This is a genomic window from Pseudomonas sp. NFACC02 (assembly GCF_900110765.1).
Taxonomy (GTDB): Bacteria; Pseudomonadota; Gammaproteobacteria; order Pseudomonadales; family Pseudomonadaceae; genus Aquipseudomonas.
Window position 1 is genome coordinate 114,890 of sequence record NZ_FOEO01000009.1, and the last position, 43,203, is coordinate 158,092.

Genomic DNA, 43,203 nt, shown 5'->3' on the forward strand with positions numbered 1-43,203 from the left:
GGTCAGGCCGTGGCGAGAGAACGCCCGGAGCATTTTCAGGCGAACCGGTGGGCCTATGTTACGAATGAAATTATCAGGGCTTATCTGCTGCTGACTTTTAAAAGCGTTATGTGCGCTTTCCAGGTCACTGGCAGCTCTCAACTGATGCGCCGGATCGTAAGCCCCGTCCAACAAGCTCTGCAGCCCCGCGAAGCGTTGATTCAGGTTGTCGTAGTTGGGCAACCGCTCCCGCATCAGGCTGTTGAACTGGTTGGCGAGCGCATTGACGCTCACCGCTGTTTCCTGAGCGGTCATCGCCTTGATCGAGAAGCTGCTCAGGTCCGCGAGTTTTTTGGCCACATCGAGCTGGTCGTCAAGCGTCAGCGTCTCCAGCCCAGGCACCACGGTGAGCAGGTTGGCGTCCAGGAATGCGGCCAGTTTCTCGGTGGCTTCCCGGTTCCAGCACAGGGCCGCGACACACACGAACTCGGTTTCCAGACGGTGCCGGACCTGCACATCCGACTGAAAGTCGTAGTACCAGGCCGCCCGATGAAAATGACCAGCGGTGATCATCTTCAGGCGATCGTTGCGCACACGCTCCAGCCGTTGGTGCCAATGGTTGAGCAGGCGTTGTTGCTGGCTGACAAAGGTCTGCATGGCGGTCCGCTGGACCAGGTGGTCGACTCCGCGCACGCCGATCTGCTTGCCGTGCAACGCTTCCCAGGTCTGCAGGCTAAGTGCGGTGATCGTGTCTGAGTGTGTCTGGTACCGCGCATCGCCGAGCGCATCCACCATGTCGACAAATGCGCGGGCATACGGATCGGTCCTGGCCGCTTCCCGCCAATGGGCTTGCGACCCGTACATGGCGTTGCCGGGTTGATCGCGGCGAACGCGCAAGTACTCATAAATGCTGTCGCGCTGCTCGGCGCTCGTCTCATCCAGCAGGCGTTTGATCGCGGGATCCGTCGCGCTCGCGGTTTGCAGGTGGGCCTCGTCCACGGCATACATCGACTGGATATAGGCGCCGGTCAGGTAGTGCCGTTGACCGGACTCATCGGCACTCCATTGCCCGATCCAGTCGGCGATCTGCAGTTGCGCATTGGCCAGGTCGCGCATGACGCCGAAGTCATCGCGCAAGACCAGAAACAGGTAGTCATTCTGGTAAGGGCCAAGGACGTTGCTGGTAAGCGCCTCAATGGCCGTGTTCTGAAACAGGGGCGGGTCTTCCCAGTGATACGGCCGGGTTTCTTGTGGATTGACGCCTTCAGGCAGGGCCCTGATTGACGCTTCGTGGGCACTGGCCACGGCATCGGGCTCGGCGACCTCCGCCAACCATTTTTGCGCCTGCCGTCTGGCCAGCAGATGAGGGCCGCCTTTGGACGCACAGGCACTGCCCAGATCGATGCGCTGCATGAGACGTTGGCGCTCGCCCTCACTTTTCAACACCTGGGAGCACTTGCGGGCCGTCCACTGGATTTCCGAGTAGCTGGCATACAAAGTGTGCTGGCGCGCAAAGATCAAGTGAGGCTCGCCGACCGACGACGTCCGCTGGTCGTTGGCGACCTCGTTGCTGCTCCAGAGGAGCTTGGAAATCGCCCCCTGCTCAATCGCGTATTCGTGTAAATAACCGGTGTCGTTGTCGATGATGTACAGGTATCCATCACGCAACAATCGCAAACCCAGGGGCTGACTTTCCAAGGTCAGTGGCATCTGGTGTTCGGCGCGGGGATCGAGGTGTTCGACCAGGCCATACCGCAGCGGTAACAGTTGGAGTTTCTTGCCCATGAGGGGACAGAGCCCGACGGGTGAACGGGCATCCTTGACGCTTTTGGTCATGGCGACGGTGTTTGCACTGATGTTCGTGCGCGTGGAGGTGGTCACGACGGGCGTCCTTGTTGCGGTGTGGCACGGTCTTCGGCGAGCTTGGCCGCGCGTAGCACGCGTGAGAGATGAGTCCCTGACGAAGGATTGGTCAGCAGGTCGAAAATGTCCGGGTGATCCGTCATTGCCTGACCCGCCAGATAGCCCTGCACATTGGCGTAGAGCGTCATTTGCTGCTCACAGGTAAACCCCAGGTCATAGGCCTGTCGGGCGATCTGATCAATGAGCTGCAGCCGTTGGCGTGCAGTGCCCGACGCGGCGTAACCGGGAAATGCTGCCTGCATGTGGCGGGTCAAATTCAGCACCGAGCGTCGGAACTCGACCTCACCGAGCGCTGTGAACTCCTGCTCAGTGAAGCGATAGCGTTTGAGCGGGTGCGTACGAACGTCGGCCGGACATTGATGGCGCAACCACATGCCTTGCATCGCATCGGGCAGGCAGACGTGAGAGACAGGCCCGAACCAGCGCCCACTGCTGGCTTGCTCCGCCAGGCTGAACAACGGGTGCATGACCGCTGGATCGGCAATGCGCGGCATCACTTGTACGCCCCCAGGGTCCTCGACCGTCAGCAGATTTCGCCAGTGATCACACAAGCTCTGCTTCGTGGCGTGACTGAACAGCAGATAGCCCCATTCGTGGGCGGCGTTCTCCAGAAAATGCAACAGCAACGGATCGTCGGCAGTCGGCACCGAGATCAGGCAGGGTGAAATGTCAGCGAGTTCGTGCCAGCGCGTGTTGCTGTACAGGCAATGGGCGGGATTGCCCCAGTTGCGCAAATGCGTGACGAGGTAGGGAGCACTGACCCCGTCAATCAATAAATAAGCGGGTGTCGTCCAGGGCAGATCACCGGGCAGTGGGGGCATCTCGAGCAAGGTGGTTCTCTCTTTACTGTTGAGCGTCTTCGCACACGGCGCAGACCGGATGCTTGTTCATCAAGGCCTCACGCTGGGCTTGCGGCAACAGACCTGCCTGAATGGCCGTCAAGGCAGCCGGCGCAAGCGGCGCGGCCTGAAGCGGCGCGACACCGACCCTGGGCACGCCTCCCAGTTGAATCGGCGTGCTGCTGTAGATGCCGTCGGGCCCGATCACGATGTACTGACCGCCCGCCTGGAGTGTCAGGCTCATGTCAGCACTGATGACCACGTTGGTGGCGGTGACGTGGGCCTGCGCCCCTGCCTGAACCACCACCGTGCCGGCCGCCATCACGCTGCTGTTGCCGGTGATGCTGATCACCTCGTCACCGCCGATAACGGTATTTCGCTGGCCCTGGGTGGTATGCGTTTCATCACCCTTGATCAGGCTGGACCGGTTGCTGCCAACCTGTTCGAAGCAGTCATTGCCAATCAACGTGTGGCTGTCGTGAGCGACCTGTTCGCGACAGTCATTACCGATCCGGACGTGGCTGTCGTTCAGAATCAACTGCTCGATGTCACGCTGGGCCCGCAGGTAGATCAGCTCCTGACCGGCCCGGTCCTCGATGGACAGCTCGTTGTATCCGCCACTTGAGGGCGAACTGTGGCTGCGCAGCACGGTTCTGGTTTTATTCGCGGGCAAGGGATAGGGGACCGCCATGACCTTGTTGGGCACGCAGCCCGTGATCAGTGGTCTGTCAGGGTTGCCTTCCAGAAAGGTCACCACCACTTCCATGCCGACACGCGGAATGGTCAACGAGCCAAAATTGTCCCCTGCCCAGCTGGACGAGACCCGTAACCAGCAACTGCTCCTGTCGCTACGAAGCTCGGCTCGATCCCAGAGAAACTCAACCTTCACCCGTCCGTATTCGTCGCAGAAAATATCTTCGTCAACGGGGCCGGTGACACGGGCGGTCTGGCTGACTAATGGCATTTTGCGCGTGACCAGAGCCGGCCGGTAGAACGTATCCCAGGGCAACGCGCGGAAGCTGTTGCGGTAGCCCTGGGTAAAGCCGCGCTCAGGCGCTGACTCATGGCTGATGAACTCCTCCAGCGCCTGAGGTTGCTTGCCGGAATGGGTCACGCTGAGCAACAGCCACATGGCGTTGCATTGCTTACGTGGATGCTCCGTCAGTGTGAACATGTGCCCGCTGCGCAGCACGGGCTGATCACTTTCTCCTTCCGCTAACTGGTAGTCGGCGCGATGCCGCTCAAGGGCCAGACGGGCGTCCTGGTTGCGCGACCGCTCATCCGTGCCCATCGTCGGGTAGCGGTAGTCTTCAAGTGCGGGTCTGAAACCGGTAGTGAGCTTGCCCTCCAGCCGAAGGCCAGGGCGCGCCAGGTTATAACCACGCCGAGTGGCCACGCTGGTCCGGGTGCTCAAGCGCATAGCGAACTGATTGACGACCGGATGATCGGGCACCTGACCGTTGTCTTGGTGATAAGGCGTGTCACCGAGCAAGGGGAAGTAGGTCTGGGCGTCAGTGAAGATAAGCCGATGACCCTCCCTGCTGTGCTGGTGATGCCAGGAAATACCGTCTTCGCTGCATAATCGCTGGATGAACTCAAAGTCGCTCTCAAGGTATTGCGTACAGTATTCGCGCTCCGGACTGGTGGTGACATAAAAGGTGTAAGCGTTAGCGAATATGCCATGTCCCTCGAGGACTTGAGCGATGATCTGCGGCACCGTAAGGCGCTGGAAAATGCGTTGATCGTGGCTGAACTGCAAGTAGTACAACGCTGGCACCAGCGTCACGTGATAGTGCGTCAAACGCGTACCGCACTTTCCCACGCGCACATCTTCTATATGCCCGTGCAGGCCCTCGCCAGTGAAACCGAACCTCAGAAACGCCGGCTGAGCGAGCAAGCTTTCAAGGTCCACGCGAGCGTTTTCACTGACCAGCTCGATTTCGATGCCATAAAGGGTGTTGATCGCTTCGGTACCGGTAAAGGCCAGTACCTTGAAATCGTTATGCACAGTGGGGATCAGAAGCGAAAACTGCGCGGTGTCGGCGGATGCGAACATGCGCTTATCCTCAGGCGGTGGGCGGAGAGAGAGAACGCGATGCCCACCGCTTGGTCGGTGCAGACAAATGCGTCGATTTGCGGGCACGCTAACAAGGACGGAAAAAAATTTATGCAGGAAATTTCCCAAAACATCGACAGATCTGAGAAGTACTTAGGTGAGGGCAAGCGTCTGTTTTTTGCAGAGAACTAAGAACGTTGCCCGGCTTGTACGGCTCTAGCCTGCACATCCCCGCAACCTGTCCTACACTCCCCGGTAACAACAAGAAAACACCAAGGGGACGCACCATGATCGATCACCGCCTGACTCATCGCTGCCTGCTGGCTGAAATCGCCTCGGGGGAGGACCTTCACAGCGGCAAACCTACACAGACCCTGCAAACACTTTTGCTCATTGGCTTCATCACGCGCCAACCCAGTCCCGACCGTACGTTCTCTCACCTGGCCCTGACCGAGGCGGGGCACCGTTACCTGGCCGGTTTATGGCACTGAGCTGACGTTCGGTCGACAGATGCGTCCAGCCCTGTCGACCGCCAGTCCTCATTGGGGTATCGGTCGCCGCCGTCGGGAACTATACTCGCGCGCCTGTTTTTGCCTCTGAGGACTTCATCATGGCCGACGCCAATCTCGACCGCACTCTCAACCTGCTGGCGCACTTGCGCAGCATTCTGGTCGCGCTCGGTGAAGCCGAACAGGTTCCCGAAGAAAGTCATGCGCTGTTTCTGGAGCGCTACGACGAGCTGACATTGCTGCTGCCGGTGGAGCCCATCGAAAGCCAGTACCTGGGTCAGGACCTGCTTTGCCAGGTGATCCAGCGCTACCCGCAAATTGCTCACCTGGTGCCACGCGACCTGCTCTGGTACTTCGGCGGCGACTGCCTGCACTTCATGCCCGACGAAGAAATCGACCTGTACACCGCGCTGGAAGAGCGTCGCTTCGAGGCTGAGGAGAACGAAGAACCGTTCGACTGGGACCAGGAGAAACAACTGCTGGCAATGGGTCAGGACGGACCCCGGCACTGATGGGGTCCGGTGATCGGTGTTGGCGGCGACAGGACGGACGAAGCACCTGTCGGGCGCCGCGGTTCGGCACGTAGGGGGCCGCTACTGAACCAGCAGCTCCGGCGGCACAAAAGCGGTGATCGCCGGTAACTCGCCCTGCCACTTTTCCACCTCGACGGACGCCGTCTGTGCCGAGCAGCCTTGCGAAAGTCGCGATGAACCAATGTCCTCTGTGACCACGTTGGGATTACCGTGTTTTTCGAGGCCGTGCGGCTGCCCTTTCACCAGTGGGTCGAACCAGGCACCTGTCGCGATCTGGGCCACGCCCGCCCGGATGTCGTCGCAGAGGATAACCCCGGCCAGAAAAGCCCCCCTCGCGTTGAACACCTTGACCACATCGCCGTCGGCGATGCCTCGTTCCTCGGCATCCTGTCGGTTGAGGGTCAGGGGCTCACGCCCACGGATCTTCGACGCCTGACTGCAAGCGCCATGATCGTATTGGCTGTGCAGGCGCGTTTTGGGTTGGTTCGACAGCAAGTGCAGCGGGAACTCGGCGGGCGGCTTATCCAGCCAGACCGGATGCCCCGGGCAATCCGGGTAGCCGAAACCGGCAATCCGCTCGCTGAAAATTTCGATCTTGCCGGAGGGTGTCGGCAACGGATGGGCCTGCGGATCGTCACGGAATGATTGGAGCAGAACGGTTTCCTGCGCCGGGTAGTCGATTTCGAACACGCCGTCGCGCCAGAACTGCTCGAACGCTGGCAGATCAATGTCGAACTCCTCAGCCCGACGCCGCGACGCTTCATAGAGAAACCGCAGCCACTGCCCTGCGTCACGACCTTCGGTGAAGGTCTCTTCAAAACCCAGACGCCGCGCCAGTTCCGCCAGAATCGAATGGTCATCCCGGGACTCGCCAATGGGCTCGATCGCCTTCTTCATGGCGATCATGTACCGATCTGACGCCGCGCTGCCAATGTCGTCGCGCTCCAGCGCCGTGGTCACCGGCAGGACGATGTCCGCGTATTTGGCCTGCGCGGTCCAGTATTGCTCGTGAACCACAATGGTTTCCGGACGCTGCCACGCCACCAACAGGCGATTGAGGTCCTGATGATGGTGAAGGATGTTACCGCCCGCCCAGTACACCAGCCGGATGTCGGGGTAGTGCAACCGCTGGCCGTTGTAATCGAAGGGTTCGCCGGGGTAGAGCAACATGTCACAGACTCGCGCCACCGGAATGAACGCCTTGACCGGGTTAACGCCCTGGGAAAGGCGCGGGCCGGAAAAGGCCTTGCGACCGCTGCCCGTGTTGTTCAGGCAACCATACCCCAAGCCGAATCCACCGCCCGGCAAACCGATCTGCCCCAGCATGGCGGCCAGGGTCACGGTCATCCAGAAGGGTTGTTCGCCATGCACCGAGCGCTGGAGCGAATAGGCCACGTTGATCAGGGTTCGCTTGCCGGCCATCTCTCTGGCAAGACCAATGATCCGGTCCGCCTCAAGACCGGTCAGTGCAGCGGCCCACTCAGGCGTCTTGGCCACGCCGTCGAGATGACCACGCAGGTACGTGATGAATCGCTCGTGGCCCACGGTGTAACGCCGAAGAAAATCCTCGCTGTACAGCCCTTCGTCTACCAGCACCCAACACAACGCCATCATCAGCGCCGTGTCGGTGCCGGGCCGTACCGCCAGCCACTCATTATGCTCAGGACCTTGCAGGTCATCGCGCAACGGGCTGACGTTGACGAAGCGCACGCCCGCCTGCGACATCCGCTCGATAGCCCCCGCCACCTGATGGTCGCTCGCGCCGCCCGGACTGCACTGGGCGTTTTTAATAGGCAAACCGCCGAATGCCACAAACATCTCACAATGTTTTGCCAGGTTCTCCCACGGGGTGTGAGCCGCCAGCAGCCAGTCCATGCTGCCGACGACGTGCGGCATCACCACGCGCCCGGCACCCAGGCTGTAGCTGTCGACGCTGGAGACGTAGCCGCCGAATCCGTTGAGGAACCGATGCAGTTGACTCTGAGCATGATGAAAACGCCCGGCACTGCCCCAGCCGTAACTGCCGCCGAAAATCGCAGCGTTGCCATGCTCGCCTTTGACACGCGTCAGTTCGCGGGCAACCAGGTCGAGCGCGGCGTCCCAAGACACTTCGACAAAGGCCTCCTGCCCCCGCAGGTGCGGGCTTCTCAATGCCGGATGATCGGCAAAACGCTCAAGAAAACCGCGCCGAATGGCGGGGCGGCGGATGCGGGTCGGCGAATCGATCGCGCCGGGGATCGACGCGCCTATGGGCGATGGATCGGCATCCCAGGAAACAGGCTCCATCGCCTCCAGCCGCCCATTCACCACCCGCGGGCGATACGCCCCCCAATGCAACGACGTGAAGCCCATAATGCTTACCCTCCCGATTTCGCTGTCGAAGGCACCGGCGAGCACGTCGCTGCCACCGGCTCGCCCTTGCGGTCGCCTTATATCCGCGTTACGCATCAGTGCTGTGCTTGTGCCAACCGCCTGTCGTCAGCACCCGGCTCTGCGATGAAGTCGTCGAATACAGTGGCAGCCGGACGCCATTTAGTCAGCCCCTCCTGGTTGAAAAAATCATAGGTCAGACGACAGTTCAGGCAGATGCCTTGATCAGTGTCGGGGAGGAAGTTCGACAAGCGCCGCCGTCTGGTGAAAAATACGAGCTTTGCCTGAGGATGAGCCACCGCCTCCCGGGCGACCGCGTGTCCAATGAGGTCCAGTATGCTGTTCACCCAGTCCCACATCCCCGACCCTCTACCGGATAACTGCATGAGGGTGTTGTTTGGTTTAGTGACCTCGTTTCCCGGCAAGGGTAAGACGTCGTTGCTCAAACTCTTGCGGGCGATGGGCGTGTCGGACTTTCACGGCAAGCTGGTCGACGCTCCTGCGCTGGTGAAGATGCTGGAGTGGCTGCAGCACGAAGAGTGGGTGGTGCTGGATCAACAACCTGAAGGGCAATACTTCAGCGTCGCCCCGGCACGCTACAACCGCGTGTTGCTGGACCTGTTGAACGCGCCGGACCGTGATCAGTGGCTGCACGAGATCATCTCGGGATTGCCTGCGCTCAGTGCCTGGCAGACGCCCGCCCGATCACGCATATTGCAAGACCTCTGGCTCAGCCTGCTCATCGGCGATACAGGCGCACTGGATCAATCGCTGCAACTGGCCACGTATATTTTTGTCCACCCCACTAACGCCGCACCGCACCCCATGCACGTGCTGCAAGGCAGCCCGGAAGGTCTGGAGGTGTTTGCCCGACTCGATGACGCCGCGCGAGCGCTGCTGGTGGAAGACCACCTCAATCTGCTCAACGCTCGGCTCGGCCCGGCCGGTCACACCTACGAGCTGGCCCTGCGTGAGATGGAGGTCCAGCCCTCCTTCGAGCTGGCAGTGGAGCTCTCGCTCCAGGCGCTGTGGCGTGGCGACTGGGACATGCTCGATTACCTGGGCGCGAATGAGCTGGAGCTCATGCACCGAACCATCAACCTGATGCTGCGGGGTCAGGTGACCGAGACACTGCTGCTCATGCGCAGTTGGCTGACCGAAATGCGCAGGGTCCTCAAGAAGCGCAAGATCGACCTGCCTCCGGTGCTCAATGCGTTTTACTGCCTGGCACTGTTCGCCGAGAACGATCCGAAACAACAGGCGCAGCTCAAGCAAGCCATCACCTTGGGGGTGAAAGAGAATTACGGCGCCGCCTATGACGTCCTTGAACATCTGCTGGAACAGTTCAAAGGTGAAAAGTCGTCCATGTCGTCGTCGCGCCTCCCTGCCACATTGAATGGCATGGATGGCTTGGTACTGGCGCTCGCGCTGTACTGGCTGGACGCCCCCCAGGCGCGCCAGGAAAAATGGCACACGATGCTGGAGGATTACCGCGATCAACTTCACCGGGAAGGCTATGCCTGGCTGGCGGCAGAGTTCGACGCGCTGATCGCCGTGCAATTCGGATCGCCCCGGCAATTTACCGATGTACACCTGAGCGCCGATCTCCAGCCGCTGGTGTCCCTGCTGTATCGCCAGGAAGCCTGGCAGCATGCGCTCAATGCGCTGAGTCAGCTGAGGCCCGGAACGGTTGCCGCAACCGCCACCGCCGAAGAGAAACCCACGCGTCTGGCCTGGCTGATTTCGTTGAGCACCTACCATGTGCAGGTCGAGCCACGCGAGCAAAAGCGCAACGCCAAGGGCCAATGGAGCAAAGGTCGCACCGTCGCGCTGAAACGCCTGATGGACGACGGCGCGATCATGGATTTCCTCTGCGAGCAGGATCGCCAGGCCATCAGCGCCATTGTGGTCAGCCATTACCATTACGGCAGCGTTGAGTACGAACTCCCCGCTGGCCTGGCCTTGCCTCGGCTGGTCGGACACCCGGCGCTGTACTGGCAGGACGCGCCTGATGTGCGGATCGACCTGCAAGCCGGCCAGGCCTCCCTGAACCTTCAGTCCCGTGGCGGGCAGATTCACCTCCAGCTTGAGCCGCAGGGCATCGTCGGCGCAGAGGACGTCTACCTGCACAAAGAAACGCCGACCCGTCTTCTGGTTTATCCCATCAGCCGTGAACTGCGCAAAATCGCCGAGATCGTCGGCAAAGGTTTGAACGTGCCGACGGAGGCGAAAGCGCAATTGATCGAAGCCGTCAGCGCCATCGCCCCGCTGCTGCCGATTCACTCGGACATTCCCGAGCTTACCGGGCACCTCGATCAGGAACCCGCCGACACCCGCCTCTACGCCCACTTGTTGCCTCTGGCCGAAGGTGTCCGTTTGCAATTGCTGGTGCGTCCACTGGCGGACGGCAGTTGGTTCCGTCCCGGCCAGGGCGCCGAAAACCTGCTGGGCGAGCGCGGCGGCAAGCCCCTGCAGGTCATCAGGAATCTGGACGCTGAACGGCAGGCGCTGCAGCATGTGCTGAACGCCTGTCCGGGACTCGCCTATGCCGACAGCGATGGCCAGGAGTGGCAACTGGATCAACCTCAGCATGCCCTGCAACTGCTCAGCGAATTGCACGCGCTGGACGGCGAACAGCTTCATTGCATCTGGCCGGAAGGCGAACGCATGCGCATCAAGGGCCGCTCCGGCCTGAGCCAGCTCAAACTGGGACTTCGTCAGCAGGGTGACTGGTTTGTCCTGCAGGGCAGTATCACCCTGGACGACGGCAAGGTGCTCCAGTTGAAACAGATGCTGGAGTTGCTCAAGGCCAGTCCCGGGCGCTTCCTGAAACTCAACGAACACGACTGGCTGGCCCTCGACGACAGCCTGCGCAAGCGCCTCGATGAACTGGCGCACCTGGCGGACCGGGTCAACGACCAGGGACTGCGCCTGAGCACGCTAACGACGCCGCTGCTGGCCAGTCTTGCTCAGGAGGCCGGGGAGTTCGAAGCCGATGCGGGGTGGCAAACGCACCTCGACAGGCTGGAATCGTTGCGCGATTACCAGCCTCAGGTGCCGGGCACCCTGCAAGCCGACTTGCGCGATTACCAGCACGAAGGCTTCGTATGGCTGGCGCGTCTCGCGCAATGGGGCGTGGGCGCCTGCCTGGCCGACGACATGGGCCTGGGCAAGACCGTGCAGACATTGGCGTTGCTGTTGCAACGGGGGAGTCTGGGGCCGCAACTGGTGGTGGCACCGACCTCCGTCACGCTGAACTGGCAAGCCGAAAGCGCCCGCTTCGCGCCCAGCCTGAAATTGCGGCTGTATCAGCAGAACCGCAGCCTGGACGACCTCGGCCCAGGGGATCTGGTGGTCGTCAGTTATGGCCTGCTGCAACAAGAGACCGCTGCGTTCACCGCGCAGCACTGGAGCAGCGTGGTACTGGACGAAGCGCAAGCAATCAAGAACGCACAGACCAAGCGCTCCCAGACGGTCATGGCACTGAACGCCGATTTCCGCATGGTCGCCACCGGCACGCCACTGGAAAACCACCTTGGCGAATTGTGGAACCTGTTCCGCTTCATCAACCCCGGCCTGCTGGGCAGCCAGGACAGTTTCGCCGCGCGCTTCGCAACCCCCATCGAGCAAGGCGATGTCGCGGCACGACGAGCGTTGAAGGCATTGATTCAACCGTTCATTTTGCGTCGCCTGAAAAGCCAGGTGCTGGAAGAACTCCCGGCGCGCACCGAAATCACCTACAAAGTGCCGCTGTCGGACGAAGAAGCCCATCAGTACGAGGCCCTGCGTCAGCAAGCGGTCGACACGCTCTCGCGCATCGATCCGCAGGCGGTCAAATCCATGCAGGTGCTGGCGGAAATCACCCGTCTGCGGCGCTTCTGTTGCCACCCGTCTCTGGTCCTGCCGGGCTCGACGCTGCCCGGCAGCAAGTTGCAAGCCTTCAAGGAGATCGTCGAGGAGTTGCTGGAGAACCGTCACAAGGCGCTGGTGTTCAGCCAGTTCGTCGATCACTTGAGCATCGTGCGGGCATGGCTCGACCAGCAGGGCATCGCCTATCAATACCTGGACGGCGCAACTCCGGCCAAGGAGCGCCAGAAGCGCGTCGAAGCCTTCCAGGCGGGCGTGGGCGAAATCTTCCTGATCAGCCTCAAGGCCGGCGGCAGCGGTCTCAACCTGACGGCAGCCGACTACGTCATCCACCTGGACCCTTGGTGGAACCCAGCGGTTGAAGACCAGGCCAGCGACCGCGCCCATCGCATGGGCCAGCAACGGCCGGTGACGATCTACCGGCTGGTCACGGAGAACAGCATCGAAGAACAGATCGTCGCTCTGCACGGGCGCAAACGCGATCTGGCCGACAGCCTGCTGGACGGCGGCGAGATCAGCGCAAAACTGGACGCCGACGCGCTCTTGAAGTTGCTTAAAGGCTGAATGCGACGAGGTGGGCCTGAGACGTTTTTCAGGCCCCCCGGGTATGGAATTGCGTGGCAAGTACACGCTGTCCGCGGAAGGTTGCCCCTTCGGCGCTGTCGCACTGACCCTGTGAGGCGCACCATGCAGCAGTTCAGAAACGAGGATGGACGGGGCCTGGCTGCAACGGGCGGGGATCCTGCACACCCTCCCGTTGTGCTGCTGCATGGTGGAGGACAGACCCGGCATAGCTGGAATAACGCGTTCGATGCTCTGGTGACAGCCGGGCACTATGTCATTTCGTTCGATGCGCGGGGCCATGGTGAAAGCGACTGGGACCCGCGCGGCGACTACACGCTCGATGCCATGGTTGCAGACTTGCATGCGATCCTTGCCCACCTGTCGTCCCCGCCTGTTCTGGTGGGCGCCTCAATGAGCGGTCTGACCGCGCTGGCGGCGGCGGGCGAAGCGATTGCCCCGATCGCTCGCGCCTTGGTGTTGGTGGACCTCACACTCCACATCAATGCAGAGGGCGCCGAAAAGATCATGACTTTCATGCGCAGCCACGTACAGGGTTTCGAAAGCCTGGACGAGGCCGCTCAAGCCGTGACCGCGCGTGCGCCTTACAAACCGAAACAGATAGGGTGGATAAAATGACCTCTGGTCCTCTTCAAGGTTTGAAAGTGGTGGAGTTTGCCGGCATTGGGCCCGGCCCGTTTTGCGCCATGGTGCTCTCGGACATGGGCGCGCAAGTGATACGTATCGATCGTCAAGCCAGCACGGCGATGAACCCGGCCGTCCACGTGGACGGACGCGGTCGTCGCGCTATCGTGGCAAACCTGAAAGACAGCCGGTCAGTCGAAGCGTGCCTGGCCCTCTGCGACCAGGCGGACATCGTCATCGAGAGTTACCGACCGGGGGTGATGGAACGCCTCGGCCTCGGCCCGCAGGTCATGCTGGCGCGCAATGCGCGTCTGATCTACGGCCGAATGACCGGATGGGGTCAGCACGGCCCCTATGCACAGCGGGCGGGTCACGACATCAATTACATCGCCATTACCGGCGCGCTTGCGGACATCGGCCCCCGTGACAAGCCTGTACCGCCGTTGAATCTGGTCGGGGATTACGGCGGTGGAGCCATGATGCTCGCGGTCGGGCTTCTGGCCGGCGTACTGAATGCACGTAGCACCGGCCAGGGGCAAGTGGTGGACGCTGCCATCACCGATGGCACCTGCTACCTGACCGCGATTCTCTACAAGCTGCGCGCACTGGGTCAGTGGCAGGAACAGCGCGCGGCCAATCTCCTGGACGGGGGGGCGCCCTTCTACGATACGTATCGCTGCGCGGATGGAAACTTCGTAGCCATCGGCGCGATTGAACCTCAGTTCTATGCCTTGCTGTTGGAGAAAACGGGCCTGGCCGATACCTTGACTCAGCCACAGATGGACCGCGCGTCGTGGCCGCAGATGAAAGCCGTATTCGAGCGTACATTCGCCAGCAAAAGCCGCGCGGAATGGGTTCGGGTGATGGGCGATGCCGATACGTGTTTTGCCCCGGTACTGAATGCCGCAGAGGCCGCCATGGACCCGCATAACATCGCTCGCGAGACGTTCATCGAACTCGACGGCGTTCATCAGCCGGCACCGGCCCCTCGCTTTTCTCGAACCCCGAGCGCGGTGCAAGCTTCCTTGCAGGGTGATGCCGCACGCGAGACGCTGGTCGACTGGAATGTCGACGCCGCCGCCATCGACTACCTGCTGAACGGCAGAGCATCGGATCAGCCCCACTGAGCGGCGCAACGATCAGGGCGCGGGCATGGCTGCTAGCGCCCTGTAAACATCGCCCGACGCTTTTCCCGGAACGCCGCCACACCTGCGGCAAAGTCCAGCGTCGCGCCCGCCTGACGCTGGCTGCGACGCTCCGCCGCCAGGGATTCGGTCAGCGAATGATCCAGCGCATAGCGAAGACCCCGACGGATAAGCGCGTACGCCCGGGTAGGCCCCGCCGCCAGACAACAGCGCGGCGAACGCTACTTGACCGTACAAATTGTGAGGGCTGACCTGAGGAAACCGGGTCGGGGCACTTCGTAGCTCGCGGCAATGGCAACACCAGCGACCAGGGTCGATCTCCTTGCCTGATAGGCGAAGTTGCTTAAGGGCTGAATGCGACGAGGTGGTCTGAGACGTTTCAGGCCCCTCTCGGTCCGCACGCCCAAAAGTGAGACTGGAACTAAAAAACGCACAAACAAAAACGCCGCTCTGGTGAGCGGCGTTTTTGTGAATTTGGAGCGGGAAACGAGACTCGAACTCGCGACCCCGACCTTGGCAAGGTCGTGCTCTACCAACTGAGCTATTCCCGCAATATGGCGTCCCCTAGGGGACTCGAACCCCTGTTACCGCCGTGAAAGGGCGGTGTCCTAGGCCACTAGACGAAGGGGACACTGCCTGAAACACCATGGTGTTGTGTTTCAGTTCCAGAAATCCATCCGAAGAGGCTTTCTGGTTTCACTCAGCTTCGCTTTAAAGCGAAACTGCTTAAAATTGGAGCGGGAAACGAGACTCGAACTCGCGACCCCGACCTTGGCAAGGTCGTGCTCTACCAACTGAGCTATTCCCGCAATGGCGTCCCCTAGGGGACTCGAACCCCTGTTACCGCCGTGAAAGGGCGGTGTCCTAGGCCACTAGACGAAGGGGACACGCTACAACATTCACTCCCTGCCGCGCTTCGCTGTGTGCTTTACGCTGCAAGTGGCGCGCATTCTATGGATGGTTGGAGGGGTCGTCAACCCCCCAATGAAAATTTATTCAAATCAATGACTTCGCCCTCTATTTCGGTAATGGACGGCCGATACAACGTTGTCAGTGCACACGGCAATCAGTAGGCATCTGACCATTACCCTTTCCGCGATAGTGCATAGCCACTACACTCGGCGCAAATAACCTGAATTGAGGCTAGTACGGTGACACCACTCTTTATCACCCTGTTGGTTGTAGCCGGCATCGTACTCCTGATTGCGGTTGGCTATTTGAATCACGTGGCCGAAAGCAAGAAGGTCGAGCGCGCGCGCACGCTGGTTGAGCTCAACGATCGCCTGCGGCGTTGCAGCGAGCTGTCCGAAACGTTCCCCGGCCAATTGATGACCCCGGCACTCAAGCTCTTGCTGGTGCGTCTGGAACTGAACGTGGTCAAGCGCCTGATTGCCCTGGAGAGAAGAAACAACCCCGGCCTGCAGGAACGCGAGACCGAGCTCGAAGCACTGGTGGCCCAGGGCGATGCCATCAAGGTCACCAACCCGGCCAGCCCGATTCAGACAGAAGCCAAGGCCAAGGACGTGCGCTTTCTTCTGGAAGCCATGCATGGACAGGTCACCCGCGCGGCCCATGACGGCGCCTTGCAGACCGCCGAAGCCAAGCACTGGATTCGTGAGATCCGCAACATGCTGGTGCTGCTGCATATCGAGTTCTTCAACAACCTGGGGCAGCAAGCCTTGAATCAGGAACAGCCCGGTCAGGCGCGTCTGGCGTTTGAACGCGGCGTGCAATACCTGAAGAATCAGGCCGAACCTGCGCCGTGGAAAAACCACTTGCAGGCGATGGAACGGCAACTGGCACGGGCCAATGCGATGGTGCTGGACACCATTGCGCCGACGGAAGATGACCACAACGAGCTCACCGAAGGCCTCAAAGCCGACGACGCCGATGCCGAATGGAAAAAGAAAGCGATCTACGACTGATGTTCCCGGGCTGCGGAGCGAATGCAGTCGCTCCACAGCCCGACGCGTCTCAGCAGTCAGTGGCTTTGAGGAAAATCGCCGCCAATTGCTCGATACCCGCCTGATCCGCCTCGCTGAAACGCGCCAGACTCGGACTGTCCAGGTCCAGCACACCGATCAAACGCCCTTCCTTGACCAACGGCACGACCAGTTCACTGTTCGACGCGCTGTCGCAGGCGATGTGCCCCGGAAACGCGTGCACGTCGAGCACGCGTTGCGTCTCACGGCGTTGCGCCGCCGTTCCACAGACCCCCTTGCCGAACGGAATCCGTACACAGGCGATTTGGCCCTGGAACGGACCCAGCACCAGTTCTTCGTTACGGCTAAGGTAAAACCCCGCCCAGTTCAAATCGTCGAGCTGGGTATAAAGGAAGGCAGAAAACTGTGCGGCGTTTGCGATGAAGTCGCGCTCGTCGGCCAGCAGGGATTCCAGTTGCGCAGCCAGCAGGCGATAGCCGTCCAGCCCCTCGCCCGCTGCATTCAAATCGATCATGGATGTTGCTCCAGCATTTTCAAACCAACCCAATAACGGGCGAACTGATAGGCACACCGGCCATTTCGGTTGCCGCGACCGGTCGCCCAGCGCACGGCAAGGATGTCGAATTCAGGGTCACGCTGCCATTTCAGACCGGCCTTGGCGGCCAGCTCGCCGACCCAGTGCTCTACCACGTCAAGGAAGTGTTCCTGCGTGAAGGGATAGAAGGACAGCCACAAACCAAAGCGGTCAGACAGGGCAATCTTGTCCTCCACCGCTTCACTCGGATGAATCTCGCCGTCGTCGCCGCGCTGCCAGTGCGCATTGTCGCTTTCCTTCTCCGGCACCAGATGACGACGGTTCGACGTGGCGTACAGCAAAACGTTGTCCGGCGCCTGCTCCAGAGAACCATCGAGCACACTCTTGAGCACGCGATAATCGCCTTCACCGGAATCGAACGACAGGTCGTCGCAGAACAGCACGAAGCGCTGCGGCAACTTCTGCAATTGCTCCACGACCCTTGGCAGGTCGCCCAGGTGATCGCGCTCGATTTCAATCAGACGTAAGCCCGCCTTGGCATGCTCCGCCAGCAGCGCGCGCACCAGCGAAGATTTGCCGGTACCGCGCGATCCCCACAGCAGCGCGTGGTTGGCGGGCAGACCGTCGATGAACTGCTGGGTGTTGCGCCCCAGCTGTTCACGCTGATGATCGACGCCGATCAAGTCGGACAGGCGCATGTCCAGTGTCACATCAAGCGGCATCAGGTAACCGACGCGACCTTCACGCACCCAGCGCGCGGCCAGTGCCTTGTCCCAGTCCACCGGCTCGCGCACGGCCGGCAACAAAGGCTCGAGGCGCGCCAGGACCGATTCGGCGCGTTCCAGAAATGCGTTCAACCGAGAATCCACAATGTCTCCTTGATTTAACTGGTTAAAGCCGGTGTGCGATCAGCTATGCTTGACCGCGACGGACACATGAAGTGCAAGTGCCCTCTGGATCAAATGCCCTTATGGATATACCAGTCACACACCGATTGTCGTTCAAACAGGCCCGTATGACGGTTCTGATCGGCTTCTTGTTGGGAACCCTGCTCAGCCTCGTCCAGATTGCGATCGATTATGCCAGCGAAGACGCCTCCATCGATCGTGAAATTCGCTCCCTGCTGCAAATCAGTCATAACCCCGCTTCGCGCATCGCCTACAACATCGACGCCGAGCTCGCACAAGAGCTCACCATGGGCCTGCTTCATTCGCCCGCCGTGGTCGGCGCCCGACTGATCGACAACAACAACGTTGTCCTGGCGGCCGTGTCGCGCCCTCCGGCGCAAAGCCCCTATCGCATGCTCAGCGACGGACTGTTCGGCAAAAGCCGTCAGTTCGAGGATGTGCTGCACCTGGACCATATGCCGAACGAGGCGATCGGTACGCTGTACCTGGATGTCGACACCTTCGAATTCGGCAGCCACTTTTTGCAGCGGGCCGAAATCACGATGCTCAACGGCTTTGTCCGCAGCCTCGTGCTTGCCGCGATCCTGATGGGCTTGTTTTACCTGACCCTGACCAAGCCATTGACCGGTGTCATCCGGGCACTGGCCCAGCGGGATTCGCGTAGCCCCAGGCAGGTTCCGCTGCCCTGTCCCGCCGGGCATGAGAACGACGAAATCGGTGTCCTGGTGCGGGTCGCCAACCAGCAGTTCGACAATGTCGCCTCTGAATTCGGCCGGCGGCTGGACGCCGAGAACCGGCTGACCGATCACTTGAACGAGCTTGAAGACATCGTTTCGGCCCGCACCCTGGAACTCAAGTCCAGCAACGCACGCTTGAGCCAATCCAACGAAGAGCTGCAGATCGCGCGCAGCACCGCACTGGACATGGCCCACGCGCGCTCGGCGTTCCTGGCGCACATGAGCCATGAGATCCGCACGCCACTCAATGGTCTGCTGGGCATGCTGGCGTTGTCACTGGACGGACCGCTGAGCGCTGAACAACGGCAACAGCTGTCGATTGCTCACGACTCCGGCAAAGTCCTGGTCGAGTTGCTGAACGACATCCTCGACCTGTCTAAATTCGATGCTGGCCAGCTCGAACTGGAACGCATTCCCTTTGACCTCGCCACACTGATCGAGGACACCGCCAACCTGCTGTCGCAGAATGCCGCTCCCAGCGTCGAGCTCACCTGCCTGATCGACCCTCGCTTCCCGGCGTTGCTCCTCGGCGATCCGACACGGGTTCGTCAGATCGTCAGCAACCTGTTGTCCAACGCGCTCAAATTCACCCGCGAGGGCCGCGTCGACGTGCGTTTGAGTCAGCACGAGGACATGGTCCGCATCGAAGTGCGCGACACCGGTATCGGCATCGCCCAGGATGCGCAGGCGAAAATCTTTCAGCCGTTCACACAGGCCGAAGCGGCGACCACCCGTCAGTATGGCGGCACGGGCCTGGGTCTGACCCTGACCCACAACCTGTGCGAAGCCATGAACGGTCAGTTGAATATCGAATCCACCCCGGGTGTCGGCAGCCGGTTCTATGCCGACCTGCCCCTGCCGGAACACGCTCCGCCCCCCGTCTGGCCGGGACTTAACGGGCGAGTGGTGGTGGTCAGTCCGGCGAACAGTGGTCTGGTTGAGATGTTGAGTCGGCTGCTGCCGGAATGGGGCATCGAGTATCGGCACTTTTCAGCCAGCGACCCCCACCCGGAACTGCCACCGGATTTGCTGATCACCGACTGCCCTGAATGCCTGATCGGCGTCCGTCCGGCCACAAAGATTCCCATTCTGCTGGTCACCGCGTACGGCAACTTCATGCCTGCCCAGCAAGTGGTGGCGCTCGCACCGCTGCAACAACAGGCACGGCCGTTGTCCCGCAGCGTTTTGCATCAGGCGCTCAAACGGGTGTTGCTCGTGGACGAGCAACAGGCCGGCGATCGACCCACGAGCGGGCTGCCCCAGGCCCATCGTGCGCGCATTCTGCTGGTGGAGGACAACCCGGTGAACCAGTTGGTGGCCAAAGGCATGCTGGGCAAACTGGGTTGCGAGGTGGTCGTCAGCAGTCACGGCGGTGAAGCTTTGCAGCAACTGGAACGCGGCCGTTTCGATCTGGTGCTGATGGATTGCAACATGCCAGTGATGGACGGCTACGCCGCCACTCGCTTGATACGTCAGAGCGGGAAATGGCCAGACCTGCCAATCATCGCCCTGACGGCCAACGCGATGCCGGAAGAGCGCGAACACTGCAAGAACGCCGGGATGAACGACTACCTCGCCAAGCCGTTTCACCGCGAAGAACTGGTGAATCTGCTGGATCAGTGGATCACGGCGGCGCCCATCAAGCCGTAAGGCACACGCTAAGCACGCCGCAGTCGCTTGAGGCTTGAGACTGCCCCTATTTCAACAACGCTTCGATGTCGGACGTCAGCTCTTCGGGCTTGGTCATCGGTGCATAACGCTTGACCAGCTTGCCGTCCCTGCCGATCAGGAATTTGGTGAAGTTCCACTTGATGCGCTCAGACCCCAACAGGCCCGGCGCCTGTTTCTTCAGTTGCACGAACAGTGGATGGGCATCGCTGCCGTTCACGTCAATCTTCTTGAACAACGGAAAACTCACACCGTAGTTCAACTCGCAGAACTCGGAAATCGCCCCTTCGTTGCCCGGTTCCTGTTTCCCGAACTGATTGCACGGGAAACCCAACACCACCAGCCCCCGATCCTTGTAGGTCTCCCAGAGCTTCTCAAGACCTTTGTACTGAGGGGTGAAACCGCATTTGCTGGCGGTGTTAACCACCAGCAATGCCTTGCCAGCGTAGTCGGCGAGCGTCTTCTGCTCGCCGTTGATGGTCTGCACCGGAATGTTCAGCAACGTCTCGCTCATGGCGATGCCTCGAAAAGGATCAAGCGGCCAAATTAGCGCGCCGTTGATTGGCGCGCTATCCAATTATCGACGGTGATACCGGGCCATACGTTCCAGGCACACGCTCAGGCTGCGCGGGGTACCAGGTCCAGGCACACCGAGTTGATGCAATAACGCAGACCTGTCGGCGGTGGACCGTCAGGAAATACGTGCCCCAAGTGCGCATCGCATTTGGCGCAGACCACTTCGGTACGGATCATCCCGTGACTGACGTCGCGCACCTCTACCACGGCACTGCCCTCGATCGGCGCATAGAAGCTCGGCCAGCCGCAGCCCGAATCGAACTTGGTGGTGGAATCGAACAGCGCTTCATTGCAGCACACGCAATGGTAGACGCCATCGGTTTTGGTGCTGTTGTACTTGCCTGTGAAAGGCCGCTCGGTGGCTTTGAGGCGACAGACGTTGTATTGCTCCGGATCAAGCATCTGTTTCCATTCTTCGAGGGTTTTTTCCAGCTTTTCCACGGGTACACCTCCACAACTGAAAAAGCCCGATCTGTGTCTTTTCCACGGATCGGGTGGCACGTATGATTGCGCCTTCGTTAGACGCCAGTCTGTCACCCGCGTTTCTCGCATACAAACCCATTTTGATGGCGTAGTGCTTAACGGTCCGCCTTCTTCGTTTACCGCGGGTCGTCCATTTTCGGGATCAATCACCATGCAGTTCAGCAAATCGAACAAGCTTGCCAACGTCTGCTACGACATTCGCGGGCCCGTGCTCAAGCACGCCAAGCGCCTGGAAGAGGAAGGCCATCGCATCCTCAAGCTGAACATCGGCAACCCGGCGCCGTTTGGTTTCGAAGCGCCGGACGAAATCCTGCAGGACGTGATCCGCAACCTGCCAACGGCGCAAGGCTACAGCGACTCCAAAGGCCTGTTCAGCGCGCGCAAGGCGGTGATGCAGTACTACCAGCAAAAGCAGGTCGAAGGGGTCGGCATCGAAGACATCTACCTGGGCAACGGCGTCTCCGAGTTGATCGTCATGTCGATGCAGGCCTTGCTGAACAACGGCGACGAGGTCCTGGTTCCCGCGCCTGACTATCCGCTGTGGACCGCGGCCGTTGCACTGTCCGGTGGCAATCCGGTGCATTACCTGTGCGACGAGCAAGCCAACTGGTGGCCCGATCTGGATGACATCAAGGCCAAGATCACCCCCAACACCAAGGCCATGGTGATCATCAACCCGAACAACCCGACCGGCGCGGTGTACTCGAAAGAAGTGCTGCTGGGCATGCTGGAAATCGCCCGCCAGCACAATCTGGTGGTGTTTTCCGATGAGATCTACGACAAGATCCTGTATGACGACGCCGTACACATCTGCACGGCATCGCTGGCGCCGGACCTGCTGTGCCTGACCTTCAACGGTCTGTCCAAATCCTACCGGGTGGCCGGTTTCCGTTCGGGCTGGATCGCGATTTCCGGACCCAAGCACAACGCCCAGAGCTACATTGAAGGCATCGACATTCTCGCCAACATGCGGCTTTGCGCCAACGTGCCGAGCCAGCATGCCATCCAGACCGCACTGGGCGGCTATCAAAGCATCAATGACCTGATCCTGCCGCCGGGCCGCCTGCTGGAGCAGCGCAACCGTACCTGGGAACTGCTCAACGACATTCCCGGCGTCAGCTGCGTGAAGCCGATGGGCGCGCTGTACGCCTTCCCGCGCATCGACCCGAAAGTATGCCCGATCCATAACGATGAAAAATTCGCGCTGGACCTGCTGCTCTCGGAAAAACTGCTGATCGTTCAGGGCACCGCGTTCAACTGGCCATGGCCGGACCATTTCCGCGTGGTGACGTTGCCGCGTGTGGATGATCTGGAACAAGCGATCGGACGGATCGGCAATTTCCTCAAGTCCTACAAGCAGTAATGCTGCTTGCGTAGAAGCCGGCTTGCTGGCGAAGACGTCGCGTCAGGCACCTCCATGTTTCTGCCCTGACGCCTCTGCCAGCAAGCCGGTGCGAAGCGATTTAGAGAACCACCGCTCTACCCTCACCCTCTCGCCAATGGCCCATAATTGCATTGGCGACGCTAAACGACACAGTTTGAAATAGTCGACCGGTTGAATACGCACAGACATCACCTTATATACCCCGCAACACGTTACACATTCTTCACGAGGAGACACTCCACACCATGATGCGCATCTTGCTGTTTTTGGCCACTAACCTTGCGGTCGTGCTGATTGCCAGCATCACCCTGAGCCTTTTTGGCTTCAATGGGTTCATGGCGGCCAACGGGGTTGATCTCAACCTCAATCAGCTGCTGATCTTCTGCGCCGTATTTGGTTTCGCCGGCTCGCTGTTCTCGCTGTTCATCTCCAAGTGGATGGCGAAGATGAGCACTGGCACCCAGATCATCACCCAACCCCGCACCCGTCATGAACAATGGCTGATGCAGACCGTAGAACAACTGGCCCGCGAGGCTGGCATCAAGATGCCGGAAGTCGGTATTTTCCCGGCCTATGAGGCCAACGCCTTCGCCACCGGCTGGAACAAGAACGATGCACTGGTTGCCGTCAGCCAAGGCTTGCTGGAACGCTTTTCGCCCGATGAAGTGAAGGCGGTCCTGGCCCACGAGATCGGCCACGTCGCCAACGGCGACATGGTGACGCTGGCGCTGGTGCAGGGCGTGGTGAACACCTTTGTGATGTTCTTCGCGCGGATCATCGGCAACTTCGTCGACAAGGTGATTTTCAAGAACGAAGAAGGCCAAGGGATCGCTTACTACATCGCGACCATCTTTGCCGAAATCGTCCTGGGCTTCCTGGCCAGCGCCATCGTCATGTGGTTCTCGCGCAAGCGTGAATACCGTGCCGACGATGCCGGTGCCCGACTGGCCGGTACCGGCGCGATGATCAGCGCTCTGCAGCGCCTGCGTTCGGAACAGGGTGTTCCGGTACAGATGCCCGACAGCCTGACCGCGTTCGGTATCAACGGCGGGCTGAAGCACGGCCTTGCTGGTCTGTTCATGAGCCACCCGGCTCTGGAAGATCGTATTGAAGCCCTGCGCCGTCGCGGTTGATTGACCTGCAGCTACGAGAAAGGGCGACGCGAGTCGCCCTTTTCTTTCGCCAGAAATTAACGGCGAAACATTCGGTACGCCGACTCGATCAGCCGGCTAGCACCAGCGTCCAGAAATTTGCGGCTCTTTTGCAGCACATCTTCGTCGGCAATCAGCTTCACTCGCCACTCGGGCGACAGCAATTGCATCACTTCGTCTTCAGGGACCGAGAATGGTGGACCATCGATCTCCGACTGCTCGTAATCCAGAGAAATCAGGAGGCCGCGGCAATCGGCGGGCAGGACGCGATTAAGGTGCTCGACATAGCGCCAGCGCATGTCAGACGGCAGTGCGATCAGCGCGGCGCGGTCGTACAGCGCTGAACAATTGCCAATATCCTTGGCGTTCAGCGCAAAGAAATCACCGCACCAGATCTCGCAGGCCCCATGGCTGTACACCTTGAACCGGCCCTTTTCTTTCACCCATGGCTCGACTTGGGCCTCAGTGAAAAAATCCTGAACGGCCTTCTCGGAAAGTTCGACCCCCACGACATGAAGGCCCTGCTGGTTGAGCCAGTGCATGTCGATGCTTTTACCGCACAAGGGCACGAGCACCCGCTCGCCCGCCTTCAGGTTCAATTCCGGCCAGAACTTCTGAAGGTATGGATTCACCTTTGACTGATTGAAACCTATCTGATTGATCGCCCAGCGCTCATGCCAAAACTGCGGCTCCATACATGCTCCTGATAATTCGATCAAACGGCACGAAAACTTATATTAGATTTAGATCAATGATCTGCCTGATCATGCTGCTTATCTTATACGCACAGGACGTCCGACATGTTCCCCAGCCTGTTCATTTCTCACGGCTCACCGATGCTCGCGCTGGAACCTGGCGAGAGCGGCCCGGCGCTGAAGCGTCTGGCGAGCGAATTGCCGCGGCCCAAGGCCATTGTGATCGTCTCCGCCCACTGGGAAAGCAGCGAACTGCTGGTCAATGGCAACCCGCAACCGGAAACCTGGCATGACTTCGGTGGTTTTCCGGCCGCGCTGTTCGCCGTGCAATACCCGGCGCCCGGCCTTCTGGAGATGACCCGTCATGTGATGGAATTATTGGCCGCTGCGGACCTGCCTGCCCAAATGGACACGCGTCGTCCGTTCGACCATGGCGTCTGGGTGCCGCTGTCGCTGATGTACCCAGAAGCCGACATCCCGATTGTTCAGGTTTCGCTGCCGTCACGCATGGGGCCGGCCCTGCAAACCCGCGTGGGTCAGGCGTTAAACCGCCTGCGCCAAGAAGAGGTCCTCGTCATAGGTTCGGGCAGCATTACTCACAATCTGCGCGAACTGGACTGGCACGCCGGACCGGAGAGCGTCGAGCCTTGGGCATTGGTTTTCCGGGACTGGATGGTCGAGAAACTTGCCGCCGATGACGAAGAGGCGCTGCACGACTACCGCCGCCTGGCACCGAATGCCGTGCGCAATCACCCGACGGACGAGCATCTGCTGCCGCTGTACTTTGCACGCGCCGCGGGCGGTGCATTCAGCATCGCGCACCAAGGCTTCACCATGGGCGCATTGGGGATGGATATTTACCGGTTTGGGTGAGGCCTTTAGCTGCGCCGAAGCGGTCAATACCTGTGGGAGACTCTATCGCTCTCAAATCAGTGGGGTCAGTAAGTTTCTTGAGGGTCGCAAAGCCTGACAGCATTCGACACATCCCGATGACGCAGAGCGTCATTGAATGTGTTACCACGCGGAGCGCGGGAACCATCAGCATCTAAACAGCGCAAAGCGCGCTCTGGCTTTTGATCTTCATACCGCAGCAGGCCAGACACCACAAAGCGCGACTTGGGTGCAGGCCAAACGCAGACGACGCGCAGTGGGCCGAGCGGCATGGATGCCGCGAGAGCGCCGTCAGGACATGGATGTCCGTTCGGCGCGGGCCCACGGAGTGTCGTCGGAGTGCGGGTACCCGACGCAGGAGGGCCAAGCCAGGAGCCAGGACACTTGGTTACTTGGTGTCCTTTCAAGTAACCCGCCGAAGGCGGAACAGTTTGGCCGTTAGGACAAACCAAACCATCAGCGTCAACCCAAACAGTGGAAGTACGCACCATACAAGCGAGCTTACTCACGAATAATCGATGGCAGCTCCCTGCAGACTGAGTGGATGCACTGAAGCCTTCGAGCAAGCTCGCCCCACCTGAACATCCAGACAAAAAAATCCCCGAACCAGTCGGGGATTTTTTTGTTCAGACGATCAGCTCAGCGCCAATCAGTCTTCGCGATAACGACGCAGTTTCAGCTGCTTGCCGGCAACGCGAGTGTCTTTCAGCTTGGCCAGCAGACGCTCGAGGCCATCTTCTGGCAGCTCGACGAGGCTGAAGCTGTCACGCACCTGGATGCGACCGATCGCTTCGCGAGCCAGACCACCTTCGTTGAGGATGGCGCCCAGCAGGTTTTTGGCAGCGATACCGTCACGCGCGCCCAGCGCGGTACGGCAACGCGCACGGCCTTCAGCCAGCGGCATTGGCGCACGACGCTCGCGATCACCACGATCAGGACGGTCACCCGACGGACGATCGGCACGATCACCACGCGGCGCGCTGTTCGGCACCAGTGGACGTTCTTTCTCGATGGCAGCCAGGGTCAGGGCCTGACCGTTGGTGGCCTTGCGCAGCAGCGCAGCAGCGAGTGCACGCGGGGTGCAGCCGATGTCGGCGGTCAGGCGGTCCAGCAGATCACCGTGGCTGGCTTCAGCGTCGGCAACCAGCGGCGCCAGGCTGTTGGTCAGTTTCTTGATGCGGGCATCGAGAACGGCTTGCGAATCCGGCAGACGAACTTCGGCAACCTTCTGACCGGTGACACGCTCGATCACTTGCAGCATGCGGCGCTCACGTGGAGTCACCAGCAGCAGCGCACGGCCTTCGCGACCGGCACGGCCAGTACGGCCGATACGGTGTACGTAGGATTCCGGATCGTATGGCATGTCGACGTTGAACACGTGCGTGATGCGCGGAACGTCAAGACCACGTGCGGCCACGTCGGTCGCGACAACGATGTCCAGACGCCCGTCTTTCAGCGAGTCGATGACGCGCTCACGCTGGTTCTGGGCGATGTCGCCGTTCAGTGCAGCGGCCTTATAGCCTTTGGCTTCCAGCGCGCTGGCCAGATCCAGAGTGGCTTGCTTGGTGCGGACGAACATGATCAGGGCGTCGAAATCTTCGACTTCCAACAGGCTCAGCACCGCAGAGGTCTTCTGGTCAGCGTGAACCAGGAGGTGGGCCTGCTCAATCGCGGTAACGGTCTGGGTCTTGCTCTGGATCTTGACGTGTTTCGGGTCTTTCAGGTGACGCTCGGCGATGGCACGGATCGACTGTGGCAGCGTGGCCGAGAACAAGACGGTCTGGCGGGTTTCCGGCATGGCCTTGAAGATGACTTCCAGGTCATCCATGAAGCCCAGCTTGAGCATTTCGTCCGCTTCGTCGAGCACCAGGTGGTTCACGGTTGCCAGGACTTTCTCGTCGCGACGCAGGTGGTCGCACAGACGGCCCGGGGTCGCCACGACAATCTGGGCGCCGTTGCGGATCGCTTTCAGCTGTGGGCCCATCGGCGCGCCGCCGTAAACAGCCACAACGGTAACGCCTGGCATCTGCTTGGCGTAGGTTTCGAACGCGGTGGCCACTTGCAGGGCCAGTTCGCGAGTCGGCGCGAGAATCAGCGCTTGCGGCTCGCGTTTTGCCGGGTCGATGCGGTTCAGGATCGGCAGGGCGAAGGCGGCGGTTTTACCGGTGCCTGTCTGCGCCTGACCAATCATGTCGTGACCGGCAAGAATAATCGGGATCGATTGCTGCTGAATGGCCGAAGGCTCTTCGTAGCCGGTAGCGATAACGGCTGCAACAATATTCGGATGAAGGTCGAGAGCGGCGAAGCCGCCGGTTTCCTGGGTCATGGGTCTGCCTCTGAGTGCATCCGCAAAGACCCATGCTTCAAAGCTGCGCGTGCCGTGTAAGACCCTAGAGTCACCCTGGCTGCTTTGTCGGCGGGGATTTGCGAAAACGTATTGATGAATGGATCGTCAAGGATAGTTCGTAACCGAACCGGCTTGTGAAGAAGGCTTCGCAAACCCATACCGTGACGAGGGCCCTATGAAAGGCCGGCGCGCACTATACCGGAATTGCCGGAAAAAGTGAGGATTTTTTTCAGAGAAAGAAGACCTTGCGTCCAACTGTCACAGGCTTTGCGCAAACCTGTGTCAGTGTCTATTTTCCAAGAGCCCGGTATTACTGGCGGCGGAGGCTTAAACGATTCACCTCATCAGTCAGGCAGCCCACCCTCTCCTTCTACTCTGCACGCAGGAATTCGGACATGACCTCTTCGACCAAAGGCCACGTCAGCCGGGAACAGCGTGGTCCTATCATGCTTATCGGGCTCGATCGGGTCGCCAAACGCAACGCCTTCGACATGGAGATGCTCAACCAGCTCAGCCTTGCCTACGGTGAGTTCGAGCGCAACGAACAGGCGCGGGTGGCGGTGGTGTTCGCTCACGGCGACCATTTCACGGGCGGACTGGATCTCGCCGAAGCGGGTCCGTCACTCAGAGGAGGCTGGAAAGTGCCGCCGGGAGGCTGCGATCCCTGGGGTTTGTTCGTCGGCCCGAGGGTCAGCAAACCCGTGATCGTCGCCGCCCAGGGTTACTGCCTGACGCTGGGTATCGAACTGATGCTCGCCTCCGACATCAACCTGTGCGCCAGCAATTCGCGTTTCGCCCATCTGGAGGTGCAACGCGGCATTTTCGCGTTCGGTGGCGCGACGCTGCGTCTGCATCAGATCGCCGGATGGGGCAATGCCATGCGCTGGCTGTTGACGGGCGATGAGTTCGACGCGCACGAGGCCTGTCGCATGGGGCTGGTACAGGAAGTGATGGCGCCCGAGGAATTGCTGCCCTCGGCGCTGAGACTGGCGCAGCACATCGCCGATCGGGCACCGCTGGGCATTCGCGCCACGCTGGAGTCGGCGCGGCAGGCGCTGCTCGAAGGCGAGGAAGCGGCGGCGCGAGCTCTGCCGATGCGGGTCAAACGGATCATCGACAGTGACGACGCCAGAGAAGGCTTGAACGCGCTGCTCGAAGGCCGTAGCCCGGTGTTCAAAGGGCGTTGATCAGGTCGCCGGGCGCAGGGTCTTGATCAGGGGAAGCAACGAGTAACCCAGTTGCGGCGCCAGGCCTTCGGCGCGCTCGATCAACGCATCCATCTCCAGGCTCTGCTCAAGGTCGGCGGGCACGATGAGAATCACGTTGCCTTCCTTCACCGGCAGCTCCCAGTAATGGCGATGATAGAGGCCGCGCAAGAGCGCCGCGCCCAGTGGTTTGCCGTCATCCGAAGCCCATTGGTTGATGATCAGCCAGCCACCGGGGTTCAGGCGTTGCTGGCACATCTCCAGAAAGCCCCACGCCAGATGCCCCACCGCAGGGCCGGTGTCGGTGTACAAGTCAACGAAGATCAGGTCGGCGTTTTCCGCCGTCGGCAGCAGCTCCAGCGCATCGCCAATGCGCACGTAGAGCCGGGGATCGTCTTCCAGACCCATGTACTCCATCGCCAGGCGTGGCACGTCAGGCCGCAGTTCGATGGCTTCAACATCGTCCAGCGGCAGGAACTTCAGGCATGCCTGGGTCAGCGTGCCTGCGCCGAGCCCCATGAACAGCGCGCTCTCCGGCGACTCATGGCACAACGCACCGATCAGCATCGCCCGGGTGTAGTCATACTCCAGCCACGCCGGATCGGCCGTGAACGTGCAGCTCTGCTCGATGGCATCGCCAAACTCCAGGAAGCGATAATCGTCCACTTCCAGCACGCGAATCATGCCGAAGTCGTCATGAACTTCAGCCAGCACGCGCTCTACACGCTCCTCGGTCATTGCTGCTCTCTTGATAAATCGGATTTGGCGCGCGGATTGTCAGGCATGCAGCCCCGGCAGGTCACGCAAATTATCGGGACGAGCTGCTAACATGGCCGTCCGATCGCATGGAATTCGAGTTCATCATGAGCCAACCCTGGAGCCCCGACAGCTGGCGGGCGCTGCCTATCCAGCAGCAACCTCAATACCCCGATGCCGAACACGTGCTGCGTGTCGAGCAGACCCTGGCCAGCTACCCTCCGCTGGTGTTCGCCGGTGAAGCGCGCGAGCTGCGCCGACAGTTTGCCGAGGTCACCGAGGGTCGTGCGTTTCTGCTGCAAGGTGGCGATTGCGCCGAGAGCTTCTTCGAATTTTCCGCCGCGAAAATCCGCGACACCTTCAAGGTGTTGCTGCAGATGGCGATTGTCATGACCTTTGCGGCGGGATGCCCGGTGGTCAAGGTCGGACGCATGGCCGGCCAGTTCGCCAAACCGCGCTCTGCCAACGACGAAACCGTGGACGGTGTGACGCTGCCGGCCTATCGCGGCGACATCGTCAACGGCATCGGCTTCGATGAAAAGAGCCGCGTGCCGGACCCTGATCGTCTGTTGCAGGCCTATCACCAGTCCACCGCGACCCTGAACCTGTTGCGTGCGTTCGCGCAGGGCGGGTTTGCCGACCTGCACCAGGTGCATCAGTGGAACCTGGATTTCATCGCCAATTCGGCGCTGTCGGACAAGTACAGCCAGTTGGCCGACCGTATCGACGAAACCCTGGCCTTCATGCGCGCCTGTGGCATGGACACGTCGCCGCAATTGCGCGAAACCAGTTTTTTCACCGCCCACGAAGCCCTCCTGCTGAACTACGAAGAAGCCTTCGTGCGTCGCGACAGCCTGACCAATGATTTCTATGACTGCTCGGCCCACATGCTGTGGATCGGCGACCGCACGCGTCAGGTGGACGGTGCGCACGTCGAGTTCCTGCGAGGCGTGAAGAACCCGATCGGGGTGAAAGTCGGCCCGAGCATGAACACCGACGACCTGATTCGCCTGATCGACATCCTCAATCCGGACAACGATCCGGGTCGTCTGAACCTGATCGCGCGCATGGGCGCCAACAAGGTCGGCGATCATCTGCCAGGGCTGATTCGTGCGGTGGAGCGCGAAGGCAAAAAGGTGCTGTGGAGTTCGGACCCGATGCACGGCAACACGATCAAGGCGAGCAGCGGCTACAAGACCCGCGACTTCGCGCAGATCCTGGCCGAGGTGAAGCAGTTCTTCCAGGTGCATCAGGCAGAAGGCACGTATGCCGGCGGGATTCACATCGAGATGACCGGACAGAACGTCACCGAATGCATCGGCGGCGCGCGTCCGATTACCGAAGACGGCTTATCGGACCGCTACCACACCCATTGCGATCCTCGGATGAATGCCGATCAGTCGCTGGAGTTGGCGTTTCTGATTGCCGAGACGTTGAAGCAGGTGCGCCGGTAAACACGCACCCTTGTAGGGGCGTGGCTTGTCCCGCGATTGCGGTGGGTCAGACAAAGGACCCGTTACAGACAGATCGCAATCGCGGGCAAGCGCGCTCCTACAGGAACGACGCAAACCTCCAACCGTTACAAGTGCCCTAAGCCCCGGGAGAGAAACGCCACCCGCAAGCGCGCCGCACTGGCGCGCTGGCAGTTGATCAACACGTCCGGCAGCCCTAGCCAATCCGCCAGTTGCCGCAGATTCGCCGCCAAGGCGTGCATCCCCTCCTCGTCCAGCCCTGGCTCTTCTTCGTGCACGGCATGCACCGCCAGCCTTCCCGCCGCTCTTTCCGCCCGCAAATCGATGCGCGCGGCGATGCGTTCGTTGTGCAGAAACGGCAGCACGTAATAGCCGTACACACGCTTGTGCGCTGGGGTGTAGATCTCGAGCCGGTAATGAAAATCGAACAGTCGCTCGGTGCGCGAACGCTCCCAGATCAGTGAATCAAACGGAGAAAGCAGCGCGCTTGCGGTGATTTTTCTCGGCACCTTGAGTCCGGGCAGCGCGTACACCGATTGTTTCCAGCCCTGGACCTGAATCCTCTCAATCGCCCCATCTTCCAGGAGTTCAGCAAGCCCGGTCTTTGCTGGCGCAGGGTCCTGGCGAAAATAATCGCGGATGTCTTTTTCAGTGCCGACGCCCAATGCCGTGATCGCCCGCAGCAATAACCCGCGCTGCGCATCGGCCTCGTCGATTTCGGGGTGATGGATGATCGCGGACGGCAGCACCCGCTCAGGCAAATCGTACAGCCGCTCGAAGCCGCGCCGGCCTGAAACCGTGACCTCGCCTGCAGCGAACAACCATTCCAGCGCGAGCTTTTCAGCGCTCCAGTCCCACCAGGGTCCTGCGCGCTCCTGACGCGTGCTGAGGCTGCCTGCCCCCAACGCGCCCTGGTCGCGGACAGCTTGCAACACCCTGGCGATGGTCGATTGTTCCTCACGCCCGAATTTGGCGAGTTGCTGGTAGATACCGTCGCCCCGCGACGCGCGCTGCATGCGCCAGCGCATCAGGGGATACAGCGTAACCGGCAGTAACGAGGCCTCGTGCCCCCAGTATTCGAAAAGCTTGCGTTGAGGGCCCTGACTCCACGCAGCCTGATCCAGCAGCTTCTGCGGGTAGTTGCCCAGTCGTGAATAGAGCGGCAAGTAATGGGAACGGACCAGCGCGTTGACCGAGTCGATCTGCAGAACGCCGAGGCACTCGATCAACTGCGTGACGTGGCTGGAGGTGAAGGTGAGCGGTGGCTGACGGCCATTGAAACGCTGGGCCGCCAGCGCCACACGTCGTGCTTGTTTAAGCGACAGCTGTTGAGTCGACAGTTCTGCGGGCATTCAGGACCTCCTGATCGATTCGCAAAACTACCCGATCACACCCTGCCCTGTCAGCGCTTCATTGGGTCGTCCCAGAACGGCCGGTCGGCCTCCCCGTAGACATCGGCGCGGCTCAGGCCGATGTCCTTGAGTGCGTCGTCGCTCAGGCTGGCCAGCTCGATACGCTCGCGATGCAGGGTGCGCCAGCGGGCAATCCGCGACGTCGCAGCGCGCCAGGCGCGCTCGAACGCCGAATCGCGGGACAGCGTTTTCAGTACCAGTACATAACCTTTTTGACTTTTCATCATCTTGCCCTCCAGGTGGGGATGGCTAGATTCTCCGCGCAGGGTTAAGATCAATCCAACGAATGTTTCTGATGCAACGCATCTGGGAGATTGATGCAATGGCCACCTATCCAAGTATCGACAGCGAGCTCTTGAGGACCTTTGTCGCCATTGCCGATCAAGGCGGTTTCACCAAGGCAGGTGAAGTGGTGAACCGCACCCAGTCCGCCGTGAGCATGCAGATGAAGCGACTGGAAGACGACGTCGTTCAGCGGCCGCTGTTTCAGAAGGACGGTCGCACCCTGAACCTGACCGCCGAAGGGCAGGTCCTGCTGGGCTACGCGCGACGCATCCTCAAATTGCACAGTGAAGTGTTCAACACCCTGCGCGAACCGCACATGATCGGCACCGTGAAGATCGGCACGCCGGACGACTATGTCATGCGTTTTTTGCCCGGCATTCTGTCGCGCTTCGCTCAGGCGTATCCGCTGATTCAGGTGGAGGTGCATTGCGAATCATCAGCACAGCTGCTGCAACGCCAGGACCTGGACCTGAGCATTGTCACCCGCGAGCCAGGCAAGGAGATCGGCCAGATTCTGCGTCAGGAGCGCTTCGTCTGGGCCGAGGCCGCAGGGTTCTGCCCCCACGAGCAAACGCCGCTCCCGCTGGCGATGTTCAACAGTGACTGTTTTTGCAGGCAGTGGGCGAGCAATGCGCTGGATGCAGCGGGTCGGGAATATCGCGTGGCGTATACCAGCGCCAGCCTGTCGGCGATCATGGCGGTGGTCAGCGCGGGACTCGCGGTGACGGCGCAATTGCAAAGCCTGATCACCTCGGACCTGCGTATTCTGGGAGACGCCGAAGGGTTGCCGCAGTTGCCCTCGGCGAGCATTGTCTTGCTGCGCAACCCGAATAATCCTTCGCCCATCACGGAGTGTCTGGCCGATCACATCGCCGAGGGCTTCACGCTGTAGCCTGCGTCAAACCCTGAAGCACAGCATGATTGCGCAGATCACCAAAAACACGCAGAACAGCGAACGCAGCAACCGCTCCGGCAGGCTATGAGCCAGCGCCACGCCCCAACTGATGCTGGCCAGACCGCCGATCGCCAGCGGGATGCCCATCGGCCAGTCGACGTGGCCGTGCGCCGCATACGTCGTCAGCGTGATCACGGTGGCGGGGGCCGCCAACGCCAGCGCGAGGCCCTGGGCGACCACTTGGGTGGCGCCGAAAATACCCGTCAGGATCGGCGTCGCAATCACTCCGCCTCCCACGCCGAACATCCCCGCCGTGACACCAGACCCTACGCCGAGCAACCACAGCCATTTGCGATGACGTAATTCAAGGCCTGCATCGCCCTTGCGCCAGTACATCTGGATCAGGTTGAAGAGCGTCAATACCACGAGGAAAGCGACAAAACCGATGCGCATGCTTTGTGCGTCGACTCGCACCGCCCAGAGCGAGGTCAGCCACGACACGATGAAACTGGGGCCGATCAGCATCATGGCGTTACGGACCGAAATCCGGTTGCGCTGGTTATACCGCCATAACGCGAGCAACACATTGGGCAGTACCATCAACAGTGCCGTGCCCTGCGCCAACTGCTGATCGAGTCCGAACAGCACGCCCAGCGCAGGAATGGCAACAAGCCCGCCGCCAATGCCAAACAGCCCGCCCAGCGTGCCCATGGCAGCGCCGAGCAGCAAGTAAATCAAGACATCTACCGTCACGCGCGGTCCTCAGTTTAACCCTGCGCGCATGCTACGCAGTCGCAGGCCGCAGGGAAATCCGCAGACGAACATTAACTTCAACGGATCGTGATCAGACGATTCACGATCCGTGTCTCAAGGGATCCGAGCCAGCCGCTCCCATCGGCGATAGAAATACACCGCGCCACTCATTACCGAAATTATCTGGTGCAATAAAGATCAGGGCACTAAATTAGCAGTCACTCCCGATTAACCGAGGAACACCCGATGAACGCCGACGAGAGCTCGACCACGGCGGGCGCTGGCAATTGCGACGCGTTGCTGCTGGATAACCAACTGTGCTTTGCCCTGTACTCCACGTCATTGATGATGACCAAGGTGTACAAGCCACTGCTTCAGGAACTGAATCTGACCTATCCGCAGTACCTGGCCATGCTGGTGCTGTGGGAGCGGGACGGGTTGACGGTGGGAGAAGTCAGCACACGCTTGCTGACAGACCCGGGATCGCTCACCCCCCTGCTGAAACGGCTGGAAGCCGAAGGCTTGATCAGCCGCACACGCAGCAAAGAGGACGAACGTGTCGTCCTGCTGACATTGACCGAACAAGGCAGAGCGTTACACGCCAAAGCGCAGCGCATTCCGCAGTGCATTCTGGCTGCCAGCGGCATCAGCGTTCAACAACTGCAAGCGTTACAGAAAGATCTGCTGGGGTTGCGCGAGAACCTCCACAGCAGCATTTGATTTCCCGTTTCCACTCCAGGCCAGCCGTGTTGCTGGCCTTTTTGTTTCAGCCGAACCCCAAATCTCATCGGGGCCGAAGAGCTTGTTTCACCTGCAGGCCGAGCAACGCCGCAACCTGTAGGAGCGCGCTTGCCCGCGATTGGCCAGTGGGTCCAATGCATCTTTGTCGGTAGAAAAATCGATTCGCGGGCAAGCGCGCTCCTACAGGTTCGGTGGTAACAGGGCGATAGCGACAGGCCTGATGGTGGTTGCGGACTTAGGGCGATTTTGCTCGCGGACAGGACCGCTAAAAAGCGTCAACGCTTCGGCGAAAATTCGCTCAAATAAATCTCTATTTATCAATGAGTTAAACAAATTAACCCTGGTCGAACGTAATTTTTCTGGAAAAATCTCAAAAATTTATCTTGCGCACTAAACATTAGCGCAGTACATTTCACCTCACTTGTTTAGCGCACAAACTTTTAGCGCTAAACACAACCGGCTCGAAGCCAACATCATCTAGTGAGGAAATATCATGCAAGCACTCTATACCGCAGTCGCAACCGCAACCGGTGGCCGTGATGGCCGTGCTGTTTCCAGCGACAAAATCCTGGACGTGAAACTCGCCACCCCGAAAGAACTCGGCGGCGCCGGTGGCCAAGCCACCAACCCTGAGCAATTGTTCGCCGCCGGTTACTCGGCCTGCTTCATCGGCGCACTGAAATTCGTCGCCGGTCAAAGCAAACGCAGCATCCCTGCCGACGCTTCGATCACTGCCCACGTCGGCATCGGCCAGATCCCTGGCGGTTTCGGTCTGGACATCGACCTGAACATCAACCTGCCAGGTCTGGAACAGGCTGATGCTCAAGCGCTGGTCGACGCGGCTCACCAGGTTTGCCCTTACTCCAACGCCACTCGCGGCAACGTTGACGTACGTCTGCACGTAACCGTCTAACTCACCCGACCCCGTAGGAGATAAACATGAACACGTTCGGCAAGATTCTGGCTGGCTCGCTCCTCGCCTTCTCGGTCGGCAACGCTTTCGCAGCGACCGACACTGGCGTCGAGCACAACACACAGGCGTTCCTCGATGCGCTGAACTCCGGTGGTGGCAAGCCGATCGAACAGCTCTCGCCTCAAGATGCACGCGCCGTACTCACCGGCGCTCAGGCCGGGGTCAAGCTGACCCTGCCCAAAGCCGATGTCAGCCAGAAGACCATTTCGGTCGACGGCCAGAACATCAGCCTGACCATCGTGCGTCCGGCGGGCGTAAAAGGCACCTTGCCTGTGTTCATGTACTTCCACGGCGGCGGGTGGGTGCTGGGTGACTACCCGACGCACGAACGTCTGGTCCGGGATCTGGTAGAGGGTTCCGGTGCGGTGGCGGTTTTCGTCAACTACACCCCTTCGCCTGAAGCGCACTACCCGACCGCGATCAACCAGGCTTACGCGGCAACCAAATGGGTGGCTGAGCATGGCAAGGAAATCAACGTCGACGGCAAGCGTCTTGCGGTCGCGGGCAACAGCGTCGGCGGCAACATGGCGGCGGTCGTCAGCCTGATGGCCAAAGACAAAGGCACCCCTGCGATCAAGTATCAGGTCTTGCTGTGGCCGGTGACCGATGCCAATTTCGATACCGGTTCGTATGAGCAGTTCGCCGAGGGTCACTTCCTCACCCGCAACATGATGAAGTGGTTCTGGGACAACTACACCACCGATCCCAAGCAACGCGCCGAAATCTATGCCTCACCGCTGCGCGCCACGCTGGATCAGTTGAAAGGCCTGCCGCCTGCGCTGGTGCAGACCGCCGGTGCCGACGTTCTGCGTGACGAAGGCGAAGCGTACGCTCGCAAACTGGATCAGGCCGGCGTGCCGGTCACGGCAGTGCGTTACAACGGCATGATTCACGACTACGGTCTGCTGAACGTGATCAGCCAGGTGCCGGAAGTTCGGTCTGCGATGCTGCAGGCTTCGCAAGAGCTGAAGGTCCATTTGAAGTAAGACGAAGCAGGTCGGATGGATCTTCAGCGATTCATCTGACGCCATCGCGGGCAAGCGCGCTCCTACCAGGTATCGAGTCACCTGTAGGAGCGCGCTTGCCCGCGATGGCATCGGTGGGTTCGACAAGCAATCCTGCGAATGGAGACATGTGAGATGGACAGGTAACCGACAAACCCATCGCCCACAAAAAAGCCCGACTCACTGGTCGGGCTTTTTCGTACTCGGTGTTACGAAAGCAATGCTTATTTAGCACGGCCTTTGTAGGAACCGCCTTCACGGGTATCGATCTCGATCATGTCGCCGATTTCGATGAAGTCAGCAACGCTCAGCTCAGTGCCGTTTTTCAGCTTGGCTGGCTTCATGACTTTGCCCGACGTGTCGCCACGCGCGGAGCCTTCGGTGTAGTCAACCTGACGCACGATGGTGGTCGGCAGTTCTACGGAAACCAGACGGCCTTCGAAGAATACGGCTTCGCAGACGTCGGTCATGCCTTCTTCGATGAAAGGCAGAACGCTTTCGATGTCTTCGGCGTTCAGTTCGTACATGGTGTAGTCAGTGGTGTCCATGAACGTGTAGGAGTCACCGCTGATGAAAGACAGAGTGGCTTCTTTACGGTCCAGGATCACGTCGTCCAGCTTGTCGTCGGCGCTGTAGACGGTTTCAGTCTTGTAGCCGGTCAGCAGGTTCTTCAGCTTGGTCTTCATGATCGCGCTGTTACGGCCCGACTTGGTGAATTCAGCTTTCTGAACCAGCCAAGGATCGTTGTCGATACGGATCACGGTGCCGGGTTTAAGCTCTTTACCAGTTTTCATTACGAGTATCCGAATTTGGATTGAAGTTCTTTCTAAGCCCTGTACGAAAAGCCACTTTTCGTACAGGGCTTAATACAAGGCCGCGTATCATATCCAATTTCGGTAAAACGTTACCAGCGCAGTCGTCAGATCGTCCTGCAAGGCCTGTTCCAGACACCACCGTTCGGCATGCGCGGCCAGCTCGCCACGGTGCTTTTCAAGCGCATTCCAGCTTTGAGTCATCGACTGACCCGCGTTCCAGTGGCGCCAGACCTCGGTCAGCGCCTGCCCCGCCTCTGTAGACAATCCCGCCAGATACAGCTCGAGAAACGCGTCCAGCTTGGCCCAGTGGGCATCGTCGTCCTGCGCGTAGATGTGCCAGATCAGCGGACGCCCCGCCCACTGCGCACGGACAAACGAATCTTCGCCACGCACGACGTTGAACTCGCAACACCACAGCAGCCGGTCGTAATCTTCCTGGCGCACGAACGGCAACACCTGAATCGTCAGGGCATTGCGCTGATTCAAATCGCCCGTTTTCAACGCGTCGACGCCTAGCCAGCGCTCCAGGTCTCCCAGAATCCGCCCTTCCGGCACCAGCAAATGGGTTTTGCGATCAGAGAACGCCAGACAATCCAGCCACGAGCCCAATCCCGGGTGTTCGTAGGCGAACAGGGAAATCAGCCGCGTCTGCCCAAGCGCTGCATCCTCCTGTGGATAAATACCCAGGCTGGCCAGGAAGGCCTGCTTAGCGGCCGGATTCTGCTCGAATGCGTGCCGACGTTCGATCAGCCCGGCTTCACGGAGCAATCCGCCGGTGCTGGTCCGGAAACCCGGGAAGAAAAAGAACTTCTGGATGCCGCTGGACTGCAACGATGGCAGGCCATGGCAACCTGTTACCCACTCCTCCGCACTGAGGTATTCCAGGTTCAGCCACAACGGACGCGGGTTGCGCGCCTTCATGGCGTCGATGTAAGCGGCGGGCAGATGACACGCAAAGGCCTCGATGACCACGTCGGCAGGCTCGGCCGGTTGCCAGTCTTTCGCCCAGAAACAGACGTTGACGCCGTCATGCCACTGTTGCCGTGCATCAGCGTCGGCACCGGGACACAGGCGCGCGAACGCCGACAGGTCGTCGACCCAGAGACGCACGTCCATCCCGTGTTCGGCGACCAGTTGTCGGGCCAGACGAAATGTCACGCCGACATCGCCGAAGTTATCCACAACGGTGCAGAAAATATCCCAAGAGGCTTTCATCCGGGCTCCCTGAGGATGTTCAAAAAAGCGGATTGTCCTTCATAACAGCGCAGAATCACCAGCCCCGGTCGTGCGACAATCGGCGCCAACGTCATACAAGCCGGGAGTCTGCTATGCACGTCAACCATCGCCAGTTGTCCGTTACGCTCCAACCGCTGAAGCTGATCGTGTCCATTGCCGCCGGCATCTGGCTGGGTTGCCTGGCCGTGGGCCTCACAGGCTGGCTGATTTACAAAACCCTCCCCGCCGAGCAGAGCCAGGCGCTGGGCAATGCGGCCAGTCAACTGACGAGCCCGCCCGCCGCCAAGGCAAAGCCTGAAAGTGACAATCCGATGTTTGACCAGTACCGGCAAATATTGCGCGACAGCGAGGCCCGTCAGGCGCAGGAAGCCGAACAGGCCGAGCGCCAGCGAAGCTTCAACGGCCCGAAATGCCAGTTCTGGATGCAGCAGAACCAGACCGCGCCCAGCGAGAAGAGCCGCGCCGCGATCTATCAGTTCTGCGGTTGATTCCTTCCACGAGACAAGCAGCACTCATGAACAAGCAGCAGATCCTGCAACGGATCATTGAAAAACTCGAGGTCGATCTGGACATCGCCATTCGCGCCGCACAAACCGCGTACGAAACCGCGACCCATGAAGAGAACATCGCCGAGAACAAGTACGACACGCTGGGCCTGGAGGCCTCGTATCTGGCTGCCGGACAGGCGCGTCGCGTGGAAGAGATTCGCCAGTCCCTGACGCGGTACCAGAACCTGGTGCTCAAGCCGTTCGACGAAACACGGGGTATTCAGTCGGGCGACCTCATCGTCCTGGAATCCGCGAGTGGCGCTGAGCAGCACCTGTTCCTGGGGCCGGACGCGGCAGGCTTGAAGATCCGCGTCGATGACACCCTGATCACTGTCATCACCGACCGAGCGCCCTTGGGCCAGAACCTGCTGGGCAAGTTCGATGGCGATGAGGTGCAGATCAGCGTCAATGGCAGCCGGCAATCGTTCGAAGTCATTCACATCCTGTGATCCATTGATCATTTGCAGGGTTGAAGGGTCTGACTTTTTGTGGGTAAGGTGCGCAGTCGCACGACATACGGTGAACCCGGAAGATGGAGCCGGGCACACGGATTTAACCAAGGAGATATTTCATGACGAACGTCATCACTTTCCCTGACGCCCATGAACGTGATCGCCTCAAGTCCAGTGACCACCAAGGGTTGAGATACCTGAACAATAAAGAGCGGCAACTGATCGATCGCCTGCGGATGACCAGCCATGCAGGCCGCCAGTACGTGTACGACTACGCCAACATCATGTCGCGGTCCAAACCGTTGTATCCCGATCCGATAGATTGAAGCGCAGGTCGATATCAAATCGGTGGGAGCCCGCTCGCTCCTGCCGTCATACGCGGCGCCAAAGTCGGTTGATCTGGGCCTATAGTGGGCAAATGTTTTTTGCCTTCAGGAAACCGCCATGCCCGTTGCCACCCCTGACACCGTCAAAGCCGACGTGCCTAGCACTGCGCCCGTAAAAGCCGATCATCTGCGTTTCCACAAAGCCCATGCCCATCTGGCATCCACGTTTGGTAACGATGCCTTCGCGCTAAAGGCGGAAGCGTTTGCGCGTTTCTTCGGTACACCGACGTTTCTTGGCGCCCAGACACTGATCGTGCTGCTGTGGGTAGGCGCCAACATCAGCGGCCTGGTGACCTTCGACCTGTACCCCTTCATTTTGCTTAACCTGGCGTTCAGCCTGCAGTCGGCCTATGCCGCACCGCTGATCCTGCTCGCGCAGACACGCCAGTCAGCGCGTGACAAAGCCAATGCCGATGCCGACGCGCAGCACCGGGAAGACCTGGCCGTGGCCAATGAAGAGCGCATGGCCCGTGCAGCAGAGCACACTGCACAGATGCTCGAACTGCTGGAGCAGAACACGCGCTTGACCGAAATGACCAAAGTGCTCACCGAACGCGTCGAAGCGCTGACCGCCGATATGCACAAGCATTTTGTAAAGAGGGACGGGCACGCTTGATACGCTGAGGATCGACTTCGGCCCGGAGGTGCAGACGCCCGGCTTTTTTCGATCTGACACGCACCGGCAGTGGATTCGGCAAATGCGGTGTGCCAGACATGGCCAAGGGTCTGATTTTACCGCCGGTGCCCGACCTATGAGCGCTTTAGCCATTGGTGGACATTTATGATATTGCGGTTGTCATGGAATGGCGGGATTATGACCGTAATTTATTTCCACCAACGACCTGATTCCTGGAGCGACGCCATGCAGACCACCTCTCGCGAAGAAACCCTGGCCCTTTGGCTGACTCAAGAACAAGCCATGCGCGCTCGTCTCGGTAAAGCCGATAGCATGAGCCTGCTCGACGTAGCGCAGCTCACTCCGCAAGAGTTCTTCGACGGGATTGGCAACGGTCTGTATCCGCACCCGCCAATCGGCGAGTTGATGGACTTCGTACCCATCGAATGGACGCCCGGCCGCTTCGTCTTTCAAGGCACGCCCGGTCCACAGCACTACAACCCTCTCGGCACCGTACACGGTGGCTACGCCGCCACCCTCCTCGACTCGTGCATGGGTTGTTCGATTCACACCCGACTGAACAAAGGCCAGGGCTACACCACCCTCGACCTGCGCATCAGCTACATCCGGGCGCTGACTCAGAAGACCGGCCCGATACGCGCCGAAGGCACGGTGGTGCACGTCGGCCGCTCCACCGCACTGGCCGAAGGCAAAATCTACGACGCCGAGGGCCGTCTGTACGCGACCGGGACCACCACCTGCATGATCCTCGACATGAACCGCTAAGCCTTCGTTGGGTGCCGTCTGTCCATTGCATTCATGACCTGCGGTCAAAAGTCCCTTTCTCGTTTTCCGGTTTTTCCGCAGGGAACCAACCGGGATACTGGGCTTCAGATTTTCTACCCTTCGCAATGGAGAACCCCATGACTGTTCCTGCATTTGGCCTTGGCACCTTTCGCTTGAAAGATCAGGTGGTGATCGACTCGGTCACCGCTGGCCTTGAAGTCGGCTACCGTGTGATCGACACCGCGCAGATCTACGGCAACGAAGCGGAAGTCGGCCAAGCCATCGCCGAAAGCGGCGTGCCTCGCGACCAACTGTTCATTACCACCAAGATCTGGACCGACAACTTCGCCGCCGACAAGCTGATCCCCAGCCTCAAGGAAAGCCTGGCGAAGCTGAAAACCGACTATGTCGATCTGACCCTGATTCATTGGCCATCGCCGCAAGGCAAGGTGCCCGTTGCCGAGTTCATGGGTGCGTTGCTGGAGGCAAAGCAGCAGGGCCTGACCCGCGCGATCGGCGTCTCCAACTTCACCGTGGCACTGATGAAAGAAGCGATTGAAGCGGTCGGCGCCGAGAACATCGCCACCAACCAGATCGAGCTGCACCCGTACCTGCAAAACCGCACCGTGGCGGATTTCGCTCGGCAGCACGGCATCAAGATCACCTCGTACATGACGCTGGCCTACGGCGAAGTGCTGAAAGACCCGGTGATCCAGCAGATCGCTCAGCGTCATCAGGCAACGCCGGCACAGGTGGCGCTCGCATGGGCGATGCAGCTGGGCTACGCGGTGATACCGTCCTCGACCAAACGCGCGAACCTGGAGAGCAACCTCAAGTCGGTGGACCTGAAACTGACCGATGACGACATGGAACAGATCGCCCGGCTGGATCGCGGCCATCGCCTGACCAGTCCGGCCAGTTTGGCGCCGCAGTGGGATTGACGAAGGCAGCGAACGCGATGTGTCAGTGATTGTTGATGTCGCTGACCCACCGCATTCGCCAGCAAGCCGGCTCCTACACAGGTCTGCGGGCCGAACACAAGTGCATGCATCACCCCGGAACCTGTGGGAGACGTCCGAGGTTACGAGGGTATGGGCCGCAATTCGGACGAAGGCGGTATGTC

General features: G+C 60.2%; 39 protein-coding genes and 4 tRNA genes (1 of these 43 running past the window's edge). 22 read left to right on the forward strand and 21 right to left on the reverse strand.

From position 1 onward, the window contains the following. The 3 genes in view from BMY73_RS10705 to tssI are tightly spaced (at most 22 nt apart) and all read right to left on the reverse strand, a layout consistent with a single transcriptional unit that may run on beyond the window. Positions 1-1,860, reverse strand: partial view of a toxin VasX gene (locus BMY73_RS10705; protein ID WP_092406980.1) — the 5' portion only. 1,581 nt of this gene lie to the left of the window's left edge; 1,860 of the gene's 3,441 nt are visible here — the first part of the coding sequence; the start codon lies at positions 1,858-1,860; its stop codon lies beyond the left edge, outside the window. Continuing rightward, complete coding sequence (locus tag BMY73_RS10710) at positions 1,857-2,723, reverse strand: DUF4123 domain-containing protein (RefSeq protein WP_256571169.1); 867 nt, start codon at positions 2,721-2,723, stop codon at positions 1,857-1,859. Before BMY73_RS10710 ends, BMY73_RS10705 begins: the two co-directional genes overlap by 4 nt. Before the next feature lie 22 nt (positions 2,724-2,745). Next, entirely contained in the window at positions 2,746-4,797 is a 2,052-nt protein-coding gene (gene tssI, locus BMY73_RS10715) for a type VI secretion system tip protein TssI/VgrG (protein WP_092406984.1), read from the reverse strand. A 287-nt stretch (positions 4,798-5,084) separates the two neighbouring features. Here tssI and BMY73_RS10720 point away from each other — a divergent pair, with 287 nt between their 5' ends. Next, complete coding sequence (locus BMY73_RS10720; RefSeq protein ID WP_092406986.1) at positions 5,085-5,288, forward strand: hypothetical protein; 204 nt, start codon at positions 5,085-5,087, stop codon at positions 5,286-5,288. Positions 5,289-5,407: 119 nt separating this feature from the next. Next, the gene (locus BMY73_RS10725) at positions 5,408-5,818 is read left to right on the forward strand and encodes a PA2817 family protein (protein ID WP_092406988.1); all 411 of its coding nucleotides are present in this window, start codon (positions 5,408-5,410) and stop codon (positions 5,816-5,818) included. Between the two features lie 81 nt (positions 5,819-5,899). Here the strand turns inward: BMY73_RS10725 and BMY73_RS10730 are convergent, their stop codons facing one another. Then, positions 5,900-8,191 (reverse strand): molybdopterin guanine dinucleotide-containing S/N-oxide reductase, encoded by a 2,292-nt coding sequence (locus tag BMY73_RS10730; protein ID WP_092406990.1) that lies wholly within the window; start codon positions 8,189-8,191, stop codon positions 5,900-5,902. A 95-nt stretch (positions 8,192-8,286) separates the two neighbouring features. Further along, positions 8,287-8,556: a hypothetical protein gene (locus BMY73_RS27950; RefSeq protein ID WP_139214201.1), complete on the reverse strand. Its 270-nt coding sequence runs from the start codon at positions 8,554-8,556 to the stop codon at positions 8,287-8,289. On the opposite strand from BMY73_RS27950, the gene BMY73_RS10735 reads away from it, so the two are divergent. The 3 genes from BMY73_RS10735 (at position 8,546) to BMY73_RS10745 (ending at position 14,409) form a co-directional block, all read left to right on the forward strand. Next, positions 8,546-12,640, forward strand: a complete 4,095-nt coding sequence (locus BMY73_RS10735; protein ID WP_092406992.1) for a DEAD/DEAH box helicase — start codon at positions 8,546-8,548, stop codon at positions 12,638-12,640. The two genes, BMY73_RS27950 and BMY73_RS10735, sit on opposite strands and share 11 nt — an antisense overlap. A gap of 123 nt (positions 12,641-12,763) precedes the next feature. After that, complete coding sequence (locus BMY73_RS10740) at positions 12,764-13,276, forward strand: alpha/beta fold hydrolase (protein ID WP_092406994.1); 513 nt, start codon at positions 12,764-12,766, stop codon at positions 13,274-13,276. Then, entirely contained in the window at positions 13,273-14,409 is a 1,137-nt protein-coding gene (locus BMY73_RS10745) for a CaiB/BaiF CoA transferase family protein (RefSeq protein ID WP_092406996.1), read from the forward strand. Before BMY73_RS10740 ends, BMY73_RS10745 begins: the two co-directional genes overlap by 4 nt. A gap of 493 nt (positions 14,410-14,902) precedes the next feature. Here the strand turns inward: BMY73_RS10745 and BMY73_RS10755 are convergent. The 4 genes from BMY73_RS10755 to BMY73_RS10770 all read right to left on the reverse strand — a co-directional run bounded on the left by BMY73_RS10755 (position 14,903) and on the right by BMY73_RS10770 (position 15,314). Next, positions 14,903-14,978, reverse strand: a tRNA-Gly gene (locus tag BMY73_RS10755). Positions 14,979-14,982: 4 nt separating this feature from the next. Beyond that, positions 14,983-15,058: transfer RNA gene (locus BMY73_RS10760), tRNA-Glu, on the reverse strand. 102 nt (positions 15,059-15,160) lie between these two features. Further along, positions 15,161-15,236, reverse strand: a tRNA-Gly gene (locus BMY73_RS10765). Positions 15,237-15,238: 2 nt separating this feature from the next. After that, a tRNA-Glu gene (locus BMY73_RS10770) sits at positions 15,239-15,314 on the reverse strand. A 264-nt stretch (positions 15,315-15,578) separates the two neighbouring features. Here BMY73_RS10770 and BMY73_RS10775 point away from each other — a divergent pair. Further along, on the forward strand, positions 15,579-16,352 hold the full coding sequence (locus BMY73_RS10775) for a hypothetical protein (protein ID WP_062380362.1): 774 nt from the start codon (positions 15,579-15,581) through the stop codon (positions 16,350-16,352). Between the two features lie 49 nt (positions 16,353-16,401). On the opposite strand, the gene BMY73_RS10780 is transcribed toward BMY73_RS10775, so the two are convergent. Further along, positions 16,402-16,884, reverse strand: coding sequence for a GAF domain-containing protein (locus tag BMY73_RS10780; RefSeq protein WP_092406998.1), 483 nt, complete (start codon positions 16,882-16,884; stop codon positions 16,402-16,404). Continuing rightward, positions 16,881-17,774 carry an ATP-binding protein gene (locus tag BMY73_RS10785; protein WP_092407000.1) on the reverse strand — a complete coding sequence of 298 codons (894 nt, stop codon included), beginning with the start codon at positions 17,772-17,774 and terminating at the stop codon, positions 16,881-16,883. Before BMY73_RS10785 ends, BMY73_RS10780 begins: the two co-directional genes overlap by 4 nt. Positions 17,775-17,875: 101 nt before the next feature. Between BMY73_RS10785 and BMY73_RS10790 the strand changes: the two genes are divergently transcribed. Further along, positions 17,876-20,200 (forward strand): hybrid sensor histidine kinase/response regulator, encoded by a 2,325-nt coding sequence (locus BMY73_RS10790; RefSeq protein WP_092407002.1) that lies wholly within the window; start codon positions 17,876-17,878, stop codon positions 20,198-20,200. 46 nt (positions 20,201-20,246) lie between these two features. On the opposite strand, the gene BMY73_RS10795 is transcribed toward BMY73_RS10790, so the two are convergent. Next, positions 20,247-20,732, reverse strand: a complete 486-nt coding sequence (locus BMY73_RS10795) for a glutathione peroxidase (protein WP_092407004.1) — start codon at positions 20,730-20,732, stop codon at positions 20,247-20,249. Between the two features lie 104 nt (positions 20,733-20,836). Then, a complete protein-coding gene (gene msrB, locus BMY73_RS10800) occupies positions 20,837-21,235 on the reverse strand; it encodes a peptide-methionine (R)-S-oxide reductase MsrB (RefSeq protein ID WP_062380353.1) in 399 nt (132 codons plus the stop codon). Between the two features lie 193 nt (positions 21,236-21,428). Here msrB and BMY73_RS10805 point away from each other — a divergent pair, with 193 nt between their 5' ends. Both BMY73_RS10805 and htpX read left to right on the forward strand, forming a co-directional pair. Further along, positions 21,429-22,640, forward strand: a complete 1,212-nt coding sequence (locus BMY73_RS10805) for a pyridoxal phosphate-dependent aminotransferase (protein ID WP_074757687.1) — start codon at positions 21,429-21,431, stop codon at positions 22,638-22,640. 266 nt (positions 22,641-22,906) lie between these two features. Then, positions 22,907-23,794 carry a protease HtpX gene (gene htpX, locus BMY73_RS10810; protein WP_062380349.1) on the forward strand — a complete coding sequence of 296 codons (888 nt, stop codon included), beginning with the start codon at positions 22,907-22,909 and terminating at the stop codon, positions 23,792-23,794. Positions 23,795-23,850: 56 nt separating this feature from the next. Here htpX and BMY73_RS10815 read toward each other — a convergent pair whose 3' ends face one another. Further along, on the reverse strand, positions 23,851-24,507 hold the full coding sequence (locus BMY73_RS10815; protein ID WP_092407006.1) for a thiopurine S-methyltransferase: 657 nt from the start codon (positions 24,505-24,507) through the stop codon (positions 23,851-23,853). A gap of 105 nt (positions 24,508-24,612) precedes the next feature. Between BMY73_RS10815 and BMY73_RS10820 the strand changes: the two genes are divergently transcribed. Beyond that, positions 24,613-25,380, forward strand: coding sequence for a DODA-type extradiol aromatic ring-opening family dioxygenase (locus BMY73_RS10820; protein WP_092407008.1), 768 nt, complete (start codon positions 24,613-24,615; stop codon positions 25,378-25,380). Between the two features lie 667 nt (positions 25,381-26,047). On the opposite strand, the gene BMY73_RS10825 is transcribed toward BMY73_RS10820, so the two are convergent. Continuing rightward, positions 26,048-27,724 carry a DEAD/DEAH box helicase gene (locus tag BMY73_RS10825; RefSeq protein ID WP_092407010.1) on the reverse strand — a complete coding sequence of 559 codons (1,677 nt, stop codon included), beginning with the start codon at positions 27,722-27,724 and terminating at the stop codon, positions 26,048-26,050. A gap of 416 nt (positions 27,725-28,140) precedes the next feature. On the opposite strand from BMY73_RS10825, the gene BMY73_RS10835 reads away from it, so the two are divergent. Beyond that, positions 28,141-28,932, forward strand: coding sequence for a crotonase/enoyl-CoA hydratase family protein (locus tag BMY73_RS10835; RefSeq protein WP_092407070.1), 792 nt, complete (start codon positions 28,141-28,143; stop codon positions 28,930-28,932). On the opposite strand, the gene BMY73_RS10840 is transcribed toward BMY73_RS10835, so the two are convergent. Further along, complete coding sequence (locus BMY73_RS10840; RefSeq protein ID WP_092407012.1) at positions 28,933-29,688, reverse strand: spermidine synthase; 756 nt, start codon at positions 29,686-29,688, stop codon at positions 28,933-28,935. A 125-nt stretch (positions 29,689-29,813) separates the two neighbouring features. Here BMY73_RS10840 and BMY73_RS10845 point away from each other — a divergent pair, with 125 nt between their 5' ends. Beyond that, entirely contained in the window at positions 29,814-31,160 is a 1,347-nt protein-coding gene (locus BMY73_RS10845; RefSeq protein WP_092407072.1) for a class II 3-deoxy-7-phosphoheptulonate synthase, read from the forward strand. Between the two features lie 125 nt (positions 31,161-31,285). Here the strand turns inward: BMY73_RS10845 and BMY73_RS10850 are convergent, their stop codons facing one another. Then, complete coding sequence (locus BMY73_RS10850; protein WP_092407014.1) at positions 31,286-32,530, reverse strand: winged helix-turn-helix domain-containing protein; 1,245 nt, start codon at positions 32,528-32,530, stop codon at positions 31,286-31,288. 50 nt (positions 32,531-32,580) lie between these two features. Next, the gene (locus BMY73_RS10855; protein WP_062380341.1) at positions 32,581-32,814 is read right to left on the reverse strand and encodes a DUF1127 domain-containing protein; all 234 of its coding nucleotides are present in this window, start codon (positions 32,812-32,814) and stop codon (positions 32,581-32,583) included. Between the two features lie 98 nt (positions 32,815-32,912). Here BMY73_RS10855 and BMY73_RS10860 point away from each other — a divergent pair, with 98 nt between their 5' ends. Next, a complete protein-coding gene (locus BMY73_RS10860; protein WP_202967479.1) occupies positions 32,913-33,767 on the forward strand; it encodes a LysR substrate-binding domain-containing protein in 855 nt (284 codons plus the stop codon). 6 nt (positions 33,768-33,773) lie between these two features. Here the strand turns inward: BMY73_RS10860 and BMY73_RS10865 are convergent, their stop codons facing one another. Beyond that, entirely contained in the window at positions 33,774-34,505 is a 732-nt protein-coding gene (locus BMY73_RS10865; protein WP_082060749.1) for a sulfite exporter TauE/SafE family protein, read from the reverse strand. A gap of 264 nt (positions 34,506-34,769) precedes the next feature. Between BMY73_RS10865 and BMY73_RS10870 the strand changes: the two genes are divergently transcribed. From BMY73_RS10870 to BMY73_RS10880, 3 genes are all read left to right on the forward strand, one after another. Beyond that, positions 34,770-35,243: a MarR family winged helix-turn-helix transcriptional regulator gene (locus BMY73_RS10870; protein WP_062380298.1), complete on the forward strand. Its 474-nt coding sequence runs from the start codon at positions 34,770-34,772 to the stop codon at positions 35,241-35,243. 514 nt (positions 35,244-35,757) lie between these two features. Continuing rightward, positions 35,758-36,177 (forward strand): organic hydroperoxide resistance protein, encoded by a 420-nt coding sequence (locus tag BMY73_RS10875; RefSeq protein WP_092407018.1) that lies wholly within the window; start codon positions 35,758-35,760, stop codon positions 36,175-36,177. Between the two features lie 26 nt (positions 36,178-36,203). Beyond that, positions 36,204-37,223: an alpha/beta hydrolase gene (locus tag BMY73_RS10880; protein WP_092407020.1), complete on the forward strand. Its 1,020-nt coding sequence runs from the start codon at positions 36,204-36,206 to the stop codon at positions 37,221-37,223. A gap of 242 nt (positions 37,224-37,465) precedes the next feature. Here BMY73_RS10880 and efp read toward each other — a convergent pair whose 3' ends face one another. Continuing rightward, positions 37,466-38,035: an elongation factor P gene (gene efp / locus BMY73_RS10885; protein ID WP_008057003.1), complete on the reverse strand. Its 570-nt coding sequence runs from the start codon at positions 38,033-38,035 to the stop codon at positions 37,466-37,468. An 87-nt stretch (positions 38,036-38,122) separates the two neighbouring features. Further along, positions 38,123-39,271 carry an elongation factor P maturation arginine rhamnosyltransferase EarP gene (gene earP / locus BMY73_RS10890; RefSeq protein ID WP_092407022.1) on the reverse strand — a complete coding sequence of 383 codons (1,149 nt, stop codon included), beginning with the start codon at positions 39,269-39,271 and terminating at the stop codon, positions 38,123-38,125. Positions 39,272-39,384: 113 nt separating this feature from the next. Here earP and BMY73_RS10895 point away from each other — a divergent pair, with 113 nt between their 5' ends. The 6 genes from BMY73_RS10895 to dkgB all read left to right on the forward strand — a co-directional run bounded on the left by BMY73_RS10895 (position 39,385) and on the right by dkgB (position 43,021). Further along, on the forward strand, positions 39,385-39,780 hold the full coding sequence (locus BMY73_RS10895; protein ID WP_062380290.1) for a hypothetical protein: 396 nt from the start codon (positions 39,385-39,387) through the stop codon (positions 39,778-39,780). Positions 39,781-39,806: 26 nt separating this feature from the next. Continuing rightward, the gene (locus BMY73_RS10900; protein WP_062380288.1) at positions 39,807-40,289 is read left to right on the forward strand and encodes a GreA/GreB family elongation factor; all 483 of its coding nucleotides are present in this window, start codon (positions 39,807-39,809) and stop codon (positions 40,287-40,289) included. 122 nt (positions 40,290-40,411) lie between these two features. Continuing rightward, a complete protein-coding gene (locus BMY73_RS10905) occupies positions 40,412-40,618 on the forward strand; it encodes a hypothetical protein (RefSeq protein ID WP_092407024.1) in 207 nt (68 codons plus the stop codon). Positions 40,619-40,736: 118 nt separating this feature from the next. Then, entirely contained in the window at positions 40,737-41,294 is a 558-nt protein-coding gene (locus tag BMY73_RS10910) for a DUF1003 domain-containing protein (RefSeq protein WP_092407026.1), read from the forward strand. Between the two features lie 246 nt (positions 41,295-41,540). Then, the gene (locus BMY73_RS10915; RefSeq protein ID WP_092407028.1) at positions 41,541-42,080 is read left to right on the forward strand and encodes a PaaI family thioesterase; all 540 of its coding nucleotides are present in this window, start codon (positions 41,541-41,543) and stop codon (positions 42,078-42,080) included. A gap of 137 nt (positions 42,081-42,217) precedes the next feature. Next, complete coding sequence (gene dkgB / locus BMY73_RS10920) at positions 42,218-43,021, forward strand: 2,5-didehydrogluconate reductase DkgB (RefSeq protein WP_092407030.1); 804 nt, start codon at positions 42,218-42,220, stop codon at positions 43,019-43,021. Positions 43,022-43,203: the final 182 nt, after the last annotated feature.

What these genes read in the sequence shown, in the direction of transcription:
- BMY73_RS10710 (WP_256571169.1), bottom strand. Translation starts at nt 2,723, where the DNA reads ATGCCCCCACTGCCCGGTGATCTGCCCTGGACGACACCCGCTTATTTA.
- tssI (WP_092406984.1), bottom strand. Translation starts at nt 4,797, where the DNA reads ATGTTCGCATCCGCCGACACCGCGCAGTTTTCGCTTCTGATCCCCACT.
- BMY73_RS10720 (WP_092406986.1), top strand. Translation starts at nt 5,085, where the DNA reads ATGATCGATCACCGCCTGACTCATCGCTGCCTGCTGGCTGAAATCGCC.
- BMY73_RS10725 (WP_092406988.1), top strand. Translation starts at nt 5,408, where the DNA reads ATGGCCGACGCCAATCTCGACCGCACTCTCAACCTGCTGGCGCACTTG.
- BMY73_RS10730 (WP_092406990.1), bottom strand. Translation starts at nt 8,191, where the DNA reads ATGGGCTTCACGTCGTTGCATTGGGGGGCGTATCGCCCGCGGGTGGTG.
- BMY73_RS10735 (WP_092406992.1), top strand. Translation starts at nt 8,546, where the DNA reads ATGCTGTTCACCCAGTCCCACATCCCCGACCCTCTACCGGATAACTGC.
- BMY73_RS10740 (WP_092406994.1), top strand. Translation starts at nt 12,764, where the DNA reads ATGCAGCAGTTCAGAAACGAGGATGGACGGGGCCTGGCTGCAACGGGC.
- BMY73_RS10745 (WP_092406996.1), top strand. Translation starts at nt 13,273, where the DNA reads ATGACCTCTGGTCCTCTTCAAGGTTTGAAAGTGGTGGAGTTTGCCGGC.
- BMY73_RS10780 (WP_092406998.1), bottom strand. Translation starts at nt 16,884, where the DNA reads ATGATCGATTTGAATGCAGCGGGCGAGGGGCTGGACGGCTATCGCCTG.
- BMY73_RS10790 (WP_092407002.1), top strand. Translation starts at nt 17,876, where the DNA reads ATGGATATACCAGTCACACACCGATTGTCGTTCAAACAGGCCCGTATG.
- BMY73_RS10795 (WP_092407004.1), bottom strand. Translation starts at nt 20,732, where the DNA reads ATGAGCGAGACGTTGCTGAACATTCCGGTGCAGACCATCAACGGCGAG.
- BMY73_RS10805 (WP_074757687.1), top strand. Translation starts at nt 21,429, where the DNA reads ATGCAGTTCAGCAAATCGAACAAGCTTGCCAACGTCTGCTACGACATT.
- htpX (WP_062380349.1), top strand. Translation starts at nt 22,907, where the DNA reads ATGATGCGCATCTTGCTGTTTTTGGCCACTAACCTTGCGGTCGTGCTG.
- BMY73_RS10815 (WP_092407006.1), bottom strand. Translation starts at nt 24,507, where the DNA reads ATGGAGCCGCAGTTTTGGCATGAGCGCTGGGCGATCAATCAGATAGGT.
- BMY73_RS10820 (WP_092407008.1), top strand. Translation starts at nt 24,613, where the DNA reads ATGTTCCCCAGCCTGTTCATTTCTCACGGCTCACCGATGCTCGCGCTG.
- BMY73_RS10825 (WP_092407010.1), bottom strand. Translation starts at nt 27,724, where the DNA reads ATGACCCAGGAAACCGGCGGCTTCGCCGCTCTCGACCTTCATCCGAAT.
- BMY73_RS10835 (WP_092407070.1), top strand. Translation starts at nt 28,141, where the DNA reads ATGACCTCTTCGACCAAAGGCCACGTCAGCCGGGAACAGCGTGGTCCT.
- BMY73_RS10840 (WP_092407012.1), bottom strand. Translation starts at nt 29,688, where the DNA reads ATGACCGAGGAGCGTGTAGAGCGCGTGCTGGCTGAAGTTCATGACGAC.
- BMY73_RS10845 (WP_092407072.1), top strand. Translation starts at nt 29,814, where the DNA reads ATGAGCCAACCCTGGAGCCCCGACAGCTGGCGGGCGCTGCCTATCCAG.
- BMY73_RS10850 (WP_092407014.1), bottom strand. Translation starts at nt 32,530, where the DNA reads ATGCCCGCAGAACTGTCGACTCAACAGCTGTCGCTTAAACAAGCACGA.
- BMY73_RS10855 (WP_062380341.1), bottom strand. Translation starts at nt 32,814, where the DNA reads ATGAAAAGTCAAAAAGGTTATGTACTGGTACTGAAAACGCTGTCCCGC.
- BMY73_RS10860 (WP_202967479.1), top strand. Translation starts at nt 32,913, where the DNA reads ATGGCCACCTATCCAAGTATCGACAGCGAGCTCTTGAGGACCTTTGTC.
- BMY73_RS10870 (WP_062380298.1), top strand. Translation starts at nt 34,770, where the DNA reads ATGAACGCCGACGAGAGCTCGACCACGGCGGGCGCTGGCAATTGCGAC.
- BMY73_RS10875 (WP_092407018.1), top strand. Translation starts at nt 35,758, where the DNA reads ATGCAAGCACTCTATACCGCAGTCGCAACCGCAACCGGTGGCCGTGAT.
- BMY73_RS10880 (WP_092407020.1), top strand. Translation starts at nt 36,204, where the DNA reads ATGAACACGTTCGGCAAGATTCTGGCTGGCTCGCTCCTCGCCTTCTCG.
- efp (WP_008057003.1), bottom strand. Translation starts at nt 38,035, where the DNA reads ATGAAAACTGGTAAAGAGCTTAAACCCGGCACCGTGATCCGTATCGAC.
- earP (WP_092407022.1), bottom strand. Translation starts at nt 39,271, where the DNA reads ATGAAAGCCTCTTGGGATATTTTCTGCACCGTTGTGGATAACTTCGGC.
- BMY73_RS10895 (WP_062380290.1), top strand. Translation starts at nt 39,385, where the DNA reads ATGCACGTCAACCATCGCCAGTTGTCCGTTACGCTCCAACCGCTGAAG.
- BMY73_RS10900 (WP_062380288.1), top strand. Translation starts at nt 39,807, where the DNA reads ATGAACAAGCAGCAGATCCTGCAACGGATCATTGAAAAACTCGAGGTC.
- BMY73_RS10905 (WP_092407024.1), top strand. Translation starts at nt 40,412, where the DNA reads ATGACGAACGTCATCACTTTCCCTGACGCCCATGAACGTGATCGCCTC.
- BMY73_RS10910 (WP_092407026.1), top strand. Translation starts at nt 40,737, where the DNA reads ATGCCCGTTGCCACCCCTGACACCGTCAAAGCCGACGTGCCTAGCACT.
- BMY73_RS10915 (WP_092407028.1), top strand. Translation starts at nt 41,541, where the DNA reads ATGCAGACCACCTCTCGCGAAGAAACCCTGGCCCTTTGGCTGACTCAA.
- dkgB (WP_092407030.1), top strand. Translation starts at nt 42,218, where the DNA reads ATGACTGTTCCTGCATTTGGCCTTGGCACCTTTCGCTTGAAAGATCAG.